The organism is Candidatus Effluviviaceae Genus I sp. (assembly GCA_016867725.1).
Taxonomy (GTDB): Bacteria; Joyebacterota; Joyebacteria; order Joyebacterales; family Joyebacteraceae; genus VGIX01.
Map to the genome: position 1 here is coordinate 1 of VGIX01000004.1, position 57671 is coordinate 57671.

Genomic DNA, 57671 nt, shown 5'->3' on the forward strand with positions numbered 1-57671 from the left:
CGGGCATGGAGCGGTGCCTGCTGGTCTCCGTGAACGAGCAGCACACGCGCCACGACATCGACTCGCTCGCGTCCGCGCTCGGCGCGCTCATCGCGTCCCGGAGGGCGCCGTGACGGCCCCCGAGCGCCGCGTGCTCGAACCGACGGTGTTCGAGCTCTCGTCCCCCGGTCTTCGGGGCTACCGGCTTCCGCCGCTCGACGTTCCCGAGGCCGACCTCGCGGCCGCGTTCGGCGCGGAGCACCTCCGGCGCGAGCCGCCGGCCCTTCCGGAGCTCACCGAGCCCGAGGTCGTGCGTCACTTCACGAGGCTCGCCGAGCTCAACCACCACGTGGACCGCGCCATCTACCCGCTCGGCTCGTGCACGATGAAGTACAACCCGAAGGTCAACGAGGACCTCGCCGGGCTCCCGGGGTTCGCCCGGCTCCATCCCGACACGGACCCGCGCTTCTGCCAGGGCGCGCTCGCGCTCATGGTGCACCTGTCGGAGCACCTCGCGCGCATCTCGGGGATGGACGAGGTGAGCCTCCAGCCGCCGGCGGGCGCGTCCGGCGAGCTGGCGGGCATGCTCGTCGTGCGCGCGCACCACACGGCCGAGGGCAATCCGCGCCGGAAGGTCGTCGTGCCCGACTCGGCCCACGGCACGAACCCGGCCAGCCTCACGCTCGCCGGATACGAAGCCGTGCAGATCCCCTCGGGCCCGGACGGCCGCATCGACCTGGACGCGCTGGCGAAGGTCACGGACGCCGACACGGCCGCGCTCATGATCACGAACCCCAACACGCTGGGCGTGTTCGAGACGAAGGTCCGGGCGGCCATCGACGTCGTGCACGCGGTCGGAGGCCTCGTGTACCTCGACGGGGCGAACCTCAACGCGACGCTCGGCGTCGTGAGGCCGGGCGACATCGGCTTCGACCTCATGCACTTCAACCTGCACAAGACCTTCTCGACGCCGCACGGCGGGGGCGGCCCGGGCTCGGGGCCTCTCGGCGTCAAGAGCCACCTCGCCCGCTACCTTCCCGTCCCGATGCCCCGCCGCGACGAGGCCAGGTCGCGGGGACTGGAGTACTACCTCGACCACGACCTTCCTCAGTCGATCGGGAAGGTCCAGAGCGCCTTCGGGAACTTCCTCGTGGCGGTGAAGGCGTACGCCTACATCCTCACGCTGGGGCCGGAGGGGCTCCGCCGCGTCGCCGAGAACGCCGTGCTGAACGCCAACTACCTGCAGGCGCGTCTTGCGCCGCACTACGAGCTCCCGTACAGTGGGCACTGCCAGCACGAGTTCGTGCTGTCCGCGTCCCGACAGAAGGAGAAGGGCGTCAGGGCCCTGGACATCGCGAAGAGGCTCCTCGACCACGGCCTCCACGCGCCGACGGTCTACTTCCCGCTCATCGTGAAGGAGGCCCTCATGATCGAGCCGACGGAGACCGAGAGCAGGGCCTCGCTCGACGCGTTCGCCGACGCGATGATCGAGATCGCCGAGGCGGCCGCCGGGGCCCCGGAGTCCGTGACCGCGGCGCCGGAGAACACGCCGGTGTCCCGTCTGGACGAGGCGCGCGCCGCGAAGGACCTCGACGTCGCGTGGAGGGAGCGGTAGCCCGTGGCCGAGCTCCGCTGGACGGCGTGGCCCGCGAGGAGGAGCCCGGTCCGCGCGGCCCTGGCGCTGGGGTTTCTCGCGCTTCTCGGTTGGTTCGTGCAGAGCGCGTTCCACGCGGGCCACTTCACCGTGCTGGCCGTGCTGCTCGTGTGGGGACAGGTCGCGAGCTTCTTCCTTCCGACGCGGTACGCGCTGAGCGACGAGAAGGTCGCCGTCACGGGCCTCGTCGCGAGGAAGGAGAAGGCCTGGTCGGAGTTCCGGAGCTTTCTCGTCGATCGGGAAGGGCTGCTCCTGTCGCCCTTCCCCGGGCGGTCGAGGCTCGAGCGGTTCAGGGGGCTTTCGCTGCAGTTCCACGGGAACCGCGAGGAGGTCGTGGCGTTCGTCGAGCGGCGGATGCCGCGGCCGGAGAACGATGGCGAGCATGTGGGCGATGAGGGGCGGGGCGGACGAGGCGACGCGGGCCGAGCGTGAGGCGCTCATGGACCGGTTCGCGGCGGCGGTCGTCGAGCGCCGCATGGCGGCGCCTGCCATCCTGTTCCTCGAGTCGGTGAAGCCGATCTCGTTCTTGGGGAACCAGGCGCTCGTGTTCTTCCAGCCGATCGTGCAGTCGGTGTTCGACTTCAAGAGCTACGACAAGGTCGTCGCGATCCTCGAGGACAGGGAGAACCTGGAGTACCTCCTCCGCAGGATCGAGGAGCTCGACGGGGCCCGGCAGGGGAAGGCCCGCGAGGAGAGGAAACGGCGCAGGGAGGCGAAGCGGGCGAGGGGCAAGTCCGAGGAAGGTCACGATGGGCACGCTTGAGAACATCCGGGCGATCGTCGCCACGGACTGCGGGAGCACCACCACCAAGGCGATCCTCATCAAGCTCGTGGACGGCGAGTATCGCCTCATCGTGCGCGGCGAGGCGCCGACCACCGTCGAGGCGCCGTTCGAGGACGTGACGAGGGGGGTCCTGAACGCGATCCGCGAGGTCGAGGAGCTGTCGGGCCACACGGTCCTCGACGGCGAGTCGATCGTCCATCCGAACGACGGCGGCGACCGCGGCGTGGACATCTACCTCTCGACGTCGAGCGCCGGCGGCGGGCTCCAGATGATGGTGGCCGGGGTGGTGAAGAGCATGACCGCCGAGAGCGCCGAGCGCGCCGCGCTGGGGGCGGGCGCGATCGTGATGGACGTCCTCGCGTCGAACGACGGCCGCCTGCCGCACCAGCAGATCGAGCGCATCCGCCACCTCCGCCCCGACATGATCCTCCTGTCCGGCGGCATCGACGGCGGGACCGTCACGCACGTCGTCGAGCTGGGGCAGATCATCTCGGCGGCCGACCCGAGGCCGAGGCTCGGTCTCGGCTTCAAGCTTCCCGTCATCTACGCCGGCAACAAAGACGCGCGGCCGGAGGTCGCGAAGCTGCTCGAGCAGAAGACGTCGCTCTTCCAGGTGGAGAACCTGCGGCCCGTCCTCGAGCGCGAGAACCTCGGCCCCGCGCGCGAGAAGATCCACGACCTCTTCATGGAGCACGTCATGGCCCAGGCGCCGGGCTACGACAGGCTCATGGAGTGGACCGACGCGCCCATCATGCCGACGCCGGGCGCGGTCGGTTCGATCATCGAGACCATCGCGAAGCGGCAGAACATCGAGGTGGTGGGCGTGGACATCGGCGGCGCCACCACGGACGTGTTCTCGGTCTTCGAGAACACGTTCAACAGGACGGTCTCGGCGAACCTCGGCATGAGCTACTCGGTCTCGAACGTGCTGGCGGAGACCGGCGTGGACAACGTGATGCGGTGGGTGCCGTTTAGGCTGCCCGAGCTCGAGGTGAGGAACCGCATCAAGAACAAGATGATCCGTCCCACGACGGTGCCGCAGACGCTCGAGGACCTCAAGGTCGAGCAGGCCATCGCGAGGGAGGCGCTCCGCCTCGCGTTCGAGCAGCACAAGTCGTTCGCCGTGAGCCTGAAGGGCGTGCAGCAGGAGCGCACGATTTCGGACGCCTTCAACCAGAGCGCCTCGGGCGGGACGCTCGTCAACATGATGGACCTGGACCTTCTCGTCGGATCGGGCGGCGTGCTCTCGCACGCGCCTCGGCGCCAGCAGGCGGCCATGATGCTGATCGACGGGTTCATGCCCGAGGGCGTCACCAGGCTGGCCGTGGACTCGATCTTCATGATGCCGCAGCTCGGTGTGCTCGCCGAGGTGCACGAGAAGGCCGCGACCGAGGTCTTCGAGAAGGACTGCCTCATTCATCTCGGCACGCTCGTGGCGCCGGTGGGCGCGACGCAGGAAGGGAAGAGCTGTCTCCGGATCGAGGGCACCCTCCCGGGCGGCCGAACGATCGCGGACGACGTGCCGTTCGGCGAGATGCGCGTGATCCCGCTGGCCGCCGGCGAGAGCGCGAGCGTGAAGCTCACGCCGTCGCGTGGGTTCGACGTGGGCGCGGGCCCGGGCCGCGTCGTCGAGGCGACGCTCACCGGCGGCGTCGTCGGGCTCATGCTGGACACGCGGGGACGGCCGTTTAAGCTCCCGTCCGACGAGCACCAGAGGGTCGAGAAGCTCGTGAAGTGGTCGAGGGCCTTCAACGCCTATCCCGAGATCTGAGGTCACGCGAGGAGATCCCGTCATGGCGCACGCATACACACCCGGACTGAGAGTCGCGGCGCTCACGGTCGTCCGCAAGGCGCGGCGCCTGCCCATCAAGGGCGAGGTGCTCGCGAAGAAGGGCGACCGCGTGACGGCGGACGCGGTCGTCGCCCGGACGCATCTGCCGGGGGCCGTGCAGCTCATCAACGTCGCGAGCAAGCTCGGGCTTCCGCCCGAGGACCTGCCGTCCGTGATGGTCAAGAAGGACGGCGACCCCGTGAAGAAGGGCGAGCCGATCGCGACGACGAAGGGGTTCTTCGGCCTGTTCAAGTCGCAGGTGCCGTCGCCGTGCGACGGGACCATGGAGAGCCTCTCGACGGTGACGGGGCAGGTCATCCTCCGCGAGCCTCCGACGCCCATCGAGGTCGACGCCTACGTCGACGGAGAGGTCGTGGACGTGCTTCCCGGTGAGGGCGCCGTCGTCGAGGCGTTCGGGACGTTCGTCCAGGGCATCTTCGGCGTGGGCGGGGAGCGGACGGGGGAGATCAAGGTCATCGTTGCGGGCCCGGGCGACGTCATCGACGAGGGGCGCATCGACGCGTCCCTCAAGGGGAAGATCGCCGTCGGCGGCTCGCACATCACGTGGGGGGCGCTGCAGAAGGCCATGCAGATCGGCGTGAGCGGCATCGTGGTCGGCGGCTTCGACGACCCGGACCTCAGGAGGCTCCTCGGGAAGGACCTCGGCGTGGCCATCACGGGTTCGGAGGACATCGCGACGACCCTCGTCCTCACGGAGGGCTTCGGCGAGATCGCGATGGCCGGATCCACCTTCGAGCTCCTCACGTCGCGGGAGGGCCGGAAGGCGTCGATCAACGGGGCCACGCAGATCCGCGCCGGCGTCATCCGCCCGGAGATCGTCATTCCCATGCCCGACGACAAGGCGTCGGCGGCCGACGCGGTCGCGGGCCACGGCGGCGGTCTCGAGCCGGGCAGTGTCATCCGCGTCATCCGCGAGCCGCACTTCGGGCGGCTCGGCTCCGTCACGGACCTTCCCAACGAACTCCAGGTGATGGAGTCCGAGTCGAAGGTCCGCGTCCTCAGGGTGCGCTTTGACGACGGCAGCGAGGCCATGCTGCCGCGCGCGAACGTGGAGATGATCGAGAGGTGAGGGCGGCCGCGCGGGGGGACATTCCGCTTGACAGCCCCCGGAGCGGCTGGTAGCCTCGCGGGCGTGTTCTGCGGGCGCGCGGTCGGCGCGCCGGGGTCGGTGCGGCGGCTCCGGAAGGAGTGCTCAATGCGCGGTGCCACAGGGTTCTCGCGGCGAACCCGACCGGTCGGAGGGCCGACGATCGTCACGGCGACGCTTGCGGCCCTCTTGTTGTTCCCGGCGGCGCTGCCAGCCCAGGAGCCGGAGGCGCCGGCGCCCGTCGCCGCGATCGCGCCTCCCGCCGGCGTTCTGGCCGTCGATTCGCCGGACGACCGCGGCGGGTCCGTGGACGTCTCGTGGGACCTCTCGCCGGACGACGCCGAAGGACGCGTCCTCTGCTACAGGATCTACCGTTCCGCCCATCCCGACACCGGGTTCGCCCCGGTGGGGCTCGTCGCGCCGGGAGTCAGCCGCTTCCGCGACAGCGCGGCCCCGGACGGGACGCCGCTCCACTACCGCGTGGCCGTCTCCGATGGCGAACGGGAGGTCTTCTCCGCCTCGTTCGGTCCCGTCGAGGCGCTCCCTCAGTGGTTCCACCGAGGCCGCATCACCGTCCTCATCGCGTCGCTCGGGTTCGTCGTCGCCATCGTGTACTTCGTGCGCGCGGCGAAGGCGGGGAAGGACCTCTTCATCAGAAGGCTGGCCGGTCTCGACCACATGGACGACGCCGTCGGCCGCGCGACCGAGATGGGCAAGCCGATCCTGTTCATCTCGGGCCTCTCGACGATCTCCGACGTGGCCACCATCGCCGCGGTGAACATCCTGGGCGAGGTCGCGAAGAAGACGGCGGAGTACAACACGCGCCTCATCGTGCCGTGCGCCGACCCGATCGTGATGGCCGTCGAGCAGGAGGTCGTGAAGGAAGCCTACGCCAAGGTCGGCCGCGTCGACGCGTACAACGAGGACGACGTCTTCTATCTCACGCGAAGCCAGTTCGCCTACGTCGCGGGGGTGAGCGGCATCATGGTGCGCCAGCGCCCGGCGACGATCCTCTACATGGGCATGTTCTACGCCGAGTCGCTCGTGCTCGCGGAGACGGGCGCGTCCGTCGGCTCGATCCAGATCGCGGGCACGGACGCCGTCACGCAGCTTCCGTTCTTCATCACGTCGTGCGACTACACGCTCATCGGGGAGGAGCTGTACGCGGCGAGCGCGTACCTCTCGCGAGAGCCCGTCCTTCTCGGGGGGCTCAAGGGCCAGGACATGACCAAAGCGGCGATCGGCCTTGCGATCGTCCTCGGGGCGATCTCCGCGACGCTGGCCGCGCTCGGGGTGATCCCGTGGGACTTCGTGGCGCGGGTGCTCGTCAACGCCTAGCGGGCGACGAGCTCGGACAGGGGGCCTGACAGCATGCGACGACACGTGCCGCTTGCGCTGTGCTTCATCGCCGGCGTCTTCATGGCCATCCAGTACTTCATCCCGCACCCCTCCGTGCAGGCGTGGTACGAGCGTCTTCTCGCGTGGCTCCAGACGCTGCTCGCGTTCGCGTTCCTCATCGGCACGGTGAGCCTCGTGAGGCTCCACGCCCACAAGATCGGTCACAAGGTGGCCGGTCGAGGCTACAGCTGGGTGCTCTTCGTGGGTCTCGGGCTCATGGTCGGGTTCGGGTTCAAGGGCAGGGCCCCCGGGTCGCCGTTCGACTTCATGTTCCAGAACGTGCAGGTGCCCATTGAGGGCACGATGTTCTCGCTCCTCGCGTTCTACATCGCGTCCGCCGCGTTCCGCGCGTTCCGCGCGAGGACGCTCGAGGCGACGCTCCTTCTCCTTGCCGCGACCATCGTGATGCTGGGCCGCGTGCCGGTCGGCGATCTCCTCCACCGCTCCATCCCCGCCGCCACCGACTGGATCCTGAACGTCCCCAATATGGCGTCGAAGCGGGGCATCATGATCGGCGTCGGGCTCGGGATGATGGCGACGGCGCTCAAGATCATGCTCGGCATCGAGCGCGCGTGGATGGGCGGCACGGACTAGGCACGGCGCGTCGCCGGCGGCACGCGCGGAGGTCTCGATGAACAGGCTCGGCAAGTTCCTCCAGATCGACAGGCGGTGGATCTTCCTCGCGATCCTCATCGCCGTGCTCGCCCCGTTCATCTGGCCGATGGGGCTTCCCATCGTCATCACGAAGCCCGTGCAGGACCTCTACAACGCCGTGGACGCCATCCCGCCGAACGGAGAGCCGCTCTTCATTTCGATCGACTACTCGCCGTCCACGGTGCCCGAGCTCGACCCGATGGCGCTCGCGATCCTCCGCCACGCGTTCTCCAAGGACATCCGCGTGGCCGTGCTGACGCTCGACCCGGCGGGCTACGGCCTCGCCGAGCGCGCTCTCGAGGCGGTCGCGGCGGAGTTCGGGAAGGAGCGGCACAAGGACTACGTCTTCCTCGGCTTCCAGCCCGGCATCTCGGCCGTCGTGCTCGGCATGGGCATCAACATCCGGAACGTCTTCCCCGAGGACGCCTACGGCACGCCGCTCTCCGAGATCCCGATGATGGAGGGGATCCGCAACTACGACCAGATCCCGCTCCTGATCACGCTCTCGGGGACCGCCGTGGTCGAGGCGTGGGTCATCTACGCGCACCAACCCTACGACGCGCAGATCGGCGCGGGCGTGACGGCGGTCATGGCGACCGACTACTATCCGTTCCTCGACACGGGGCAGCTCGTCGGCATGCTGGGCGGCATGCGCGGCGCGGCGGAGTACGAGACGCTCATTGACCGGCACGACGCGGGCGTGAGGGGCATGGACAGCCAGTCCGTCATCCACATCCTGATCATCGTGCTCATCGTGGTCGGGAACATCGCCTACTTCGGATCGAGGAAGCGCGCGCCGGAGACCGCGGGAGGCGACGCGGCAGCCTAGCCGCCGACCCGAGGACAGCGGCCCGGGTGGGGTCCCGGACCGCGGAGGCCTGACATGAACATGACGCTGATCGGCACGACGCTCGCGGCGCTGCTCACGATCGCCGTGTACAGCTTCCTCTACAAGGACAACCCCTTCTACAAGTTCGCCGAGCATCTCGTCGTCGGCGTGTCGGCCGGGTACTACCTCGTCATCTACTACTACAACTTCATTGACCCCACCGTCGTGTCGCCCGTGTTCCGCCTGCGCATCGGCGGTGACGCGATCTTGCTTGGGGGCGTGGACTGGTGGATGGCGCTGATCCCGGGTCTTCTGGGCCTCATCCTGTATGCCAGGTTCTTCCCCAAGATCGGGTGGGTGAGTCGCTGGGCCCTCGGCATCTACGTCGGCGGGTACTCGGGACTGGGGATCGCGCCGGTCATGCAGGCCCGCGTCCTCGATCAGATCCGCGGCGGGGCGCTTCCGGTCCACGCGCTGCACACGGGGCAAGGGTGGACGAATCTCCTCCTGGTCGTGGGGCTCCTCGGCACGCTCACGTACTTCTTCTTCTCCCTCAAGCACAAGGGCGTCCTGGGCGGCCTCGCGCGGATCGGCATCGTGTTCATCATGGTCGGGTTCGGCGCGTCGTTCGGCTACACCGTGATGTCGCGCGTGTCGCTCCTGATCGGCCGGATGAACTTCCTGCTGCACGACTGGCTGCGCATCGTCTGACCGGCGGCGCGGCGACCGGACCGTGAGGCGCGGGGCGGAGTCTCCCGCGAGAGCAGCCCCCCAAGAAGGAACAACGTGAGGATGCGCGCTCTCCTGCCGGCGCTCTCGCTCTCGGTCTCGGTCCTGCTCGCGCTGTTCCCGCCGGCGGGACGAGCGGCGGACGCGCCTCTCTCCGAGGTGGTCCGGGAGACGGCCGCTCCCGCGGCGGTGACGGGGCTGCAGGCCCGCGACTACCTGGACAACAACGACAGGGGCGACAAGATCGAGCTCTCGTGGTGCCTCTCGGCCGACGACGGCGCAGGCGCCCTGAGCGTGCTCGAGTATCGCGTATGGCGCTCGCAGGCGCCCGACGAGCAGGGCGAGCTCGTCGCGACGCTCGAGCCCGGGACGGCCGCGCACGTGGACACGGGCGTGACGCCGGGGGTCGCCTACTACTACCGCGTGGAGGCGTTCGACGGCGCGCTGTCGTCCCCGGCCGCCACCGCCGGTCCGGCCGTCGGGCGCATCAACCTGTTCCAGACCTCGCGTCTTCCCGTGCTCGTACTGTCGCTCGCCTTCTTCGCCATGGTCATCTGGTTCACCCGCCTTGCGGCGCGCGGCACGAACCTCTTCGTGCGGCGCATCCCTGGCTTGAACGCCGTCGAGGAGGCGGTCGGGCGCGCGACGGAGATGGGGCGGCCGGTCCTGTACGTCCCCGGCATCGGGGAGATCGACGACATCCAGACCATCGCGAGCCTGACCATCCTCTCGCACGTCGCGAAGATCGCCGCCGAGTACGAGACCCCGCTCATCGTGCCCACGGCCAGGTCGGTCGTCATGTCGGCGGCCGAAGAGGTCGTCAAGGAGGCCTACGCCGAGGCGGGGCATCCGGACAACTACAACCCCGACAACATCCGCTACCTCTCCGACGCGCAGTTCGCGTTCGCCGGGGCGGTGAGCGGCATCATGATGCGCGAGCGCCCCGCGGCGAACCTGTACCTCGGCGCGTTCTGGGCCGAGTCGCTCCTCTTCGCCGAGACGGGCTTCGAGACGAAGGCGATCCAGGTCGCCGGCACCGCAAACGTGTCGCAGCTTCCGTTCTTCGTGACGGCGTGCGACTACACGCTGCTCGGTGAGGAGCTCTACGCGGCGAGCGCGTATCTGTCCCGCGAGCCGAAGCTCCTCGGGGGGCTTAAGGGCTCCGACTGGATGAAGGTGATCACGATCTGCATCATCGTCGCAGGCGTCGTGCTCACCGCTCTCGGGGTGCCGCAGTTCGGGCGGTGGTTCTTCACGCAGTAGGCCGGGTCGCGACCCCTCCGGGTGAGCGGCCGGGCGAGGCCGACGAGGCGCGCAATGAGGCGAGAGATCCCGCTGGCGATCACCTTTCTCGCGGGCATGTTCATGCTCGTGGACTTCTTCGTCCCGCACCACCGCGTTTCCGCCGCCGGCGAGGAGCTCAAGCAGTGGGGCACGATCGTCATCGCGGCCTCGATCCTGCTCGGCATCGGGAATCTCATCAGGGTCCACTCGAAGAAGATCGCGCGGAGGCAGTCCGGCTGGGGGTTCAGCCTCGTCTGCCTTTCGGTCATGGCGGTGATGCTGTGGTTCGGCATGTGGCCGGGCGCGAAGCTGGGGCCCAACCCGCTCGTGGGGTCCATCGCCCAGGGCAGCTACTTCAACTGGATGTACCTGAACATGGACGTTCCGCTGCAGGGCACCATGTTCTCGCTCCTGGCGTTCTTCATCGCGTCGGCCGCCTACAGGGCGTTCCGCCTGCGCTCGCCCGAGGCGAGCCTCCTTCTCATCTCGGCGATCGTCGTCATGCTCGGCCGCGTGCCGCTCGGGCAGCTCCTCACGAAGGGCCTGCCTGAGAAGGCCACGCTTCCGTGGCTGACCGAGGCGATCATGACGTATCCGAACATGGCGGCGTTCCGCGGGATCCTCATGGGGGCGGCGCTTGGAGTGATGGCGATGGGCCTTCGGATCATCCTGGGCATCGAGCGGTCCTATCTCGGCGGGGAGAAGTGACGGTGGCGGGCTTCGACCTCAGGCAGATCGACAGGCGCGTGATCTTCACCCTGATCTTCGTCGTCGTGGCGTGGCCGCTCCTCCGCCCGATGCGCCTGCCGATGGACGTCACGCCGCCGGTCCAGCGGCTCTACGAGGCCGTCGAGGCCGTCCCGCCGGGCTCGATCGTGATGCTCGCCGGGGACTACAGTCCCGACACGATGCCCGAGCTGCAGCCGATGGTCATCTCCTTCGTGCGCCACGCGTTCCGCCGCGATCTCAAGATCGTGACGACCAGCCTCTGGGCCAACTCGCCTCCGCTCATCGAGGACGCGCTGGCTCCGCTGGCCGCGGAGTTCGGGAAGACCTACGGCGTGGACTTCGTCAACCTCGGGTACATGGCGGGAGGGACGGTGACGCTCCTCGGGATGGGCGCAAGCATCCCCAACACGTTCCCGCAGGACTACTACGGGACGCCGGTCGCCGGCCTTCCCCTCATGCGCGAGGTCACGAACTTCGATGACATCGCGCTCGTCATGAACGTCTCGTCCGGGACGCCGGGCACCCGGGAGTGGGTCCAGCAGGTGCAGGGGAGGTACCGCGTCCGTCTGGCGTCGGGGACGACGGCCGTGGCGGCCCCTCCGTTCTACCCGTACGTGCAAAGCGGTCAGCTCGTCGGGCTTCTGGGCGGGCTCAAGGGCGCCGCCGAGTACGAGATGCTCGTCGACGCGCCCGGCGACGCCGTGCGCGGCATGGACGCGCAGTCCATCGTCCACGCGCTCATCGTGTTCTTCATTCTGCTCGGCAACGTGGCCTACTTCGCGGAGCGGCGCGCCCAGCGGGCGCGGGGCGGCGCGGCACAGCGCGAGGTGACAGCGTGAACTGGCTTCAAGAGCTCTTCACGGGCGCTCCGGGGACGCCGCCGTCGGCCGTGTGGGGGACGTGGGTCGCGGGGCTGCTCACGCTCGCCATCTACAGCTTCTTGTACAAGGACAACCCCGTGTACCGGTTCGCGGAGAGCCTGTTCGTGGGCGTCGGGGCCGCCTACTGGCTCGCGATCCTCTACCACAACACGCTCGTGCCGAAGCTCTTCGTGCCTCTCTTCTTCCCTCCCGAGGGGCAGCCGGTGCTCTGGTACCGCGTGTTCCCTGGCGTGCTGGCGGCGTTCATGCTGCTTCGCTTCTTCCCGAAGCTCTCGTGGCTCTCGCGGTGGTCGCTGGGATTCGTCGTGGGGATGTACGCCGCCGTCAACACGACCGGCTTCGCGCAGGGCGACCTCGTGGCGCAGATCCACGCGACGGTGACGACCCCGCTCACGAGCGGCGGGGGGCTCGTCATCGCGCTCAACGCGGCGGCCATCGTCGGCGTGATCGCGACGCTCATCTACTTCTTCTTCTCGAAGGAGCACCGCGGCCCCGTCGGCGCGGCGGCGCGGTTGGGCATCTGGTTCCTCATGGTCGCGTTCGGTGCTTCGTTCGGCTACACCGTGATGGGACGCGTGTCGCTTCTCATCGGGCGCATGACGTTCCTTCTGCGGGACTGGCTCCACCTGATGCAGTAGCGGTCCCGCGCCCTGTGACCCGGCGACCGGCCCCCCCGGCCGCGAACGGCGGCGAGCGATCCCGAAGGTCATGCCCGTCTGGCGCTTCCTCAACACGGGACTGCGCGACGGCGCCACGAACATGGCGCTGGACGAAGCGCTTCTCATCGGCGCGGGCCGCGGAGCGTCGCCCCCGACCGTGCGCGTGTTCGGCTGGTCGCCGCCGACCGTCTCGCTCGGGCACTCGCAGGATCCTGCGGCGGAGCTCGACCTCGCGGCGTGCGACCGGGCGGGCGTCGGCGTCGTGAGACGACCGACCGGCGGGCGCGCGGTGTTCCACGCCGGCGAGCTCACCTACTCGGTGGTGGGTCCGTCGGGGACGCCCCCGCTCGGGCGCTCCATCAGGGAGACCTACCGGGTCATCGGCGAGGCCATCGTGGCCGGCCTGTCGCTCCTCGGCGTAAGGGCGTCCCTGGAGGAGACCGGGACCGACCCGGGCCTGCGGCGCGGCGGCGCAAGCCCGCCCTGTTTCGTGAGTTCGGGGCGCTACGAAGTGGTGCTGGGGCGCCGCAAGCTCGTGGGGAGCGCGCAGCGCCGCGCGGGACGGGCGGTTCTGCAGCACGGCTCCGTGCTCATGGACATGCGGCACGCCGACCTGGCCGAGCTCCTTGCGTCGCTCACGGGGGAGGAGCGGGCCGCGGTGAGGCGCTCGCTCGTCGAGAGGACGACGACGCTCGAGAGCGCGGTCGGCCGTCCCGTCGGCTTCGACGCGGTGGCCGACGCGATGCGCCGCGGGTTCGAGGCGGCGTGGGGCGTGAAGCTGGCTGAGGGGTCCCTCACGAGTGCCGAGCAGTCGCTCGCGTCGGAGCTCGCAAGACGATACGCGATACGGCGTTAGACTGGGAAAAAGGCAGTTGACAGGGGCAACAACGGGATGTACGATGCGGAGGTGGAGGGAAGAGCGACCGACCCCTCGCCCCGCCGGGGCGACGCGGCGGCCATTTTCTTGTCATACAGCCGCGGGGAGATTGGGGAAACCATGAAGGCGGCAAGCTTGACATCGTTGTCTCATGCGCGCGGCGTGGGCATGGTGGCGGTGTTGCTCGTGATCGCAATGCTCGCGGTGACCGCCACGGCTCAGGGGCCGACCGGCAAGATCGCGGGCCGCGTCACGGACGCGGACACCGGCAAACCCCTGGCCTTCGCCAACGTCTCAGTCCTGGGGACGCCCTACGGGAACATCACGAACCAGAACGGCGAGTACGTCATCGACTTCGTGCCGGCGGGGAGCTACGTGGTCCAGGCGTCCTACATGGGCTACGCGACCAAGCGCTCCGACTCCGTGACCGTGACGGCGAACAGAACCGAGCAGGTGAACTTCAGCCTCAAGTCCGACGTGCTCCAGGCCGACGAGGTGCTCGTCGAGGCCGAGCGGCCCATGATCGAGACGGAGAAGACCTCGACGGCGCGGCGGATGGGGCAGGAAGAGGTGAAGATCCGCTCGATCAGCACGGTCGAGGAGGCGATCGCGACGCAGCCGGGCGTCGTGCTTCACGGGGGGCAGATCCACGTCAGGGGCGGACGGGCGAGCGAAGTGAAGATGTACGTTGACGGCATCGCGATCACGGATGCCGCGAGCGGCACAGGCAACCTCGAGGTGAGCCTTTCGTCGCTGTCCGAGTTCGAGCTCCTGTCGGGCGGGTTCGACGCCGAGTACGGAAACGTGCAGTCCGGCGTCATCAACCTGCAGACGCGAGAGGGCGGCAGGGACTTCTCCGGCGAGATCACCTACACGACCGACGACTACGGGGCGCCCGAGAAGACGTACAACAACTACGACAACCTGCAGTTCGGACTCGGCGGGCCGCTGTTCTCGGAGAACCTGCGCTACTACGTCTCCGGGGAGGGGCGCTTCACCGACACGTACCTCCCGTCGTCGAGGACCCGCGAGACGCGCGATATCTACGGGAAGCTCTTCGGGCTCAGGGTGCGCGACCGTCAGAACATGATGGGGTCGGGCCAGGCGAAGATCTCGTACATCGCGTCGCCGACGCGCAAGCTGACCGGGGAGTTCCTCTACTCCAGCTCCATGAACGACTTCTACTTCCACAGCTACTCGAGAACCGGCTACTGGTCGCAGGAGCGCGTGGACTGGTCGCACGCGCGGCTCGACTCCACCTACCGGTACTACAATGCGGCGGATCACACGCCCACGCAGCGCACGGCGTTCTCCACGCAGAAGCTCGTCTGGCGCGACAACGTGAGCGCGACGACGTTCTACACGGTCAAGCTCGCACGCTTCGACTCGGACGAGCGGTACTGGAGGTACGAGGACCCGAACGACTACTGGTGGCAGGCCTACGTCGGAGGCAAGCGGACCCTGGACAGGGACTCCGACAACGACCTCAACCTCGAGCCAGGCTACTACAGAACGTGGGGCGACAACCTCGCTTGGCAGCGCGAGCAGACGAGCACGACCACGTTCAAGACGGACATCACGAACCAGCGCAGCGACACGCACCAGGCGAAGGCGGGGCTCGAGTTCGTCTATCACGAGCTCGACGTGAAGCAGCTCTCGCTGGGAAGCCTGATCCCGTCCGCGGGCGACACGCTGCGGGAGGGCTTCAGGTTCTTCGACTGGGACCGCGCACTGGACACGAACGAGCGCAACCAGCACAACATCTACACGGGCTTCCCGGCGCACGGTGCCCTCTACCTGCAGGACAGGATGCGCTACGAGGGCATGATCGTCAGGGGCGGGCTCAGGCTCGACTGGGCTGATCCGGGCCCCGCGGCGGGGATCGGCGAGAGCGGGATCTGGCGCGAGAGGATCAAGGCGGTCGTGAGCCCGCGCGTCGGCATCGCGCACCCCATCTCGGAGCGACAGGCCCTTCACTTCCATTACGGGCGGTTCTACCAGATGCCGCACCTGACCGCCTACTACGCGGCGGGCGAGGATCTTGAGAAGGCCTCCGCGGGAAGGGTGGTCGGGTACTCGGGTCTCGAGCCGGAGGTGACGACGTCCTACCAGTTCGGCGCCGAGCACCAGTTCACGCAGAACGTGGCGATGGACATCACGGGCTTCTACAAGGACATCTTCGGTCTGCTGGCGACCGAGAAGTACGAGCGCGACCCGACGGTGGGCGACGTCTACACGTACGTGAACAAGGACTACGCCTCGGTGAAGGGCATCGAGTTCAAGCTGAACAAGCGGTTCTCGAACTTCTTCTCGGGCAACGTCACCTACACGTGGCTGAGGGCGACGGGCGTGAGCTCGGACGAGAACCAGGGGGCGCGGTCGGAGGCGCTCGGGCTCCCGCGGCAGCCGCTCAAGGAGATCCCTCTCAACTGGGACGAGCGCAACACGATCACGGGGTTCCTGTTCGTGAGCGACCCGGGCAACTGGGAGGTCACGTTCGACTACAACTACGGAAGCGGGACGCCCTACACGCCCGTGGTGCTCGGTCAGAAGGAGATCGACCCGGAGAGCGTGAACTCAGGCAGGCTCCCGTCGCACCAGATGCTCAACATCAAGGGCACCAAGAAGTACAGGCTCTACGGGGAGGAGTTCAGGCTGTTCTTCCAGGCGCTGAACGTCTTCGACAAGAAGAACGTCCTCGGGCTCGGGACCTACGGCGCCGAGTACTACACGATGACGGGCAATCTGGGCGGCGCGTACGTCGAGACCGACGCCTCAGGTCGCGAGACGCTTGAGCCTCTCAACGATCCGTCCGTGTTCGCCGAGGGCCGCTGCATCCGCGTCGGCGTGGCGGTCGACTGGTAGAGGTCTTCTGGGACGGCCGCGCGCCCGGCGCCCAGCGCCGGGGCGTGGGGGGATTCCCGCACGGAGGTTCTTGATGGTTCTCCGCTGGAGGGGAAGGCTTGACGGAGGCGCTCCCGGTCGGGTGGGGCGCCTTCTGGCAGGAACGCTCCTGCTCATCTGTCTGACCTCGCTCCTGCTCGGCATGCCGGGCCGCGTCGGCGCCAGGATGGACGACTCCGACCAGGAGCGCTACGAGGCCACGCTCAACACGCTGCAGTCCAGGGTGTACACGCTCTATGGGTGGTACCACAGCGTCGGGCAGGTCCTGCTTCACGTCAGCAACCTCAGCTTCTTCGGGCGGTTCGGCGTGGACCTCAACAACCCCTCGTGCGAGTGGCCCGCCGGGAGCAACCACGAGTACATCTATGCCGCCGGCCTGTGGGTGGGCGGCATCGTGAACGACCACGAAACGGGGCTCCGTGACACGCTCGTCTCGGCGGCGGTGTACCAGGTCGAGTTCCGTCCGAACCGCCAGGACCTCCTCGAGACCATCTACGAATCCTGGGAGGGTGCCGCGAACAGCACCCGCCTCTACGACGACGACGGCGACTGCAACGACCATATCTTCAACGCCCAGCGGCCCTTCGAGTGGTTCGACGAGGACCCATACGACGCCCGAGACAACGACGGCGACGGGCTCATCGACGAGGACTACGCCGCGATCTCGCAGCAGATGTTCCGGTGCCTGTACGAGGATACCTACGAGGACGACGTCAACGACAACGCATCCCCGGGCGACCAGCACAAGAGCCTGGGGCTCAGGGTCATCCAGGAGAGCTACCAGTGGACCAGCCCGACGACGGATGACTTCGCGGGCATCGACTTCAAGGTCATCAACATCGGGCGGGACACCATCCGGATGGCCTACGTTGGCTTCATGGTCGACGCCGACGCCGGGCCTGACAACAACGACCTCCTCTACTGGCAGGACGACCGGGGCGGCTTCCTCGATACCCTCTTCGTCTCGCCGAATCCGAACAACCCGGCGCTGAACGACACGCTCGCCATCACGCTGGGCTATCTGTACGACGATCCCTACGGCACGGACGGCAACGAAGCCAAGGGCTACATCGGGTGCATGTTCCTCGGGCACCCGACGGTGGACCCGCGCAGCGTGCCGCCCGGCACCCTGCCGCCGGCGCCGACGGAGGTCCGCGTGCACGCCTTCAAGATCTGGTCGAGCGGCGCCGAGGACCCGGACAACGACGTCGAGCGTTACCGGATGCTCCGCGGCCGGGTGGACTTCCCGCAGCACGACGGCATCGACAACGACTTCGACGGAGACACCGACGACCCGGACGAGTGGCTCGTCAACATCGACCGAAGGGCGACGCCCCCGGCCGACTGGCGTTTCATGCTGTCCGCCGGGCCGTTCATGGAGATCCTGCCGGGGGACACCCTGTCCTTCCAGTACGCCTTCGTGCTCGGGCTGGGCCTTCAGGGCATGCTCGAGAACGCCGCCACGGCGCAGCAGGTGTACAACGGGATCACGCAGACCTTCCCGCGCTGCGACGGGCAGCCGGAGAGCCTCTCGATCCACTGGGTGGCCGACACGCCGCCGCCGCCGCCGTACCAGGAGATCACGGCGGGCGACCGGTTCGTCCGCATCGAGTGGGACGACTACCCCGAGGAGATCCCGGATCCCCTCACGCGCGTGAAGGACTTCTACGGGTACCAGATCTGGAAAGCGGTCGGCTGGACGCGGGAGTCGCAGGAGCCCCGCGACAGGGACTGGCAGCTGGTCCTGGACATCGACAAGAGCCACGGCGGGGAGGAGCTTCTGCAGTGGGACACCGGGCTCGAGGGGATCGGCAAGTACTGCTTCGTGGACTCGCTCGTCAAGAACGGGTTCTCCTACTGGTACTCGGTGACGGCCTACGACAGCACGGCCGAGGGATACCACTTCGGCAAGTATACGCAGAACAAGACGCTCATCGTGCCTCACTCGGCGACGAGCGCCAGTCTGGACGGGGTGATCGTCGTTCCTAACCCGTACGTGCGCCACAGGTACATCTCGAGGTGGAACCTCGACCCGGACGAGACCGATCCGACGGGCGAGAGGATCTGCTTCCAGAACCTCCCGCGCGGGGCCATTGTCCGCATCTACACGCTGGGAGGAGAGCTGGTCACGACCTCGGGAGCGAACAACGTCCACTTCCGCTACGATCCTGAGCTGACGGGCGGTGACGCGTGCTGGGACCTCGTGTCCAGGAACGACCAGATCATCGTGAGCGGCGTGTACCTGTACCAGGTTGACTCGCCGGCCGGGCAGAAGACCGGGAAGTTCGTGATCATCAAGTGACGCCGGGCCGCTGTTCCCCCACGGCACACGCCACTGGATGGAAGGAGGACCGTCGTTGATCAGGAGAGCGCTTCTCGTGCTGCTGGCCTTGATCACCGCAGCCGCGCCGGCATGGGCGACCGAGATGTTCGAGAAGGTCGGCACCGTCGGATTCCAGTTCCTCGAGATCGGCGCCGGCCCCAGGGGGGTGGCGATGGGGGAGGCGGTGGTGGCGGCGACCGAGGGTGTCGAGTCGATCTTCTGGAACCCTGCCGGGCTTCGGAGCGTGACGCGCCCGACGGTCCTCTTCAGCTACGGGACGTGGCCGGCGGACATCACCCACCAGTTCGTTGCGTATGCCATGAAGCCGACGTTCCTCCCGGGCGTCATCGGGGTCAGCGTGACGACGCTCTCGATGGACCCGATGGCGGTGAGAACGGCGGACGTTCCCGAGGGCGTGGGAGCGCAGTTCGACTGCGGCGACATGGCGGTCGGGCTGACGTACACCCGCGTCTTCACGGACAGGTTCTCGGCCGGCGGGACGCTGAAGTGGATCCACTCGAGTCTCGGCGACCTCTCGGTGCTGGGCGTGGAGGGCCTCAGTGACTACACGGTCGACAGCGTCGTCGCGGACTTCGGGACGCTGTACGACACCGGCTTCCAGTCCCTCAAGATCGGTCTTCTCATCCAGAACATGGGTCCCGAGGTCACCTTCATCGACGAGCCCGTGCCGGTGCCGACAAGCTTCAAGTTCGGTGTCTCCATGCTGGCCCTGGACTCGCCCGGGCAACAGGTCCTTGTGGCCGCCGAGTTCAGGCACCCCTCGGACACCTCGGAGAAGATCAACCTGGGCGCCGAGTACTCCTTGAACAGGACCTACTTCCTGCGCGCAGGCTACCGGATCGACTACGACGCAGAGAGCTTCACCGCCGGTGGCGGCGCGAAGGTGACCCTGGGCGCTCTCGGGCGGGCGTCGTTCGACTACAGCTTCTCGGACATGGGCAACCTCGGTGGCGTTCACCGGGCCGGCGTGACGTTCGAGTTCTAGTCGCCCTCGCGGAGGGCGGCGCGGGCAGCGCGCACTCCGTGCCCGCGCGCGGAGCGCCGAAAGGAGAGGGGACTTGCTGAGATCGGTCGTGATCGGAGCCGCGATCTTCCTCCTGCTGTGCGCTGCCCCGACGGCGTGGGCCGGCGGGGCGGGCACGCATCTCGCGGCGTTCCTTGAGGTCGAGGGCGGGGCCAGACAGATGGGCATGGGTGGCGCCTTCACCGGGCTCGCTGACGACGCCATGACGGTCTTCTACAACCCGGCCGGGCTCGCGAGGCTCGAGGGAAGCGAGATCCACATCCACAACTCGACATGGGCCGCGGGCGTGTCGTACCAGCACCTGGCCTACGGGTTCCGGCACAGCACGCTCCCCGGCACGATGGCATTCAGCTGGGCGGTCATGCAGATCAGTCCCTATCGTGAGCTCAGCGAGTACTACGACCCGCAGAGTCCCTTCGGCATCGGCGCCCTGGACCCCGTGGACGCCGGCGACATGTCGCTCGGAGGCTCCTACTGCTGGGACTTCGGCGGCGGGATCTCGGCCGGCGCGACCCTGCACTGGTATCACCTCCACCTGGCCGAGGCGTTCTGCGAGGGTGTGTACGCCGACGCGGGCCTTCTGTACGACACGCCGTTTCGCAACCTGAGGCTCGGCGCAGCGGCGCTCAACCTCGGTCCCAAGGACCGCTGGGCCGGGACGGGGTCCGAGACCGGCTTCGGCGAGGAGTTCCCTCTCCCGGCGACGTACCGCGTCGGTGCGTCGATCCGGCTCTACGACGTCGTGCGCCATCGGCTCGTCGTGGCCGCGGACTACAAGTTGCCGGCAGACGGCGAGGGCAAGGTGAACGCGGGCGCCGAGTACACGTTCAACAAGGGCCCGATCTTCGTCTACGGCAGAGCAGGCTACCGCGTCGGCTACGATGAGGAAGGCGCGACGTTCGGGGCGGGCGTGCGGTTCCCGAGCAGCAAGGAGGCGGAGGTTCGTGTCGACTACGCCTTCGTTGACATGGGGAACCTCGAGCCGTCGCAGAAGGTCGGGGTGTCGTTCCACTTCTAGCAGGCCGGCGGCCCGACCGCTCGGTTCGTCTCCGCGGCGGTCGCCACTCGCACCAGACCACACCACGTGAACGTGAGAGGAAGAAGCGACGCCCGGGACCGACTGGTTCCCGGGCGCCGTCGTCGCTGCAGTGGGACTGTCCGCGTCTGCTGCAGCCTGCCGCGTCGCTGCGCGTCGCGCTGCGCAGGTCCTTCCTGTCCCGCTAGTGCCCCGGCAGCTTCTCCTCGCCGAACAGCAGGAGCAACTTGTCGATGGCCGGCTTCACCTGCGCGGTCTTCATGTAGTAGAAGGGGAAGCTGAAGTAGGCCACGTTGCCGCGGTTGTCACCGGAGAGGTACAGCACGCCGCACGGCTGCCCTTCGAAGTTCATGTTGAGGAAGGAGTCGATGTTGAAGGGCACGATGCCCATGCCGAGGTTCACCTCGAGCTTCTCCGTGTACGCCAGCCCGCACCGGCGGTAGGGATGGGGCCTTCCGTACATGACCCAGTACTTGCCAAGGCTGTCGATGTACATCGGGGTGAACGTCCCGGGGTCGGTCGGCACGGCGCCGTAGAAGCAGAACCCGTACGCCGACGGATAGCCCGGGTTCGATCCGGCCTGGCTGCTCGTCGCGGAGCGGATGCGAAGCGTATTCTTGACGAACATCCCCGCCACCGTCGTGTCGCGGTCCGCCACGTAGACCGTCGGGTAGGTCCTGTTCATGATCGCGCCGATGTTCTGACGCCCCTCGAGTATCAGGTTGCCTCCCACGCGAACGTAGCCGGCCAGCGCGTTGTACTTCGACGATGCGAAGGCCTTCTGCAACGCACACTGCGAGGGCGGCATGGACCCGTCGGAGTACCACAGGCATGTCGACGCTCCGCGCAAGGCATCCACGTCGGGAGGCTGGTTGGGCGAACCCTCTACGAAGTGACGCCACGGATCCCACTCGACGCGGTCCCTCGCGTAGCCCGCGAGGATCGTGTCGTAGAACGCCGACCTCATCGCGTCGGTGCCCCAGGCCGGCGACCCCTCGCTTGCGTCCCAGTCGTCCACGACGAGGATGTACTCGTTCAGAGTGGCTTCGACGACCTCGAAGTACACGCGGGCCCTCGTCATCACGTTGGCGTTGTCGAGGACGCTGACGTACAGCGAGTGCCTTCCGAGCGTGGGCGCTACCTGGAATCGCGTGTTGAACATGGACCACGCGGGCCAGGCTGAGGTGTCGTCGTACGCGTGTCGATAGCCTCGAATCCTGCCGCCGTAGTCGCCCGCGTTCCCGCTCCAGATGAACGCGAGCCGCTCGCCCGCGAAGATCGGTGTGGGACGGTTGTACTGCTCGCGCCACACGGGACCGCGGAACGTCATCGTCCCGAACGCGCTCGACTGGATGGTCAGGACCGCGCCGGCCAGCTCGTCGATGCAGTTGAAGATGCGCTCCGCCGGTGTCTGGTCCGCGACCCCGGCGTCGTCGATGGCCCACACGATGAACCTGTGCTTGCCCGACAGCGGCCCGAAGTCCGCGGTCACGACGTCGGCGGACAGCGGGCCGCTGTTCCCGACCAGAGTCCACGCGTTGTTCACCCACTTGAACAGCCGCCACTCGTAGCCGACGATGATGCCGTCACGGTCCCTGCCGGTCCACGTGAATGACACCATGGGACCGGTCTGCGCGGCCGGCCCGATCGTGATCTCCGTCTCGGGGATCGCTGTGAACGCCGTGAACGACACGACCTCGGGCGTCGGATCTTCAGCGCCCACATTGTCAACAGCCTTGACCGAGAACGTGTGGTATTCGTAGCCGAACTGGGCGTCCACGTCGGCGTTGGCAGAGAGGTAGAAGATGCTGTCGGTCCTCACCACCCTCACCCAGTCGAGCGTGTCCCACTTTGTCCAGTAATAGGCCACCTCGCCGTCCGGGTCCCAGCCGAACCAGTTCATCCTGACCCGGTAGCTGGCGCTGCCGCCCTGGTCCGGCGCGAAGGACAGCGTGGTCTCCGGCGGGATGTTCGGTCTCGGCGTGCCCGGTTCGAACTTGCTGCACCCGGCGAGCATCGCCGCGGCGAGAACGCCGGCAAGCAGGGTCATCGCGACTGCTCTCTTGGCCCACATCATGATCGGCCGCTCCTCCTGATCCCGATTGGCCAGCGCACGCGGCCCCGGCTACCTCACGTAGAAGGTGACTTCCTGATATCCGAGCTCCCAGCAGTCCGAGTTGTCGCGCGCCTTCACCCGGAACAGATGCTCACCGGGCGGCACGTCCGTGTAGGTCCGGCTGGTGCTCTGGTTCCAGGACCACGCGTTGATGCGCGGGTCCAGCACGTACTGGTAGCTCTCCACCGTGCCGTCCACGTCGTTCCCGATCCACGATATCGTGAAGCTCGAGTCCAGCGTGTCGCCGTCCGCCGGATGGAGGATCGTCGTGGTGGGCGGGTAGTTGTAGGAGAACCTGTAGACCTCGCGGTCGAACTCCAGCGTGCTCGTGGTCTCCACGCGGTCCTCGACGTCCTTCGCGTAGATCCGGAACTCGTGCGGACGGTTGCCGCCGGCCGGAGGATTGATGTTGTAGCTCGCGATGTAGTGGGGGTCCGTTGTGGGCGCACGCGACGTGAAGTACCACTCGCCCGTATAGGGAGGCCCCGTGTACACGAACTTCCTCAGGAATGCGGCACCGTCGAGCTCGATCCAGACCTCCTTGACGCCGCCGTGGAGACCGAGGTCCTCCTCCTTGTCGCGCGCCGTCCACCTGAACCAGATCGTGTCCTTGTCGGGGATCGTCAGCGTTCCCGACGGCTCGATCGGCCAGACGATGTCGCTGTCCGGGGCGAAGTTCATCTCGAACCTGTAGCTTGACGGGAAGCACTCCGCGCCCGTCTCGTCCTTCGCCTTCACGTACATGGTGTGCGTGCCGCTCGCCATGCCGCCGACCGTGGTCGCGGTGCCGAGGTCCCAGGGGGTGTGCTCGTTGGAGTCGAGCCGCCAGCTGAACAGCACCGGGGAGCCGACGTCGCCGTCGGGGTCAAAGCCGCTCCACACGAACGCGCAATCGCTTCCCATGAGAACGGTGTCCCTGCGCGTCGGATCGTAGCCCGGGTCGTTCGGGTCCTTGGGACCGCCGACGCGGTAGAGCGAGGTGATCCTCGGCAGGGCCGTCCATGCGTCGAACCTGATCCTGGCGGGGGTCGGGTCGAGCTTCCCCTCGTTGTCGACGGCCCTCACGTAGAACGTGTGACGACGGGTCTCGCCCGCCGTGTCGATGAGGGCCTTGAAGAGGCTGTCGTTCCTCGACGTGTAGATCCAGCTGGAGGGGGTCGTGTCGTCCCACGCGAAGTAGAAGCCGACCACGTAGCCGTCGGGGTCGGTCCCGATCCAGCGCATGTGCACCCGGTAGTTCTGCTGCGAGTAGGGCGCAGGGGCGCTCGTGAGCCGTGTGTCGGGCGCCAGGTTGCGGTCCACGAACACGTTGTCCTGCTTGCGGCAGCCGGTGGCCGAGAACACGGTGGCGAGCAGAAGTCCCGTCAGGACCACCGCGAACGCTCGCCCTGCCGCCTGCTTCAAGAACCTCATGGCTGTCCTCCAAGACACCTGGGAAGCCGAGCCCTCGAGTCGGCCCGATCCAACGCCGCGCAGACCGACAGCACCGACACCGGATGCTCAATGCCCCCACGAGGAGTCCTCGGTGGGGGGGGGCACTTCTCATTATACAGGCGGCCTATGGTCTGTCAACACGAAAACCGGCTCGGTCGCGGCCCCGCCTGCGTGCGCGGAGCCTCACGGATCGCGCGGACAAAACCGTTGACAGGTCGACACGCCGAATGTAGAATCCGGAACCGAGGCGCCGGAGACCGCTGTCTCCGGCGCCGGCGGGCATGACAATCAGCGCGGCTCGATGCGTCGCGTTCCGAGATGCGCGCCGCTTCGGGCGCATCAGGAGGTGGAGAGAAGACGAATCCTGAGGCGATCTTTCGTCGTTCGGTCATCGCACCATGGTCGTGGTCTCCGCGCCCGGCGCCAAGGCGAGTCCGGTCGCGGTCACGGGAGGAGTGAAGAGAGTGATGAGAAGAGCCGTGTTCGTCATCCCGGCAGCGCTTCTCGCGCTGGCAGTGGCCGGTTCGCTGACCCCGCTTTCCGCTCAGACGCCCGGCGTTCCGCCGAGTCCCACCACGCCAGGCCAGACGGCTGCCCCGGCGCCGACGTCTGCAGACACGTCCGCGGCGCCCACGGACACCGTGGCGCCCCAGGCGGCCCCGGAGGTTCCCGCGGAGCCGGAACCTGCTCCGGCGGAGAAGACGTTCGGGCAGAGGTTCATGAGCAGCGGCTTCGTTGACTGGTTCGTGAAGGGCGGCAGGTTCATGTGGTGGCTGCTGGTCCTGTCCGTCATCGGCGTGACCCTGATCGTCGAGCGCGCCATCACGCTTCACAAGGCGCGGGCCAACGTCGGCGGCCTCATGGAGAAGGTCGTCGCAGCGCTCAAGCAGGGCAAGCGCGACCAGGCGCTGGAGATCTGCGCGAAGACGCGCGGCCCCATTCCTCAGATCCTGCACGCCGGGCTTCTGCAGTCGAAGAAGGGCCCTGCGGCAGTCGAGAAGGCCATCGAGAGCGCCGGCGTCATCGAGATGGCGTTCCTCGAGCGAGGGCTCGTGATCATCGCGACCGTCGCCAACCTCGCGCCGATGGTCGGGTTCCTCGGCACGGTGTCGGGCATGATCGCGGCGTTCGAAGCGATCGCCCAGGCGGAGCAGGTGAGCGCGAAGCTCGTCGCGGCCGGCATCTCGGAAGCTCTGATCACCACGATGGCCGGTCTCGTGATCGCCATCCCGGTGCAGCTCGCGCACAACCTGTTCGTGCAGCAGATCGACAGGTTCGTCGTGGAGATGGAAGACAGCGCGGCCGAGCTCGTGGACTCCATCGCGGCCAACGAATAGCAGCCCCGTCGGGCTGTCCGGCCCGGGGGCGAGGCCTCCGGTCGGAGGGAAGGCACAACGATGCGGAAACGAAAGCGCCGCAGGTCCGAACTTGCCGATATCCCGGAGGCCTCGACGGGCGACATCGCCTTCCTCCTGCTCATCTTCTTCATCGTGAGCACGAGCTTCCCCGACATCGGGCTCCCGCTCATTCTCCCGTCGAGCGCGGGCGTGGTCAAGGAAGTGGCGCGGTCGAACGTCCTGGAGATCGTGACGGCGAAGACGGGGGAGTACTACGTCGGCAAGGCGACGACGCCGACGCCGCTGGCGGACGTGGCGAGACAGGCCAAACAGGATCTGATCGCGAACGACAAGCTGATCCTCCTGCTGGCGTCGCACCCGGACGCTCCGTACGGCAAGATGATCGACCTGCTCGACGAGATGATGCTCGTGTACGACCAGCTCGACAACGAGGGCGTCTCTCGCGAGCGGCGAATATCGATCAAGATGATCGAGTACCAGTAGGCGGCAGGGAGGACGCTCAGTGGACTTCCAGCGGAAAGCCAGGCTCGGAGCGAAGATCCCGACGGCCTCGACCGCGGACATCGCGTTCCTGCTCAACATGTTCTTCATGGTGACGACGATCTTCAAGCTCGAGGAGGGTCTGGCGATCACCATGCCGAGGTCGCGGGCCGGCGAGAAGGTCCCCAAGGAGAAGGTCGTGCACATCTGGATCGACCAGGCGGGCACGATCTCCATTGACGACCTGATCGTCACCATGGGCGACATCGAGCCCATCCTGATCAGAAAGATGGACGAGAACCCGATGCTCATCATCGCCTTCAACGCGGACGAGAAGACGCCGTACAAGATCATGAACGACGCCATGGAGAGGCTGAAGCTCGCCCAGGCCCTGAGGGTGTCGTTCACGACCATCCCCGAAGAGAGCTAGGGCGCGCGGCGGCGTGCCGCCGCGCTGGGAATCAGAGGCGCACGAGATGAGTCCTTACCTGTCGGCGAACATGACGGCGGAGCAGGCGTTCAAGAACGACTATCCCAGGGCGCTGAGGACGGCGCTCGGGATCACCCTGGCGGTCCATGTGCTCGTCTTCGTGTTCGGTCCCGAGTTCCGGCCGGCGCCGTACCAGCTCCGCGAGAAGGCGCAGTTCGAGGCGATCTCGGTCCCGGACAACTTCGAGGTCCCGCCGCCGCCGGCCGAGGAACAGAAGCCGGAGGTGCCGACGGAGATCGCACCGAGCGACGACGCGAGTGCCGACGAGACCATCGCATCCACGGAGCTCGACGTGGAGGCCCCGCCGGAGCTGCCGCCGGCGCCTCGACGTGCGGACTTCTTCACCGCATACGACGAGCCCCCGCAGGTCGTCAAGCAGGTGAAGCCCGTCTATCCGGACATGGCCAGGCAGGCGGAGCTCGAGGGCGTCGTCGTGCTCTTGGTCGGCGTGGACGAGTTCGGGAACGTCATCGAGGCCACGGTGCTCCAGTCGGTCCCGGGCCTTGACCAGGCGGCCGTGGAGGCCGTCTACAAGTGGAAGTTCAGGCCGGCGAAGCAGCGCGACATCCCCGTGCCGGTGAGAATCAGCATACCGATCAGATTCTCGCTGCGCGGATGATGCCGCGTCCGCCGCGCCGTGAGCGGCGCGGCGCCGCGGTCGTTCCTGGGGAAACGCATCGCTGGGTTGGGAAGTCTCAAGGGGCAGCGCGGGCCCTCGCGTTGCCCCTTTGTCTTGCGGGGACGGCGCGGGTCCGCGCGCGGAAAGGAAGGTCGCACAGTGGCCAACGCTGAGGCAGGGCAGGGAGCGCCCGAGGCAGGGGCGAGGGGCGTGTGGAGCTCGATCGCGGGGGTGTTCACGGACCCGGGGGCCACGTTCGCTGCCGTGTCGGCGGCCGCGTCCGTCCCCGACCCGGCGGACGCCACGAAGACGAAGGACGGATCGCGCTGGTGGGTCCCCGTTCTCATCGTGATCGTCGCGAGCGTGATCGTCACGGCCTACACGGTCCCGAACATCGTGATGCCGGAACAGGCGAGGCACATCCGCGAGGCGGTCATGGAACGCGGAGGCACGGCCGAACAGGCGGAGCAGGCGATCCGCATGGGGACCGCCGTCGGTCTGCCGATGGGCATGGTCTCGGCGGCGGTCGGGACGCTCATCTTCGTGTTGGTGGGCGCCGGGCTGCTGCACCTGCTCATGGGTCTCGTGGGGGGCAAGGGCACGTTCAGGCGGTCGCGCGCCGTGTTCTCGTACGCGATCGTCATCTCCGCCCTCGCGAGCATCGTCAAGCTCCCGCTCATGGCGGCGAGGAAGACGCTCTTCGTTGAGACGGGCCCCACGCTCTTCTTCCGGAACCTGGAGCCCTCCGACAGGCTGTACCGCTTCCTGTCCGGGTTCGACATCTTCACGCTGTGGCTTGTCGCGGTTCTCGTCATCGGCTACGCGGCGGCCTACCGGCTGCCGCCTCGGAAGGCGGCGATCATCGTGGTGGGGCTGTGGCTCCTGCTCACGTGCCTCGCGCCCTTCCTTCCGGGGGGAGGGATGTTCCGTGCGTCGTGACAGGGTGCCCAATCTGACCCGGATCGCGGTCGCTGTCGTCGCGGTGGTCCTCGTCTCGGGATCCGCCCGGGCGACGGTGCACACCCTCGACGAGTGCGTCGGGATCGCGCTTGCGAACAACACGACCCTCGCGCGATCCGAGGCAAGCCTGGCCGGAGCGAAGGCCGACGCGATGTCGAGCTGGTCGGGCGTGCTGCCGCGGGCGTCCGCGGGGCTCTCGCACTCCGATCGCACGACCGTGGCGGGAGGCGGTGAGACGACGACCTCGGGAATCTCGGGCAGCGTCTCGGTCTCGCAGACGCTGTTCGACGGTTCGGCCTTCGCGTCGATCTCCCGCGCCGGCCACAGCCGCGCCTCGGCCGAGGCGTCCCTCGACGCGACCCGGCGCGAGGTCGTCCTCGGCGTACGGCGGGCCTACTACGGTCTCCTGAAGTCGGTGCAGCTCAGGGACGTGCAGCTCGAGGCGCTCGAGCTCGCGAAGGAGCAGCTGAGGAAGACGGAGAGCCTGTTCGACCTCGGGTCGGCGTCGAGGTCGGACCTGCTCAAGGCCCAGGTACAGGTCGCTCAGGAGGAGCTGTCGCTCATCAGCGCCGAGAAGACGGCGGCGACGGCGCGGGCGGCGCTGTGCTACGCCATCGGCATCGATGTGACGACGGAGATCGAGGCCGTTGACCCGTCGGTCGCGGAGTCGCCTCCGCCGTCCGAGTTCGACCTCGACGAGGCCGTCTCCAGGCGACCCGACGTCCGCGCCCAGGAGGAGGCGGTCACCGCGGCGCATCGCTCGCTTCTCGCGGCGAAGGCCGGCAGGTGGCCCGACCTCTCGCTGTCGCTGCAGTACGCCCGGAGCGAGGACTCCTTCGACGCGTTCTTCGACGGGCTGTCGGACGACTACTCGAGGACCGTTTCGCTGAGTCTGTCGCTTCCGATCTTCGACGGGCTCGCGACCACGGCAGGCATCGCGCGGGCGACGGCGTCGCTCAGGAGTTCCGAGCTGGCCCTCCAGGACACGAGGCAGTCCGCCGCGTACGAGATCGAGACGGCGCGCCTTTCGCTGGCAGAGCAGCTGAGCCGCGTGGCGGCCGCGGAGACGGCGCTCGCACGGGCCGAGGAGGACCTCAGGATCTCCGAGGAGAGGTTCAGGCTGCGGTCCGCGAGCATGCTCGAGCTCATCGACGCCAGGGTCGCCTACTCCAGGGCGCGCGCGAACGTGGTGCAGGCGCGGTACGATCACGAGACGGCCGCTGCGGAGCTCGTGACGGCTCTCGGTCTCTAGCGCCCCAGAGGGCGCGGAGGGTGTCATGCAGAAGAGGAAGAGGAACACGCTCATTCTGGTCGGAGGCGTCGTCGTCGTCGCCGCCGCGCTCCTGGCCAACATGGGCGTGAACCGAAAGGACCGGACACAGGTCACCGTAGACGAGGTCGAGCGCGGCACGCTCACGGCCAAGGTGTCGGGGCCCGGACGCGTGCGCGCCGTGACGACCGTGCAGGTAAGTTCGAGCGTGATGGGGCGCATCGAGGAGCTGGGCGTGCGCGAGGGCGACGAGGTGAGGAAGGGCCAGTTCCTCATGCGGCTGGACGACGTCTACTACCGCTCGGCGGTCGAGCAGGCCCGCGCCAGGGTCGCGCGGGCGCGCGCGGAACTGGCGAGGACCGAGCGCGAGGCGTCCGACGCGGAGGAGCAGTACGCCAAAGGGCTCATCTCCGAAAAGACGAGGACCGACGCGTCGGCTGCGGCCGCGATGCTCAGGCAGGCGGTGGAGGAGGCGTCCGCTGCCCTCAAGGCTGCGGAGGACCAGCTCGGCAAGACCGTGTTCCACGCGCCGATCGCGGGCGTCATCACGCAGCTCAACGTCGAGGCGGGCGAGAACGTCGTGACGGGCACGATGAACGCGCCCGGCACGGTCATCATGACGATCTCAGACCTCGCCGACATGGAGGTCGGCGTGGAGATCGACGAGACGGACATCGTGGACGTCCGGCTGGGGCAGACGGCCGAGATCGAGGCTGACGCGCTGACGGGCACGAAGCTCATCGGCCACGTGACCGAGGTGGGGAACTCGGGCATCACGAAGATGGGCGGCACGCAGGAGGAGGCGACGAGCTTCCTCGTCAAGGTGCGCGTGGGCGAGGCGCACGCGGCCCTCAAGCCCGGGATGACCGCGACGGTGGAGATCGTCACCGCCGTTCGCGACAGCGTCCTCAACGTTCCCATCCAGTCCGTGGCATCGAGGACCCCCTCAAGCCTCAGGCGCGAGCCGGCGAAAGAAGGCGAGACCGCGCAGCGACGCAGTGAGCGCCAGGAGGAGAAGGAGATCGAAGGCGTCTTCGCGGTTGTGGGGGACACCGTGAGCTTCGTCCCCGTCACCACGGGCGTCGCCGACGATCTCAGCATCGAGGTGACCGCCGAGCTCGAGCCGGGATGGAAGGTGGTCTCGGGGCCGTACAAGGTCCTGCGCACCCTGAAGAGCGGAGACGCCGTCAAGGTGGAGGAGCCGAAGAAGACGTCGAAGGGCGCCGAGGAGGCGTCCGAGGAGAGGAAGTAGCCGTGCTCATCGAGCTCCGCGATGTCTCCAAGGTCTACGACGTCGGCGCCGAGGGCGTGAACGCGCTCCGCGCCGTGTCGCTCGACGTGCGTGAGAACGAGTATCTGGCCGTCATGGGGCCGTCGGGATCCGGGAAGTCCACGCTCATGAACATCATCGGGTGCCTCGATGTCCCGTCGTCGGGCTCCTACCTGCTGAAGGGCCGAGAGGTCGCGCAGCTCGACGACGATGAGCTCGCGTCGATCCGGAGCGCGGAGATCGGGTTCGTCTTCCAGACGTTCAACCTCCTGCCGCGGATGACGGCGTTCCAGAACGTCGAGCTGCCGCTCGTCTACAGCCGGTCGGACCGCCGGAGCCGCGAGGCGATGGTCTGGCAGGCCGTTGACGCCGTCGGCCTCCGGGACCGGGCGCACCATCGGCCCAACGAGCTGTCGGGCGGCCAGCGCCAGCGCGTGGCGATCGCGAGGGCGCTCATCAACAGGCCGTCGATCCTCCTGGCGGACGAGCCCACGGGCAATCTCGATTCGGCGACCGGCGAGGAGATCATGCAGCTCTTCCGCGCGCTGCACGGCGCCGGCAACACGGTCATCCTCGTGACCCACGAGCAGTACATCGCGGAACACGCGCGGAGGATCGTGAAGCTCCGCGACGGCATGGTCGAGAGCGACTCGACCGTCTGACCCGCGCGCCCCGGAGCCCCCATGGAACTGCGCGAGACGATGGCGACGGCGATCTGGACGCTCCGGACGCACAGGATGCGCTCGGGGCTCACGATGCTCGGCATCGTGATCGGCGCCGGGGCGCTCGTCGCCGTCATGTCGCTCATCTCGGGCCTCAACCGCAGCATCGCCGCGCAGTTTCAGTCGATCGGCACCGACATCATCTCCGTGAGCATCTACCCCTGGGTCCAGATGGGCGACAACGAGGACTTCAGGAGCCGCAAGCCCATCACGATGGCCGACGCCAGGGCCGTGGGCGAGCTTCCCTCGATCGGGCTCATGGCGCCGAACGTCCACACCCGCCGTGCCGTGTCGCGTGAGGGACGCGACATGCGCTCAATTCTCGTGAGCGGCACCACGCCGGAGTACGAGACGATCGACAACTTCACGGTCGAGGCCGGCAGGTTCGTCACCGACCCGGACGTGGCCCGGCGCCGCCCGGTCGCCGTCATCGGCGCCGACGTCGCCGACGAGCTCTTCGCCTCGGTCGATCCCATCGGGCGGCAGATCCGCGTCGGGGGCAAGCGCTTCAGCGTCATCGGCGTGCTTGAGCGGAAGGGCAAGATCCTCGGCGAGAGCCTGGACGGGCTCGTCATCATCCCGATCACGACGCTCGAGAAGACCTTCGGGCGCCGCCGCTCGGTGGTCATCGACTGCTCTCCGGCGGAGGGCGTCCCGATCGAAAGGGCGGTCGAGGACATCCGGCAGCTCCTGCGCGCGAGGCGGCACGTGCCGCGGGACAAACCGGACGACTTCGCCGTCAACACGCAGCGCGACCTCATGCGGTCCTACCAGCAGATCACCGGCGTGCTCTTCCTCGCGATGGTGGGCATCGTCTCGCTCGCCCTGCTCGTGGGCGGCATCGGCATCATGAACGTCATGCTCGTCTCGGTGGCCGAGCGCACGCGCGAGATCGGCGTCCGCATGGCCATCGGCGCGCGGCGGCGTGACATCGCGTTCCAGTTCCTCATCGAGTCGATCATCCTGACGGTGCTCGGCGGGCTCGTCGGCATCGCGGGCGGCGCCGCGATCGCGCTGCTCGTGAAGGCCGTGACGCCCCTTCCGGCCGCCGTCACCGGCGGCTGCGTCGCCATCGCCGTCGCGTTCTCGGTCGTCACGGGAATCCTGTTCGGCCTCACGCCCGCGCGCCGGGCGGGGCGGCTGAACCCCATCGAGGCGCTGAGGTACGAATGACGGGTTCCTCCGGAATCGCCCCGGCCGGCGGAGCGGGACAGGGAACGCCTCACGTCCGCGGGATCCCCTCGAGCCGCGGGTGGGAGTCGGTCCTCATGGCGCTCGGGACGATCCGCGCGAACAGGATGCGGTCGCTCCTCACGTCGCTCGGCATCCTCATCGGCGTCATGAACGTCGTGACGATGGTCGCCCTCATCTCCGGCGTCAACGAGAGCGTGATGCGCGTCTTCAAGACGCTCGGGACCAACTCGTTCGTCGTGAGCAAGTTCCCCGCGAGCAACGTGACCTACGAGCAGTACCTCGAGTACATCCGCCGCAAGGACTTCACGAGCGCCGACGCCGACGCGGTCGAGGCGGCCTGCGCCTCGGTCGAGGCGGTCTCCCCGCAGACGGCGGTCGCCCGCAAGGTGCGGCGCGGCTCGACCTCGACGAAGGAGATCATGATCCTCGGCGTGACGCCGGAGTACCAGTACATCTCGGACAGCCGGGTGGCGGACGGCCGGTTCTTCGCCTGGCCCGAGTCGGACCGGCGGCGCCAGGTGGCCGTCCTCGGTAGCACGGTGCGCGACCACGTCTTCGGGAGCACGGACGCCGTCGGGAAGACCGTCTTCGTCGGGGAGCACCGGTTCCTGGTCGTCGGCGTCATGGAGCGCATGGGCGAGATGTTCGGTCAGAGCATGGACGACTACGTGATCATCCCGTTCGCGACCGCGGGCAAGCTGTACGGCGAGCGCCTCATGACGCGGCTCTCGGTGAAGGTGAAGAGCGCGGAGCTTCTGGATCGGGCGATCGTCGAGACCGAGCAGGTGCTCAGGAAGCGGCGCGGGCTCCGCGCGGGCGATAGGAACGACTTCGACGTGATCACGCAGACCCAGCTCGTCGAGATGTACCAGAACTTGACGCGCGTGACGTGGATCGTCATGATCGGGATATCGGCCATCGCGCTCGCCGTGGGCGGCGTCGGGATCATGAACATCATGCTCGTCTCCGTGACGGAGCGGACCAGGGAGATCGGCATCAGGAAGGCCGTCGGCGCGAGGGCGCGGGACGTGGCCGCCCAGTTCCTCGTGGAGGCGGCCGTGCTGTCGGCGCTCGGCGGGCTCGTCGGCCTGGGCATCGCGGCGGGGCTCGCGAAGCTCATCGCGACGGCGACGCCGATCCCGGCCGTCGTGCAGCCGTGGTCCATCGCAGTCGCGCTGGGCGTCTCCGTCGGCGTCGGGGTGTTCTTCGGGCTCTACCCGGCTTCGAAGGCGGCGCGGCTCGACCCGATCGTGGCGCTGAGGCACGAGTAGATGAGAAGACCCGTGTGGATCGGCGTTGTGTTCCTTCTGGCATGGGGCGTCGGCGCGTGCAGCGCCGCGCAGCCGGACATGGGGACGCCTCGGAGCCTCGGGGACATCCGGTTCGCCGCGGACGTCGCGATCATGCCCGCCGTCGGTGGGCAGGGACAGGTGGCGGTCACCTGGTCGGTGAGCCACGCCGACCTCATCTTCCTGCGGACCGACGACGGCTACTCGGCGCGGTACGAGGTGACAGTCATCCTGTACGGCCGGGACGGGCGGCAGGTTGCGGGTGACTCGTGGCTTCGGCGCGCGGACGTTGCGACCTACGCGGAGACGCGCGCGCGCGCCTCGATCATCTCCGAGACGCAGACGCTCGAGGTCGGTCAGGGGAACTACCGGCTGAAGGTCGGGATCAGGAGCGTCGAAACGGGCGCCGCCGGGCTCATCGAGCGCGAGGTCGCGGTCCCAGAGCACACGCCCGGACGCGTCACCGTCGGCACGCTCGTCTTCCAGCGCGCGGTCTCGGAGTCGGCCGAGCTCGAACCGAACCCGTCGAGGGACTACGGTGAGGAGTGGCCGATCCTCGGCGTGCGCGTGCCCGTGTACGGCGACTCCGGCAGCGTCTACAGGATGGACCTCTCCGTCGAGAACGAGCGAGGGGCCGTCGCGGCCTCCTTCACGGACACGATGCAGCAGACCGGGCGGAGGACCGAGCGCGAGGCCCGCATGTCCGTGCTGTCTCTGGACGTCGGGGTGTACTTCCTCAGGGTGCGCGTCCGGCCGGTCGCGGGGGGGCGCGAGGCCTCCGTCAGGTCGCGCTTCCGCGTCCTCACGTCCCCGAAGAACTGGGGCGAGGACTTCGAGAAGATGGTGTCGCAGGTGGGCTACGTGGCGTCCCGCGAAGAGGTCCAGCGGCTCAGGAACGCCCCGGCCGACCAGCGGGACGCGGCGTGGGCCGAGTTCTGGCGGCGGCGCGATCCGGACCCGTCCACCGAGGTCAACGAGTTCAAGGTGGAGTTCCTCCGGAGGCTCGCGTACGCGAACATGCGCTTCAAGTCGGTGATCGAGGGATGGCAGACCGACATGGGGCGCGTGTACATCCAGTACGGCGAGCCGGACGACACCGAGACGCAGGCGGTCGACAGGCTCCTTCACTCGTGGGAGGTCTGGTACTACTACCGCGAGCACCTCAAGTTCACCTTCGTGGACAGGGAGGGCTTCGGCGAGTACTCGCTCGTCGAGACCTCGAGGATCTAGGGGGTCGCGTGCAGCCCCGACGCACGCTCGTTCTCTCCCGCATCCGCACGATGGACGGTTCCCTCGCTCTCGCCGACTGGATGCTCTGCGAACGCGGCCTCATCGCGTCCGTCGGCGCGGGGCCGCCGCCCGAAGACACCCGCGGCGGCGCCGAGCTCCTCGACCTGCGCGGACGGACCGTGCTCCCCGCGCTGCACGACACCCACGTGCACTTTCTCAGCACCGGGCAGATGGACCTCGATCTCGATCTCGGGCGAGCGCGGTCGTTCGCCGAGGTCATGGACGCGATCGCGGATGCCGCGCGCGGCTTCCGTGGGGCCATGCTCAGGGCACACTCCTTCGACCCCGACCTCATCGAGGACGGACGCTATCCCACGCGCACCGAGCTCGACGCCGTGTCGTCGAGCCTCCCGATCCACGCGCGGCGGCGGGACGGCCACTCCTCGGTCGCCAACAGCGCGGCGTTCTCCCTCCTCGGCATCGCCCCGGGACAGCCGGGCGTCGACGCGGACGGCGACGGACAGCCGACCGGCGTTCTCCGGGGACGCGCTCACTCGGCCGCGGCGGAGAGGGCCGCCGAGCTTCTGTCCCGCGAGGAGCGGCTCGAGTGCTACCGCCGGGCCGCGGCGGCAGCGGCGTCGCACGGCGCGGGCGTGGTGCACGCGCTCGTGGGGCGCGACGACCCGGCGTGCCGGGACGTCGAGCTTCTCCTCGAGGTCCAGCCGGAGCTGCCCGTGGACGTCGTGGTGTTCCCGCAGACGAAGGACGTGGACCGCGTGGTGTCGCTGGGGCTTCCGAGGATCGGAGGGTGCATCCTGCTCGACGGGTCCCTCGGGTCGAGAACGGCGGCGCTCGAGGAGCCGTACGCCGACGGGGAAGGGCGAGGCGAGCTCTACCACTCGGACGACGAGCTCATCGGCTTCATGCGCGCGGCGGCCGGCCGGGGGCTTCAGATCGCGGTGCACGCGATCGGGGACAGGGCGATCGGCCAGGCGGTCGCGTGCTACGGGGCGGCGTGCGGGGGCGACGCGCGCGGCGCCCGGCACAGGATCGAGCACTGCGAGCTCGCGTCGCCGGCGCACATCGCGGCCATGTCCGCGCTGGGTCTCGCCGCGGGCGTGCAGCCGGCGTTCGAGCTCTTCTGGGGCTGTCCGGGGGGCATGTACGAGGCTCGGCTCGGCAGACGGCGCGCCTCGCGCACCAATCCGTTCCGGACCATGCTGCGCTCGGGCGTCCCGCTCGCCGGCGGCTCGGACTCCTACGTGACCCCGCTCGATCCGCTCCTCGGCGTTCACGCGGCCGTGAACCGGGCCGACCGGGAGGAGGCTCTGGGGGTCGAGGACGCGCTCGCGCTCTTCACGTCGCGCGCTGCGTGGCTCGCGTTCGACGAGCACCGGCGCGGGACGCTCGCGCCCGGCAAGGAAGCGAGCTTCACCGTGCTCGGGAGCGACCCGCTCACCGCCGCCCCCTCGACCATCAGGGACATCAGCGTGGAGAGCCTCTACGTGCGGGGGAGGGAGGTCTTCGCGCGCGGCAGGTCACGAGGCGCCGCCGGAGCCGATGAGCGCATCGTGCAGCGCGCGGAGTGACGCCTCCGCCGTGTCCGGCTCGACGGCGAGCACGGTCGAGCGTCCCGAAGACGACGCCGCGAGCGCGCGCCCGCCGGCGGCCTCGACGACGCGCCACGCCTCCGCCGCCGTCCGCGGCGACCCGGCGGCCGGGCCGGCCGCGCAGACGAGCGCCGCGGGGACGACCTCGGCGCCGGCCGCGGTCCCGCGCTCGTCCTCGAGGGGGCCGGATGGAACGACGGCGGCCAGCGTCGCCTCGGGCGTCGACACGAGGAACTTGGCGTCGCCGGCTCCCGCGTCGGCGAGCCGCCGCGCGGCCTCGGCCGGGCCGACGCCCCGCCACGTGAGAAGCGAGGCCGTCTTCAGGAGCGAGAGTCCGACCACGGGCGGCTCCGCGTGGCGCGGGCGCTCGAGGACGATCGTGCCGGGGACGGGCGCCTCGCTGGAACCGACCTCGAGGGCGATGCCGCAGCGCTCGGCGAAGCGGACGCACTCCTCCTTGAGCACGACGGCCCCGCACCGCGCGAGCTCGGCCATGTCATCGAAGCCGATCTCCGCGATCCTACGGGCCGCGGGAACGGCGCGCGGGTCGGCCGTGTACACCGCGTCCACGTCGGTGAGGATCTCGCACCGGTCGGCGCCGAGCGCGGCGGCGAGCGCGACGGCCGTCGTGTCGGACCCTCCGCGCCCGAGCGTCGTGACCTCCTTCGCCGTGCTCACGCCCTGGAACCCGCCGACCACGACCACGTTGCCCCTGGCGAGTTCCTCGAGCACGCGGCGGGGCCGCACCTCGAGGATCCTCGCGTCGGTGTGGCGCGTGTCGGTGATGATCCCGACCTGCGATCCGGTGAAGGAGACGGCGCGGCAGCCGAGGGCGTTGAGCGCGATCGCGAGGAGAGCCATCGAGATGCGCTCGCCGGCCGTCATGAGCATGTCGAGCTCGCGCTGCGCGGGCGATGGGGAGAGCCGCCTTGCCTCGAGGAGGAGCTCGTCGGTCGTCCCGCCCTGCGCGGAGACGACGACCACGACGTCGCTGCCGGACGCCCTGAGGGCCGCCACGCGGCGCGCCACGCCCAGGATCCTGTCGTGGTCCTGGACGGACGTGCCGCCGTACTTCTGCACGACGATGGACACGGTGCCTCCTCGAGGGCCCCTTTCTAGCACATGACACGGTCACCGTCAACCGACGCGGCCGGCGTGAAGGTCCGCGGCGGCGCGCGGAGACGACTCCCCGCGGTGTTGACACCGGGCGAGCGGGGCCGCTAGTCTGGGCGGGGGCGAGGGAACGCGAGGCGCGACAGCGGAGGGGGCGACGCATGGCGGAGCGGTACGATCTCGCGGTCATCGGGGGAGGGCCGGGCGGGTACGTGGCGGCCATCCGGGGCGCGCAGCTCGGCCTCAGGGTGGCGCTCGTCGAGAGGGACCGGCTCGGCGGCGTGTGCCTCAACTGGGGCTGCATCCCGACGAAGTCGCTGCTGGCGAGCGCCGCGGCCGCTGCCGTCGTGAGCAGGGCAGGCGAGTTCGGGATCAAGGCCGGGCCCGCCGCGGTCAGCGCGGACGACATGTTCCGGAGGAAGGACGAGATCGTCGCGAAGCTGAGGTCGGGCGTCGAGACGCTGCTCAGAAAGAGGCGGGTGACCGTGTTCCGCGGCGCGGGCGCGCTCGCCGGCGCCGGCGTGGTCGAGATCGCCGGCGAGGGAGGCGCGGAGCGCGTCGAGGCAGGCAGCGTGATCCTCGCCACCGGGTCCGAGGCCGTCGTGCCGCCGGCGTTCCCGTACGACGGTCGCGTCGTCGTGACGAGCAGGGAGGCGCTCTCCCGCGCGGACGTTCCCGAGACCGTCATGGTGGTCGGGGCCGGCGCGGTCGGCTGCGAGTTCGCCGGGCTCTACGCGGCCATGGGACGGCGCGTCGTGCTCGTTGAGATGCTCCCGGAGATCCTGCCGGGCGAGGACGCGGCGGCGGCCCGTGTCCTTCGAGCCGCGTTCCGCCGCGCTGGCGTGGACGCGCGAACGGGGACGCGCGTCGAGTCCGTCGCGGTCCGCGGCGACGCGGCCGAGGCTGCGCTGTCCGACGGATCGACCGTGGCGGCGGGCATGGTGCTGCTCGCGATGGGCAGGCGGCCCTTGTCGGACGGTCTGCGGCTTTCGGAGCACGGCGTGGCGACGGAGCGGGGGGCCGTGAAGGTCAACGAGAGGATGGAGACGACGGCGACCGGCGTGTACGCCATCGGCGATCTCGTCGGCGGTCTCATGCTCGCCCACGTCGCGTCGCACGAGGGCGTCGTGGCGGCGTCGCGCGCGGCGGGCAGGGACGCCGCCATGGACTACCGAGCCGTGCCTCGCTGCACGTTCACGCATCCGGAGGTGGCGGGCGTCGGGCTCACCGAGGACGAGGCGGCCGCCCGCGGCCTCGACGTGCGAACGGGCCGATTCCCGTTCTCCGCGCTCGGGAAGGCCGCGGCCGTCGGAGAGACGCAGGGCTTCGTCAAGATCGTCTGCGAGCGGGACAGCGGCGTTGTCGTCGGCGGGACGATCGTCGGCGCGGGCGCGAGCGACCTGATCCATGAGATCGCGCTCGCCGTGCGGGTGCGGCTCACAGCGGACGACCTCGCCTCAGCGGTTCACGCGCATCCTACGCTGGCCGAGGCGGTCGGGGAGGCCGCCGACGCCGTGGACGGGATGTCGATCCACTCGCTGTGACGCGCGACCGCGCAGCCTAGCCCGCGCACCCGGCGCGCTGGATCTGCGCGGCCCTCGTCTGTCCGTCGACGATCTTCACGATCATGTCGGTGATGGGATCGAGGCGGACGCGCTTCGTGCACTTGCTGTAGAGCGAGTGGGCGATCGCCGCCGAGCTCTCCTTCAGGATGACGTTCTCCATCAAAAGGCCGGCCTGCGGCGGCACGAACCAGAGGTCGATCGTCACGTCCCGGCCGTAGTCGATGAGCTCGACGATCTCGAACGACCCGTCCAGCGACGTCTTGAACTCGCTCGCCAGAAGCCCCCCGATGTACAGCTTGACCGCCACGTCCTTCATCGGAGCGCCGCTGGCGTCGGTGACCATCCCGCTGATCGTCGTCTCGCTCTTCGCCGAGAGTCCGGTGGGGGACGTCAGGCGCGTCGCCGGCGGCGTCGTGACGGGAGGCCGCACGGCCTCGTCGGCCGCCGTTGCGGGCAGGCATGCGGCGAGGACCAGCACGCCGCACAGGACGATGAGAGCGCTTCTCATGACACTCGCCCCCTCTCTGATCGGTGTCTCGGATGCCATCTCGGTGCGGCTCCGATGCTACGGGGGGAGCGCGCCGTTGTCAACGGCCAATGAGCGCGCTTGGAGGAGAGCGGCGCCGGGTGATATACTGCGCTCGTGACCCGCTTCTCGCTCAGCGCCAGCATCGCCGCGACGGCCGGCGCGGTCGTCCTCTTCGTTGCCGCCTCGTGTCCACCAGCGGCGCGCGCCGCCGGCACCGTCAGCACCGTCTCCCCTCGGGCGATGGGCATGGGGGGGGCGTTCCTTGCGGTCGAGGACGGCCTCGCCGCCGTGTCCTGGAATCCCGCCGGTCTCGCGGTCCCTCTGTGTCGTGGCGGCGCGCGCATCCGCGTGCACGCGAACGCGCTCGGGGCCGTTCCGATCCTGCACGAGACGGGGATCCTGACGGGCACCGAGACCGAACGGTTCGGGGGCCTGGCGGCGGCGGAGCGCGCGATGATCCTCGTGGGGAGCATCGCGAAGGGCACGGTGCTGCGCCGAGGCTCTGTCTGCGTCGGCGTGCTTCTCCTTGAGGAGAGCCTCGATCCCGAGACCCTCGACCGGTCGCGCGTGCTCGCCGACGCCGGGGATCTGCTCGACGGCTACTACAGCACGGCGGCCGTCTCCTTCGCGCTCGCCCCGAGCGTCTCGATCGGCGCCGCCCACACCGTGTTCGCCGGCCTCGAGCTCGACGGCGAGCGGGTCTTCGGTACCGGCCGCGCGTACGGGGCGCTGCTCCGACCGAACGAGCGCGTCGCCGTCGGGTTCGTGTACTTCGACGCAGCGCCCGGCTTCGAGGGCGTCAGGGCAGGCCTCGAGGGCTTCGGGCCGCGCACGATGAACGCCGGCATCGCCTACCGCTTGTCCCCGCGGGCCCTCGTCACGGTCGACGTGAGGGACCTCTCCGAGAAGGGGGCGGACACCGCGCTCGAGCCGCGGGCCGGCGCGGAGTGGCGAGTCCGTCGCAGCGCCGCGCTCCGCGGAGGGCTGTTCCGCGAGCGCGAGGGCGGGCCCGCCGTCCTGACGCTGGGCGTCGGGGCGCTCCCGATGACCGGCTGCCGGGGCGCAGAACGGGCGGCGGGTGACGCCTGCGCCGTGGACTACGCCGTGCTGCTGTCGTCCGGTCGCGCTCCGGCGCATCTGCTCTCGGTCTTCCTCCGCTTCTGACGCGCCGCGTCCGCGATTCGTCCTTGACAGGAGGCGCGTCGAGCGATGTATCCTCTTGCAAAATCAGAAGGTTATGGACACCGGGAGACGTGGAACACGGAGGGCGCATGAGGCGGGGCAGCGGGACGGGGCTTGCGCCCCTGGTCCTGGTCGGCATCGCCGCGCTCGTCGCGAGCGCGGAGGGCGGCGTCCTGACGGGCATCGGGGCCATCCCGGACCCGTTCTCTCCGAACGTGGACGGCGTCTACGACTCGACCGCCGTGCACTACACGCTGTCGGAGACCGCGGCGGTCATCGTGTCCGTGGCCGATTCGTCTCTCGTCGAACTGGCGACCCTCTGGGCAGGATGGGAGGGAGCCGGCGACCGCAGGCACTGGTGGAACGGTCGCGTGGGCGGCGCCGTGGCGGGCGACGGGCGGTATGCGTTCGTCGTGACCGCGGTGCCCCAGGGGGGCGGCCTCGAACAGGCCGTCGCCCCGCTCCGCCTGGACACGGACCCTCCCGTCGTTCTGCAGCTTGAGGCCCTCCCTGCCCGCTTCTCGCCCGACGCGGACGGTGTGGCCGACACGCTGACGGTGTCGGGTTCGGCCGCGTTCGCGCACGCGAGCGACCGCGTCCGGGTGCGGGCGCTCACGCCCTCCGGCTCCGTCGTCCGCAGCATTCTGCCGCCGTCGGGCTCAGGCTCGTTCAGGGCGCGCTGGGACGGCCGGTCCGACTCGGGAGTGGTCTCACCGGATGGGCTCTACGTCATCGAAGCGGAGGCGTGGGACCTCGCGGGAAACTCCTCCGAGGCGACCGTGCTCATCGACCTGGACATCGCGCCCCCGCGCCTCGGGGCGCGCTTTCCTCAGCCCGGGGCGGCGGAGTTCCGCGTGGCGGACACGCTGGCCGTCGTCACCGGGTGGGCCTACGACCGCGCCGGCGTGCGGGCCGTCCAGGTCTCGCTTGACGGCGTGGCGTGGACCGGCGTCGGGGCGAGCGGGGCCGACACGGTTGACTGGAGCCACGCGCTCGTCTGCGGAGCCTGCGTGCCCGGTGTGGCCGACGAGAGCGTCTCCCTCCGCGTGCGGGCGTACGACGGCGCGGCGACCGCCGACGGGCTGGGGCACGTCAACACGACGACGAGCGCGAACCCCATTCTGTCAGTTCCTGTCGTCTTCGACGTCGCCGGCCCGATCCACACGTCGAGCACGGTGCAGGCGCCGGGTCCCCGCTTCACGCCGGGGCAGATGATCACGATCTCCACGAGGTGGGACAGCCGGGGATACACGATTGCCGCCGACTTCAGCCGCGTGGACAGCGAGTTCCTCCCCGGCCTCGTGCAGGTCATCGACTCGGGCGGGGGCACGTACCTCGTGAAGTACGTGACGTCGGACGCGAACGCGCTCCTGCCCGTGACGAACGCGCGGGTCATCATCACGGCGACGGACGCCTTCCAGCGCTCCGTGCCGGATTCGTCGGTGACCGTTTCGGTCGCGACGGGGTCGAGCGAGGTCGAGGCATTCGAGCTGGACCGGAACGCGTTCGATCCGTCGGCCGGCGAGTCGGTGACCATCGGCCTCGGAGGCGGATCGGGGATCTCTCGGGTCGCGGTCTACAACGCCGCGGGCGCGCTCGTGCGCTCGATCGAGGCGAGCGGGGCGTCGTCCATCGCGTGGGACGGCCGCGGCGACGACGGCGAGGCGCTTTCCAGCGGCGTCTACTTCGTGCGGATCCGGTCGGGCGGAAACGAGGCGGTGCGCAAGGTGGCCGTCGTCAAGCGATAGACGAGCCGGGAGGAACGAGCATGAGGTCGACTCTGGGCGCGGCGGTTCTCTCTCTTCTCGCGGCGGCCGCCACGGCCGGTGCGGCGACGGGGACGTCCGGGGCGCAGTGGCTTTCCATCGGCGCGGGCGCGAGGGCCGCGGCGCTCGGGGGCGCCTACGTGTCGCTCGCGGACGACGCGGCGGCCCTGAGCTGGAACCCGGCCGGTCTGGCCCACGGCGATGGACACAGGCTCACGCTGTCGCACGTCTCGTGGCTGTCGGGCGCGACCTACCAGCACGGCGCGTACGCAGGTCGCCTGGGATCGAGCGGAGGGTTCGGGCTCTCGCTCGAGCAGGGCGGGCTGCGCTGGGACAACACAGGCGACGGCGACTTCGAGGCCGGCGACTTCTGCGGCGCGCTCGGATACGCAAGGCAGCTTCGCGAGGCGATCGCCGTAGGAGCCGCGCTCAAGCTCGTCTCCAGCAGGCTCGGCGACGACGACGCGTCGTCGTACGCGCTCGACGCCGGCGTGCTGTACGAGCCGTTCGAGAACGTCTCGGTCGGCGCGGCCGTGCGGAACCTCGGCCCCGGGATGGACTTCGGAGGAGGGGCCGACCCGCTTCCGGCCACCGTCGCCGCCGGAGCGTCGTGCGCGTGGCGCGACGTCGTCGTGGCGCTCGACGTGGAGAAGCAGAACGACCTCGGGCCTGCCGCGCGGGCCGGCGTCGAGTACCGGCCGCTGCGCGGCGTCGCGCTTCGGGGAGGCGCCGTGCTCGGGCCCGAGAGCGCTCTGTCGGCGCTCTCCGCCGGCGTGGGGCTGTCGTGGAACGAGCGGTGGGCGCTCGACTACGCGTTCCGCCCGTCCGAGCTCACCGACACGCACCACTTCTCGTTGTCGGCGGCGCTCGGAGGCGCCGCCGGCGCCGCGCCGGTCCCGGCGTCGGGAGCAGCGGCCGTCCCGGCGGCCTCCGCGCCCCAGACGCACATCGTCGTCGTGAGCGCCCTCGCGCGGGAGGCGATCGCCGAGGCGATCGATCGGATGACGCTCCCGCCGCGCTCGGACGTCTACGTGGCGCTCGTCGACAAGCACGACGCGAGCTGGCTCGTGCAGTCGCTCATCAACGAGAAGCTCACGTCCATGGGACACGTGGTGAAGTCCGGCGCGATCAGCGGCGACGAGACCGGGGGCGCCTACCAGGTGTCGTTCCGCGTCGTCTCCTGCCAGGTCTCGCTGCCGAGGACGTGGCGTGAGTGGATGGTGGGGCCGAAGCGCGCCGAGCGGCGGACGGACGTGGACATCTACTTTCAGCTGTCGGACGCGTCGGGCAACGTCATGTGGGCCGGCAACGCGCGGCGCGAGCGCCGCGAGGTCGTTCCCGGCGCGCTCGTGGGCCAGCTCGCGACGCCCGGGCAGGCGTTCGCTTCCCCGGAGCTCAAGGAGGGCGGGTGGGACAAGGTCCTCGAGCCGGTCATCGTGGCGGGGATCGTGGGCGGGCTCATCTATCTCTTCTACACGAGCAAGGCGTCGAGCTGAGCCTGTCTCGCTCGAAGGAGGACCGAACGTGATCACGTCCCGGCGCACGGCTCCGGTCTTGGCAGCGCTGCTCGCGGTCGTCGCGATCGCGCTCTTCGGCTGCTCCTCGATGCCCGAGATCGGCAGCGACGTCACGACCGAGGACGCGTACGCTCTCGGCGTGGCCGCGGCCGAGAAGGGAGACCACCTCTACGCCATCGAGGCGATGAACCGCGTGCTCGCGCGGTCGCCCCTCCACGAGCTGGCCGACGACGCGCTCCTGGCGCTTGCGAAGTCGCGCCAGGCGATGGGCGACTACCCCGCGGCCGAGCAGGAGTACCACCGTGTCCCCGCGGAATACCCGCGCTCGCCGCTCGTCGCGGAGGCCGCCTACAGGCTCGGGCTCACCTACTACGACCAGTCGCGCCCCGCGGCCCTGGACCAGACGATGACCGAGCGGGCGATCGCGCAGCTGTCGCGCTTCCTGACCGAGCACCCGGACAGCCCGTTCACGGAGCCGGCCCGGGAGAGGGTCGCGGAGCTGCGCTCGAGGCTGGCCGAGAAGACCTACGAGAGCGGCCGCCTCTACGTGCTGCTCAAGAGCGGGCGGGCCGCGCGCGTGTACTTCGAGGCCGTGGCGCGCGACTACGCCGACACGCCGTGGGCGCCCAGGGCGCTCCTCGCGCTGGCGCGGAGCGCGGCGACCGACGGCGCGCACGACGAGGCGCGCGCGGCCTACGAGCGGCTGGTCCTCCTCTATCCGCAGAGCGACGAGGCCGCGGCGGCCGCGCTCGAGATGGCCGCGCCGTAGCCTCCCGCCGCCCCGGAGGGGGTGTTCCCGTTGGCGACAGGTCTCATGGGGGGGACGTTCGACCCCATTCACATCGCGCACCTCGTCATGGCCGATCAGGCCGTGGCTCAGTTCGGCCTCGTCCGGCTGATCTTCGTGCCGGCGCCCCGTCCGCCGCACAAGGGGGACGGAGCGGAGGCGTCGTTCGAGGACAGGCTCGAGATGGTCAGGCGGGCGATCGCCGGGAACCCGCGCCTCGCGGTGTCGGACATCGAGTCCCGGCGCTCCGGGCCGTCGTACACGATCGACACGGTCCGCGCCGTGGCCGCGGAGCTTCCCGGCGAGGAGCTCACGTTCGTCGCGGGATCGGACAGCCTGACGCAGCTTGCGGCATGGAAGCTGCCCGAGGAGCTCCTCGCCGCGTGTCGGTTCGTCGTCGCGCCGCGGCCGGGCTTCGCCATCGAGCGGACGGAGCCCAGGTTCGCCGACCGCATCGCGGTTCTGGACATGCCCGCGCTCGACGTGTCCTCGCGGGACATCCGCCGGAGGCTCCGCCGGGGGGCGAGCATCCGCTACCTCGTTCCTCCCGAGGTCGAGGCCTTCATCAGAGAGAAGAACCTCTACACATGAAGCCCGCGACGGACCGGCTCACGGCGGCGCCCGCGGGTCCGTCGGGCTCGCCGGACCTCTGCCTGGTCGACGGCAGTGCCCTGGCCTACCGTTCGCACTTCGCGTTCATCAGGAACCCGCTTCTGAACTCGAAGGGCGCGAACGTGAGCGCGGTCTACGGGTTCGTGTCGTCTCTGCTGCCCATCCTCGAGCGCGTGGCGCCTCGGCTCGCCGCGGTCGTGTTCGACACGCCGGAGCCGACGTTCCGCCACCGCGAGTTCGCGGCGTACAAGGCGACGCGGCCGCCGATGCCCGACGACCTCGTGCAGCAGCTCGACGGCATCAGGGACGTCGTCGAGGCGCTCGGGATCCCCGTGCTGGCGGTCCCCGGCTACGAGGCCGACGACGTCATCGGCACGCTCGCGGTCGCGGCCGCGGCGAAGGACCTGCGGTCCCTCATCGTGTCGGGCGACAAGGACCTCCTGCAGCTCGTCGGCCCGCTCGTCACGGTGTACGACCCCGGCAAGGACATCGAATTCTCGCCGGCCGAGGTCGCCTCGCGGTTCGGCGTTCCGCCGGAGCGCGTCGTCGACGTGCTGGGGCTCATGGGGGACTCGTCCGACAACATCCCGGGAGTGCCCGGCGTGGGGAAGAAGACGGCCGTTGAGCTCGTCGCACGGTTCGGCGCGATCGAGGACGTGGTGGCGCACGCCGACGAGATCTCGGGCCCGGCGCGAAGGAGGAACGTCGTCGAGCACGCCGCGCAGGCGCTCGCGAGCCGCGCGCTCGCGACGATCCGCACCGACGCGCCGGTCGGCGCCGCCCTCGACGACCTCGCGCGGCGCCAACCCGACCGGGAGAGGCTCGTGGCGCTCTTTCGCGAGCTCGAGTTCCCGTCCTTCCTCAGACGCCTCGTGCCGGAGGAGACGCCCGAGGAGCGGGAGCGCGGGCGGGCCTACGAGGTCGTGGGCGACGAACGGGCGCTCGAGGCGCTGGTCGGCGAGCTCAGGACGTCCGAGGGCTTCGCCGTGGACCTCGAGACGACCTCGCTCGACCCGACCGCGGCGGAGATCGTCGGGATCTCGTTCTCGCGCGCGGCGTGGCGCGCCTGGTACGTGCCCGTCGGGCACGGCGGAGCGGGCCTCGGCCGGGAGGCCGCGCTCGCCGCGCTTCGACCGCTTCTCGAGGACGCCTCCGTGCCGAAGGCGGGGCAGAACCTCAAGTTCGACTACGCCGTGCTGCGCTGTCACGGCATCGAGCTTGGCCCGGTCGCGTTCGACACGATGCTCGCCTCGTACCTTCTGGACCCGGAGAAGCGGTCGCACGGGCTCGCCGCGCTCGCCCTCGAGCGGCTCGGCAGGACGATGACGCCCATCGAGGACCTCATCGGGAGGGGCAGGGAGCAGCTCACGCTCGCGGAGGTCCCGCTCGACGACGTCCGCGACCACGCCTGTGCCGACGCCGAGGTCGCGTGGAGCCTTGCGGAGGTTCTCAGGCGCGAACTGGACGCGGCGGGCCTCTCGCCGCTTCTGCGCCAGGTCGAGCTTCCTCTCGTTCCCGTCCTCGCGAGGATGGAACTCGCGGGTGTGGCCGTGGACACCGAGCTCCTCGGGAAGCTCGCGGAGAACTACGGGCGCGAGGCCGAGGCGCTTCGGCGCAGCGTCTGGACGGCGGCGGGAGTCGAGTTCAACCTGGACTCGCCGAAGCAGGTGGGCGAGGTGCTCTTCAACGCGCTCGGCCTGAGGAAGGGACGGCGCACGAAGACCGGCTACTCGACCGATGAGAGAACGCTCCTCGCGCTCGCGGCGAAGCACGAGATCGCCGGGCTTCTCCTTTCGTACCGGCAGCTCACGAAGCTCAAGGCCGGCTATCTCGATGCTCTCCCGAAACTCGTGAGTCCGCGGACCGGGCGTGTCCACACCACGTACAACCAGGCGGTGGCGGCCACCGGGCGGCTGTCGAGCAGCAACCCGAACCTCCAGAACATCCCGACGCGGACGGACCTCGGCCGCGAGGTCCGCAGGGCGTTCGTCGCCGGCCCGGGCCGCGTGCTCGTGTCGGCGGACTACTCGCAGATCGAGCTTCGGATCATGGCGCACCTGTCGGGCGACGAGGGGCTTGCGGACGCCTTCCGCGCGGGCAAGGACCTCCACAGGGCGACCGCGGCGCTCATCTTCGCGACCCCCGAGGAGTCCGTGACGAAGGCGCAGCGCGACTGGGCGAAGACGGTGAACTTCGGCATCATGTACGGCATGACGGCGTACGGCCTGGCGCGCGAGCTCGGCATCGAGCCCGCCGAGGCGCAGGCGTTCATCGACCGGTACTTCGCGACGTACCCGCGGGTGAAGGAGTATACTGAGCGGGCGGTCCGGGACGCCGAGCGCACCGGGTGGTCGTCCACGCTGCTGGGCCGCCGCCGCCCCATCAGGGGGCTCTCGGCTGGTAACCAGGCGGCCAGGGCGCTCGCCGAGCGCACGGCCGTGAACACGCCCATCCAGGGGAGCGCGGCTGACATGATCAAGCTCGCGATGATCGAGGCCGACCGCGCGATCGCCGAGGGCGGGCTTCCGGCGCGGATGGTCCTGCAGGTCCACGACGAGCTCGTGTTCGAGGCGGACGAGGGCGCGGCGGGTGACGTCGTCGCGCTGGCGCGGCGGTGCATGGAGCGCCCGCCGGGCGTCGAGCTCGACGTGCCCGTGGCGGTCAACGTCGCCGTCGGGGCGAGCTGGTACGAGGCGCACTAGGAGGCGGGGTGTTCCGCGTCGGCCTGGTCGGCGGCATCGGCACGGGGAAGAGCGAGGTCGCGAGGCTCCTCGAGGCCCGCGGCGCCGCCGTGATCCGCGCCGACGATCTGGCCCGCGAACTGGTCGAGCCGGGCACGCCGACGTTCCGCGCGCTCGTCGAGTCGTTCGGGGAGACGATCGTCGCGCCGGACGGGCGGCTCGACCGACGCGGGCTCGGGAGCATCGCGTTCGCGTCCGAGGAGGCCCTGGCGAAGCTCAACGCGATCACGCACCCGCCGCTCGTCGAGGCCATCGCGCTCCGCCTCGAGGCCGTGGAGCGCGAGCGCGGCCGCGGCGTCGTGGTCGTCGAGGCGGCGCTCCTCGCGCAGTGGGACGTGCTGGACCTCTTCGACCTCGTGGTCGCCGTCCGCGCGCCGCTCGAGACCCGGATCGAGCGGCTGGCGCGCGACGGGCTCTCGCGGGAGGACGCGCTCGCGCGGATGCGGGCGCAGCGTGACGAGGAGGCGCTCGTCGGGTCGGCGGGCGCGGTCATCGACAACGACGGCACGCTCGCGCGGCTCGAGTCGCGGGTGAACGACCTCTGGGAGTCGGTGCCGCCCGAGGAGAGGAACGCCGCATGAGCAACGGTCTGGACAAGGAGCTCCGCGGGATCAGCGCCCGCATCGGGGAGCTCAGGAGCTACCTTTGACACGCCCGCGAAGGAGAAACGGCGGGGCGAGCTCGAGGCGCTGACGGCCGCGGCCGGCTTCTGGCAGGACGGCGCGCGCGCCAAGGGGATCATCGACGAGCTCAACGCGCTCAAGGCGTGGCTCGAGCCGATCGCGGCGCTCGAGCGGCGCGTCGAGGACGCGCGCGCGCTCGTCGAGATGGCCGACGAGGAGGGCGGCGAGGCGGAGGAGGAAGCGCGGAAGGAGGTCGCGTCGCTCGCGGAAGAGCTCGGCGCGCTCGAGTTCCGCAAGATGCTCTCGGGCACGGACGACGAGCGCGGGGCGATCCTCGCGATCCACCCCGGGGCCGGCGGCACCGACTCGCAGGACTGGGCGCAGATGCTCCTTCGCATGTACCTCGCGTGGGCGGCCCGGAAGGGCTACGACGTGCAGCTCATGGACGTTCAGCCGGGGGACGGGGCGGGCATCAAGAGCGCGACCGCCCTCGTGAAGGGCCAGTACGCCTACGGCTACCTCAGGGCGGAGGCCGGCGTCCACCGGCTCGTGAGGTTGTCGCCGTTCGACGCGGCGCACCGGCGGCACACGTCGTTCGCGTCCGTCGCGGCGTACCCGGACGTCGAGGAGGAGAACGACGTCGAGATCAGGGACGCCGACGTCCGCGTGGACTTCTTCCGCGCGAGCGGCCCCGGCGGTCAGCACGTCAACAAGAGCTCGACGGCCGTCCGCGTCACGCACATTCCGACGGGGATCGTGGTCTCGTGCCAGAACGACCGCTCGCAGTTCCGGAACCGCGAGAACGCGATGAAGGTGCTGCGCGCGCGGCTCTACGCGATGCGCGAGGAGGAGCGCCGGAAGGAGCAGGAGGCGGCGGCGCCGGAGAAGAAGGACATCGCGTGGGGAAGCCAGATCCGGTCGTACGTCCTGCACCCCTATCAGATGGTGAAGGACGTGCGGACGGGCCTTGAGACGTCGAACGTGGGCGGCGTGCTCGACGGCGCGCTCGACGAGTTCATCGAGGCCTATCTCAAGGCGAGCTGAGGCGACGAAGAGAGCGCGGCAAGGAGGGTCACGTGGAGAGGCCGGAGAGCGGCGTCGTCGCGGGCATGCGCGAGAACCTCGCGAGGCTGCGGGAGAAGGGCGTGGACCCGTACCCGCGGCGCGCGGCGCGGTCGCACCGGGCCGGCGACGTCGCGCGCGACTTCGCGTCGCTCGAGGGGCGCGAGGTCGCCGTGGCGGGACGGCTCACGGCCATCCGCGGGCACGGGAGGGCGGTCTTCGCCGACCTCGAGGACGGGAGCGGGAGCATCCAGCTCTTCGTGAGGGCCGACGCCGTGGGCTCGGAGGCGTTCGCGCTCTGGAAGCACTTCGACCTCGGTGACATCGTCGGCGCGCGCGGCGCGGTCATGAAGACGAGGGCGGGGGAGGTGAGCGTCGGCGTCTCTTCGTTCGAACTCCTCGCGAAGGCGCTCCGACCGCTGCCCGAGAAGTGGCACGGGCTCCGCGACAAGGAGCTCCGCTTCCGCCACCGCTACCTCGATCTCATCGCGAACGCGGAGTCGAGGCAGGTCTTCGCGCGGCGCAGCGCGATCCTCGCGGCCGTCCGGCGCTTCATGGACGGGCGCGGATACCTCGAGGTGGAGACGCCCATTCTGCAGCCCACGTACGGCGGCGCGTTCGCCCGCCCGTTCACCACGCACCACCACGCGCTCGACATGCCGCTCTTCCTCAGGATCGCCGACGAGCTGTACCTCAAGCGCCTCATCGTCGGCGGGCTCGAGCGCGTGTACGAGATCGGGAAGGACTTCCGGAACGAGGGGATGGACCGCACGCACAGCCCCGAGTTCACGCAGCTCGAGCTGTACGAGGCGTACAGCGACTACGAAGGCATGATGGAGCTCTGCGAGTCGCTCGTCGCGCGCCTGGCCGACGAGGTGCTGGGCACGCGGCAGGTGCCGTGGCAGGGCGGCGCCATCGACGTGACGCCGCCGTGGCGGCGGCTCCGCGTGACGGACGCGGTGCGGGACGCCCTCGGTCTGTCCGGGCCGCTCACCCGCGAGACCGTCGCGACCGGCGCGAAGGAGGCAGGGCTCGAGCTCGCCGGGAGCGAGAGCTTCGGCGCGCTCGTCGAGACGGTCCTGGCGCAGCTCGTCGAGCCGAAGCTCGTGGAGCCGACGTTCCTCGTGGACTACCCGCGCGAGATCTCGCCGCTGGCGAAGCAGACGGCGGCGGACCCCGATCTCGTCGAGCGCTTCGAGGTGTTCATCGCGGGGCTCGAGCTCGGCAACTCGTTCACCGAGCTCAACGACCCCGACGAGCAGCGGAGGCGCTTCGAGACGCAGCAGACGCTGCGCGAGGGCGGCGACCTCGAGGCGCAGGGCATGGACGAGGACTTCCTCCAGGCGCTCGAGCAGGGCATGCCGCCGACCGGCGGGCTGGGCATCGGGATCGACCGTCTCGTGATGTTCCTCACCGACTCGCGGAGCATCCGGGACGTCCTGCTCTTCCCGCCCATGCGTCCGGGCGACTAGCCCGGGAAGGAGCCGTCGTTGGCTTTCGAGTGGTTCATCGCGTGGCGGTACCTCCGCGCGAAGAGGAAGTCGCGGTTCGTCTCGATCATCAGCGCCATCTCGATCGGGGGCGTCGCCGTCGGCGTCATGGCGCTCGTCGTCGTGCTCGCGGTCATGAACGGCTTCGAGCAGGAGGTGCACAGGAGGATCATCGGCATCAACGCGCACGTCATCGTGCTCACGTTCGGGAACGAGCCGATCCGCGACTACGACGCTCTCACGGCCCGGATCAACGCGATGCCGCACGTCGTGGCCGCCGCCCCGTTCACCTACTCCAAGGGCGTTCTCAAGGGCCGCGGAGGGTCGGACGGCATCGTGGTCCGCGGGATCGACCTGGCGGCGGAGGCCCGGGTGTCCGACATCCTCACCAACGTCGATCCCCAGGTGACCGAGTTCGTCGCGCGCCCCGGCGGGCTGCCACCGGCCATCCTCGGCGACGAGCTCGCCGGGAGGCTGCGCGCCGACGTCGGGGACACGGTCGCGATGACGTCGCCGTTCGACTACGTGCTCACTCCGATGGGCCTCATGCCGGCGGTCCGGCGGTTCGAGGTCGTGAGCCTCATGAGCTCGGGGATGTTTGAGTACGACCAGTCGCTCGTCTACATTGACCTTCCGAGCGCGCAGTCGCTGTTCGGCTACAAGGACTCGGTGATCGGGATCTCCGTGAAGACGGACGATCCCTACCGCGCCCCGGAGATCGGCGCGAACATCGTGGACCGCCTGGGAGGGTTCCCGTACCGCGCCAACAACTGGATCGAGCTCAACCGCAACCTGTTCACCTGGATGCGGACCGAGAAGAAGGTCATGTTCTGGATCCTGTCGCTCATCGTCCTCGTGGCGGCGTTCAACATCGCGAGCACCCTGATCATGGTCGTGATGGAGAAGACCAAGGACATCGGCATCCTGAAGTCCATGGGCGCGACGCCGCGGTCGGTCAGGCGCATCTTCGAGCTCGAGGGACTGGTCATCGGGGGCGTCGGGACGGTCCTCGGGGCCATCGGCGGGTTCGTCCTCGCGAGCCTGCTGGACAGGTACCAGTTCGTCTCCCTGCCAGGCGACGTCTACCCCATCGAGACGCTTCCGGTGCAGATGCAGGTCCTGGACTTCGTCGTCGTGTCGGCGGCCGCCATGCTCATCAGCTTCGCGGCCGCGCTCTACCCAGCATGGCAGGCCTCGCGGCTCGCGCCCGTCGAGGCGATCCGGAGGAAGTAGCGTGGCGGCGATCCTTGCGGCGCGGGGCGTGACGAAGAGCTTCGTCACGGGCGAGAAGCGGCTCGACGTGCTCACGGGCGTGGACCTCGAGGTGGAGCGCGGCGAGATCATCTCCATCGTCGGCCCGTCGGGCGTCGGGAAGAGCACGCTCCTTCACATCATGGGAACGCTCGACGCGCCGACCGCCGGGACCGTGTTCATCGACTCGACCGACGCGTTCGCGCTCTCGGAGACCGAGCGCGCCGCGTTCAGGAACCGGACCGTGGGCTTCGTGTTCCAGTTCCACCACCTGCTCAAGGAGCTCACCGCGCTCGAGAACGTCATGATGCCCTGCCTCATCGCAGGGATGACGCGCGCGGATGCTGCGGCGCGGGCGTCCGCGCTCCTCGCCCGCGTTCGCCTCTCCGAGCGGGTGGACCACAGGCCGGGCGAGCTGTCGGGAGGCGAGGAGCAGCGCGTGGCCGTGGCCAGGGCGCTCGCGACGGGCCCGCACGTCGTCCTCGCGGACGAGCCGTCCGGGAACCTGGACCGGGCGTCCGGCACGGAACTCCACGATCTTCTGTGGGAGCTCCGGGACTCCACCGGACAGACGTTCGCCATCGTGACCCACAACGAGGAGCTGTTCCACCGCGCGGACCGCGTCATCACGCTGCGCGGCGGGCGGGCGGTGGAGCTCCCGAGGGGCGGCGCGTGATCTGCACGGACTGCGGGAACAGGCAGGCGGTGGTCACCTACACCGAGTTCGCCGACGGCAAGGCGACCGCGTGGAACCTGTGCGAGGAGTGCGCCGCCAGGCGCGGCGTGAGCGCGTCGCTCTCGTCGCTGTCGGGGCCGCTCGTCAACATCCTCATGGGCCTTCTCGAGGAGGCGGGCCGCGAGGGCGCGGCGGAGCCGGGGCCGACATGCGACGGGTGCGGGCTCTCCCTCGCGGAGTTCCGGAAGCGGGGGAGGCTCGGATGCCCGGCGTGCTACGCCGCGTTCCACGACGAGCTTGCGTCCCTCGTGCGGAGGATCCACGGCAGCACGGAGCACGCGGGCCGCGTCCCGGGATCGCTCGAGTCGCTCGAGGGGCCGAGGCGGGAGGTCCTGAGGCTGCGCGCCGAGCTCGAGCGCGCCGTGAAGCGCGAGGAGTACGAGCGCGCGGCGTCGCTCCGGGACCTCATCAGGCAGAAGGAGGAGAGCCTGCGCGCCGGGAGGGAACGGTCGTGACGTGGTCGTTCGACGCGATGATGCGTGAGCCGGCGGCCTGGCTGGACGGCTCCGGGGCGCGCTCGGACGTGATCCTCTCCACGCGCGTGCGGCTCGCCCGGAACATCGAGGGCGAGCGGTTCCCTGGTCGCGCGGGGCGCGCGGACCTCGAGCGCGTCCGCGACCGCGCGCTCGAGGCGGCGCTCAGGAGCAACTACCTCCGCAACGCCCTCGTCGTCCGCGTGGAAGACGCCGACGAGCCCCAGCGGCAGATCCTCGTGGAGCGCCACCTCGCGAGCCCCGAGCTCGCGTGCGGCGGCCCGGGCGGCGCCGTCGTCGTCGGCGAGCGCGAGATCGTGAGCGTCATGGTGAACGAGGAGGACCACATCCGGCTCCAGTGCATCCGCTCGGGTCTCCAGCCCCTCGACGCCTGGCGCCTGGCCGGCAAGATCGAGTCCGAACTGGACCGGAACTTGCATTACGCTTTCTTGAGCGACTGGGGGTATCTCACAGCATGCCCGACGAACGTGGGCACAGGGATGCGCGTCTCCGTGCTCGCGCACTTCATCGCGCTCGTGCGGAGCGGCCGGGTGTCGCAGGTTCTGGGCAGCGTGAGCAAGCTCGGCCTGTCGGTGCGCGGGTTCTACGGGGAGGGCAGCGCCGCGCAGGGGGCGTTCTTCCAGATCTCGAACCGGACGACGCTCGGGCAGACCGAGGACGACATCGCCTACACGGTGGAGCGCGTCGCCGGGCAGCTGTCGAACCTCGAGTCGGAGGCGCGCGCGCAGCTCGCCGCGAGCGACCGGCGCCTCGCCGATGAGGCATGGCGCGCGTACGGCGTGCTCCGGAGCGCGCGGCTGCTGACGGCGGGCGAGGTCATGGAGCTGGCGTCGTCGCTCCGCCTCGGGGTCGCCGAGGGACTGATCGACACCGTGCCCCTGTCCACCGTGAACCGACTCCTCGTGGTCACGCAGCCGGGGCATCTGAGATACGTGAGGGGGGACGCGTCGGCCGAGGAGCGGAACGCCCTTCGGGCCGACATCGTGAGGCGGGAGCTTTCGTCGGCGCACTAGCGCGCGCGAGCGCGCTCCCGCCGCGTCCATGGAGGCCAGCGATGCAGAGACAGAGGGACTTCACGCCGCGCGTGCGACGCGTCCTCTACTTTGCACGGGAAGAGGCCGCGAGGCTCCACCACGACTACCTCGGCACGGAGCACCTGCTCCTGGGGATCGTCCGCGAGGGCGAGGGCGTGGCGGCGACCGTGCTCAGGGAGCTCGCCATCGACCTCGACACCGTCCGGGAGATGGTCGAGTCGTACGTCGCCCGCGGGACCTACGGCGCCTCCATGAAGGAGACGCAGTGGACGCCGCGCGCGAAGACCGTGCTCGAGCTGGCCCGGGAGGAGGCGCGGATCCTCCATCACCAGTACATCGGAACGGAACACCTCCTCCTCGCGCTCGTCCGCGAGGGCGAGGGCGTGGCGGCGAAGGTCCTTCGCGACCTCGATGTGGACCTCCGCACGGCGCGCGACCAGGTGATGAAGGTCCTGGGCGGCGCCGCGGCGGCCGAGGACGGCGAGCACGAGAAGGAGCGGTCCGCCGAGACCCCGACGCTCGACCAGTTCGGTCGCGACCTCACCGAGCTCGCCAGGAAGGGCGAGCTGGACCCGGTCATCGGTCGGCAGCGCGAGATCGAGCGCGTGCTCCAGGTGCTCTCGCGTCGGAAGAAGAACAACCCCGTGCTCATCGGCGAGCCCGGCGTCGGCAAGACCGCCATCGTCGAGGGGCTCGCGCAGAAGATCGTGGGCAACGAGGTTCCCGTCACGCTCAAGGACCGCCGGCTCGTCATGCTCGACCTGTCCTCCACGGTGGCCGGCACGAAGTACCGCGGCCAGTTCGAGGAGCGGCTGAAGACGCTCATGAACGAGATCCGCGAGTGCGAGAACGTCGTCATCTTCATCGACGAGCTGCACACGATCGTCGGCGCGGGCGGCGCCGAGGGCGCCATCGACGCCGCGAACATGCTGAAGCCGGCGCTCGCGCGCGGCGAGCTCCAGTGCATCGGGGCGACGACGCTCGACGAGTACCGCAAGCACATCGAGAAGGACGGCGCCCTCGAGCGGCGCTTCCAGCCCATCATCGTGGACCCGCCGACCGTGGATCAGACGGTCGAGATCCTCAAGGGTCTCCGGTGCCGCTACGAGGAGCACCACTCCGTCGAGATCACGGACGAGGCGCTCGCCACCGCGGCGAAGCTCGCCGACCGGTACATCTCCGACCGCTTCCTGCCGGACAAGGCGATCGACGTCATCGACGAGGCCGGCGCGAGGGCACGGCTCGAGGTGAGCGCGATCCCCTTCGAGATCAAGGAGCTCGAGCGCGAGCTCGACCAGGTCTCCTGCGAGAAGCGGGCCGCGAGCGAGCGGCAGGAGTTCGAGCGCGCGGCCGAGCTCCGGGACAAGGAGCGGGAGTACCAGTCGCGGCTCGAGTCGGCGCGGCGGGAGCTGGTCCAGACGAAGCACAACCACCGCGCGAAGGTGGACGTGGACGACGTGGCCGAGGTCGTCGCGAGCATGACCGGCATCCCCGTGAAGAAGCTGGCGCAGGAGGAGGGCGAGAAGCTCCTCCACATGGAGGACGATCTGCGCGGGCGCGTCGTCGGGCAGGAGGAGGCGCTCACCACCGTCGCGAAGGCGGTGCGCCGCAACCGGGCGGGCCTCCGCGATCCGAAGCGCCCCATCGGCTCCTTCATCTTCCTCGGGCCCACCGGCGTCGGGAAGACCGAGCTCGCCCGGACGCTCGCGCGGTTCCTCTTCGAGGACGAGAACGCCCTCGTGCGCCTCGACATGTCCGAGTACATGGAGCGCTTCGCGGTGTCGAGGCTCGTCGGCGCGCCGCCCGGGTACGTCGGGTACGAGGAGGGCGGGCAGCTGACCGAGAAGGTGCGCCGCCGCCCGTACTGCGTCGTGCTCTTCGACGAGATCGAGAAGGCGCATCCCGACGTGTTCAACATCCTGCTGCAGGTGCTCGAGGACGGCCAGCTCACCGACAGCTTCGGGCGCACCGTGGATTTCCGGAACACGGTGATCATCATGACGTCGAACGTCGGCGCGCGCGACATCGCCCAGGGCCGCGGCATCGGGTTCCAGAAGGAAGACAGCACGCAGGACGTCTACACGCAGATGAAGGGCAAGGTCACCGAGGCCCTCAAGAACGTGTTCAACCCGGAGTTTCTGAACCGCGTGGACGGAACGGTCGTGTTCCGGGCCCTCGGCGCCGGCGAGATGAAGGCCATCGTGGACATCCTCGTCCGCGAGGTGCAGACGAGGCTCTCGGACGCCAAGGTGTCGATCAACGTCTCGGAGGAGGCCAAGGACCTGCTCATCGAGAAGGGCTTCGACCCTGCCTTCGGCGCGCGGCCGCTGCGTCGCGCCATCCAGCGGTATCTCGAGGACCCGCTGTCCGACGAGATCCTCAAGGGGAATCTCGGCGAAGGCGGCGAGATCCTCATCGAACGC

At 69.5% G+C, this 57671-nt stretch carries 47 protein-coding genes and 1 pseudogene (1 of these 48 running past the window's edge); 44 read left to right on the forward strand and 4 right to left on the reverse strand.

Annotation, left to right across the window (positions count from 1 at the left end; all coding sequences use genetic code 11):
- Positions 1 to 130: 130 nt before the first annotated feature.
- The 18 genes from gcvPB (at position 131) to FJY74_02225 (ending at position 20686) form a co-directional block, all read left to right on the forward strand.
- Positions 131 to 1594, forward strand: coding sequence for an aminomethyl-transferring glycine dehydrogenase subunit GcvPB (gene gcvPB / locus FJY74_02140; GenBank protein MBM3307107.1), 1464 nt, complete (start codon positions 131 to 133; stop codon positions 1592 to 1594).
- A gap of 3 nt (positions 1595 to 1597) precedes the next feature.
- Complete coding sequence (locus FJY74_02145) at positions 1598 to 2065, forward strand: hypothetical protein (protein MBM3307108.1); 468 nt, start codon at positions 1598 to 1600, stop codon at positions 2063 to 2065.
- The gene (locus tag FJY74_02150; GenBank protein ID MBM3307109.1) at positions 2016 to 2396 is read left to right on the forward strand and encodes a hypothetical protein; all 381 of its coding nucleotides are present in this window, start codon (positions 2016 to 2018) and stop codon (positions 2394 to 2396) included. Before FJY74_02145 ends, FJY74_02150 begins: the two co-directional genes overlap by 50 nt.
- Positions 2383 to 4188: a glutamate mutase L gene (locus FJY74_02155; protein MBM3307110.1), complete on the forward strand. Its 1806-nt coding sequence runs from the start codon at positions 2383 to 2385 to the stop codon at positions 4186 to 4188. Before FJY74_02150 ends, FJY74_02155 begins: the two co-directional genes overlap by 14 nt.
- Before the next feature lie 22 nt (positions 4189 to 4210).
- Positions 4211 to 5338 (forward strand): hypothetical protein, encoded by a 1128-nt coding sequence (locus tag FJY74_02160; protein ID MBM3307111.1) that lies wholly within the window; start codon positions 4211 to 4213, stop codon positions 5336 to 5338.
- Positions 5339 to 5464: 126 nt separating this feature from the next.
- Positions 5465 to 6694 (forward strand): hypothetical protein, encoded by a 1230-nt coding sequence (locus FJY74_02165; protein ID MBM3307112.1) that lies wholly within the window; start codon positions 5465 to 5467, stop codon positions 6692 to 6694.
- Positions 6695 to 6727: 33 nt separating this feature from the next.
- Positions 6728 to 7348, forward strand: a complete 621-nt coding sequence (locus FJY74_02170; protein ID MBM3307113.1) for a hypothetical protein — start codon at positions 6728 to 6730, stop codon at positions 7346 to 7348.
- A 37-nt stretch (positions 7349 to 7385) separates the two neighbouring features.
- Positions 7386 to 8237 (forward strand): hypothetical protein, encoded by an 852-nt coding sequence (locus tag FJY74_02175; protein ID MBM3307114.1) that lies wholly within the window; start codon positions 7386 to 7388, stop codon positions 8235 to 8237.
- A gap of 54 nt (positions 8238 to 8291) precedes the next feature.
- Entirely contained in the window at positions 8292 to 8948 is a 657-nt protein-coding gene (locus FJY74_02180; protein ID MBM3307115.1) for a hypothetical protein, read from the forward strand.
- Positions 8949 to 9023: 75 nt separating this feature from the next.
- A complete protein-coding gene (locus FJY74_02185; protein ID MBM3307116.1) occupies positions 9024 to 10229 on the forward strand; it encodes a fibronectin type III domain-containing protein in 1206 nt (401 codons plus the stop codon).
- Between the two features lie 54 nt (positions 10230 to 10283).
- A complete protein-coding gene (locus FJY74_02190) occupies positions 10284 to 10958 on the forward strand; it encodes a hypothetical protein (protein ID MBM3307117.1) in 675 nt (224 codons plus the stop codon).
- Positions 10959 to 10960: 2 nt separating this feature from the next.
- Positions 10961 to 11818, forward strand: coding sequence for a hypothetical protein (locus FJY74_02195; protein MBM3307118.1), 858 nt, complete (start codon positions 10961 to 10963; stop codon positions 11816 to 11818).
- Positions 11815 to 12498 (forward strand): hypothetical protein, encoded by a 684-nt coding sequence (locus FJY74_02200; GenBank protein ID MBM3307119.1) that lies wholly within the window; start codon positions 11815 to 11817, stop codon positions 12496 to 12498. The genes FJY74_02195 and FJY74_02200 overlap by 4 nt, the downstream gene beginning before the upstream one ends.
- Before the next feature lie 70 nt (positions 12499 to 12568).
- Positions 12569 to 13375: a lipoate--protein ligase family protein gene (locus FJY74_02205; protein MBM3307120.1), complete on the forward strand. Its 807-nt coding sequence runs from the start codon at positions 12569 to 12571 to the stop codon at positions 13373 to 13375.
- A gap of 156 nt (positions 13376 to 13531) precedes the next feature.
- The gene (locus FJY74_02210; GenBank protein MBM3307121.1) at positions 13532 to 16261 is read left to right on the forward strand and encodes a TonB-dependent receptor; all 2730 of its coding nucleotides are present in this window, start codon (positions 13532 to 13534) and stop codon (positions 16259 to 16261) included.
- Positions 16262 to 16334: 73 nt separating this feature from the next.
- A complete protein-coding gene (locus tag FJY74_02215) occupies positions 16335 to 18602 on the forward strand; it encodes a hypothetical protein (GenBank protein ID MBM3307122.1) in 2268 nt (755 codons plus the stop codon).
- Positions 18603 to 18657: 55 nt separating this feature from the next.
- Positions 18658 to 19629, forward strand: coding sequence for a PorV/PorQ family protein (locus FJY74_02220; GenBank protein MBM3307123.1), 972 nt, complete (start codon positions 18658 to 18660; stop codon positions 19627 to 19629).
- A 73-nt stretch (positions 19630 to 19702) separates the two neighbouring features.
- Positions 19703 to 20686, forward strand: coding sequence for a PorV/PorQ family protein (locus tag FJY74_02225; GenBank protein MBM3307124.1), 984 nt, complete (start codon positions 19703 to 19705; stop codon positions 20684 to 20686).
- 202 nt (positions 20687 to 20888) lie between these two features.
- Here FJY74_02225 and FJY74_02230 read toward each other — a convergent pair whose 3' ends face one another.
- Both FJY74_02230 and FJY74_02235 read right to left on the reverse strand, forming a co-directional pair.
- Positions 20889 to 22781, reverse strand: a complete 1893-nt coding sequence (locus FJY74_02230; protein ID MBM3307125.1) for a hypothetical protein — start codon at positions 22779 to 22781, stop codon at positions 20889 to 20891.
- 48 nt (positions 22782 to 22829) lie between these two features.
- The gene (locus FJY74_02235) at positions 22830 to 24233 is read right to left on the reverse strand and encodes a hypothetical protein (GenBank protein MBM3307126.1); all 1404 of its coding nucleotides are present in this window, start codon (positions 24231 to 24233) and stop codon (positions 22830 to 22832) included.
- 740 nt (positions 24234 to 24973) lie between these two features.
- On the opposite strand from FJY74_02235, the gene FJY74_02240 reads away from it, so the two are divergent.
- The 11 genes from FJY74_02240 to FJY74_02290 all read left to right on the forward strand — a co-directional run bounded on the left by FJY74_02240 (position 24974) and on the right by FJY74_02290 (position 36725).
- The gene (locus FJY74_02240) at positions 24974 to 25591 is read left to right on the forward strand and encodes a MotA/TolQ/ExbB proton channel family protein (protein ID MBM3307127.1); all 618 of its coding nucleotides are present in this window, start codon (positions 24974 to 24976) and stop codon (positions 25589 to 25591) included.
- 60 nt (positions 25592 to 25651) lie between these two features.
- Entirely contained in the window at positions 25652 to 26095 is a 444-nt protein-coding gene (locus FJY74_02245; protein ID MBM3307128.1) for a biopolymer transporter ExbD, read from the forward strand.
- Positions 26096 to 26114: 19 nt separating this feature from the next.
- Positions 26115 to 26522, forward strand: coding sequence for a biopolymer transporter ExbD (locus FJY74_02250; protein ID MBM3307129.1), 408 nt, complete (start codon positions 26115 to 26117; stop codon positions 26520 to 26522).
- 46 nt (positions 26523 to 26568) lie between these two features.
- Entirely contained in the window at positions 26569 to 27201 is a 633-nt protein-coding gene (locus FJY74_02255) for an energy transducer TonB (GenBank protein MBM3307130.1), read from the forward strand.
- Between the two features lie 159 nt (positions 27202 to 27360).
- Complete coding sequence (locus tag FJY74_02260; GenBank protein MBM3307131.1) at positions 27361 to 28140, forward strand: YIP1 family protein; 780 nt, start codon at positions 27361 to 27363, stop codon at positions 28138 to 28140.
- Complete coding sequence (locus FJY74_02265; GenBank protein ID MBM3307132.1) at positions 28130 to 29413, forward strand: TolC family protein; 1284 nt, start codon at positions 28130 to 28132, stop codon at positions 29411 to 29413. Before FJY74_02260 ends, FJY74_02265 begins: the two co-directional genes overlap by 11 nt.
- Positions 29414 to 30559: 1146 nt before the next feature.
- On the forward strand, positions 30560 to 31363 hold the full coding sequence (locus tag FJY74_02270) for an ABC transporter ATP-binding protein (protein MBM3307133.1): 804 nt from the start codon (positions 30560 to 30562) through the stop codon (positions 31361 to 31363).
- Positions 31364 to 31384: 21 nt separating this feature from the next.
- Positions 31385 to 32596, forward strand: a complete 1212-nt coding sequence (locus tag FJY74_02275) for an ABC transporter permease (GenBank protein ID MBM3307134.1) — start codon at positions 31385 to 31387, stop codon at positions 32594 to 32596.
- Between the two features lie 95 nt (positions 32597 to 32691).
- Positions 32692 to 33888, forward strand: coding sequence for an ABC transporter permease (locus FJY74_02280; protein MBM3307135.1), 1197 nt, complete (start codon positions 32692 to 32694; stop codon positions 33886 to 33888).
- A gap of 858 nt (positions 33889 to 34746) precedes the next feature.
- Complete coding sequence (locus FJY74_02285; protein ID MBM3307136.1) at positions 34747 to 35136, forward strand: GWxTD domain-containing protein; 390 nt, start codon at positions 34747 to 34749, stop codon at positions 35134 to 35136.
- A gap of 8 nt (positions 35137 to 35144) precedes the next feature.
- Positions 35145 to 36725 carry an amidohydrolase gene (locus FJY74_02290; GenBank protein ID MBM3307137.1) on the forward strand — a complete coding sequence of 527 codons (1581 nt, stop codon included), beginning with the start codon at positions 35145 to 35147 and terminating at the stop codon, positions 36723 to 36725.
- A gap of 435 nt (positions 36726 to 37160) precedes the next feature.
- Here the strand turns inward: FJY74_02290 and FJY74_02295 are convergent.
- Positions 37161 to 37838: pseudogene (locus FJY74_02295) on the reverse strand (aspartate kinase).
- Positions 37839 to 38020: 182 nt separating this feature from the next.
- On the opposite strand from FJY74_02295, the gene lpdA reads away from it, so the two are divergent.
- Positions 38021 to 39403: a dihydrolipoyl dehydrogenase gene (lpdA, locus tag FJY74_02300; GenBank protein ID MBM3307138.1), complete on the forward strand. Its 1383-nt coding sequence runs from the start codon at positions 38021 to 38023 to the stop codon at positions 39401 to 39403.
- A 16-nt stretch (positions 39404 to 39419) separates the two neighbouring features.
- Here the strand turns inward: lpdA and FJY74_02305 are convergent, their stop codons facing one another.
- Positions 39420 to 39932: a hypothetical protein gene (locus FJY74_02305; protein ID MBM3307139.1), complete on the reverse strand. Its 513-nt coding sequence runs from the start codon at positions 39930 to 39932 to the stop codon at positions 39420 to 39422.
- 135 nt (positions 39933 to 40067) lie between these two features.
- On the opposite strand from FJY74_02305, the gene FJY74_02310 reads away from it, so the two are divergent.
- The 14 genes from FJY74_02310 to FJY74_02375 form a co-directional block, all read left to right on the forward strand.
- Positions 40068 to 41117 (forward strand): hypothetical protein, encoded by a 1050-nt coding sequence (locus FJY74_02310; GenBank protein MBM3307140.1) that lies wholly within the window; start codon positions 40068 to 40070, stop codon positions 41115 to 41117.
- Positions 41118 to 41224: 107 nt separating this feature from the next.
- Positions 41225 to 42883 (forward strand): T9SS type A sorting domain-containing protein, encoded by a 1659-nt coding sequence (locus tag FJY74_02315; protein MBM3307141.1) that lies wholly within the window; start codon positions 41225 to 41227, stop codon positions 42881 to 42883.
- A 20-nt stretch (positions 42884 to 42903) separates the two neighbouring features.
- The gene (locus FJY74_02320) at positions 42904 to 44397 is read left to right on the forward strand and encodes a PorV/PorQ family protein (protein ID MBM3307142.1); all 1494 of its coding nucleotides are present in this window, start codon (positions 42904 to 42906) and stop codon (positions 44395 to 44397) included.
- Positions 44398 to 44425: 28 nt separating this feature from the next.
- Complete coding sequence (bamD, locus tag FJY74_02325; GenBank protein MBM3307143.1) at positions 44426 to 45187, forward strand: outer membrane protein assembly factor BamD; 762 nt, start codon at positions 44426 to 44428, stop codon at positions 45185 to 45187.
- Between the two features lie 30 nt (positions 45188 to 45217).
- Complete coding sequence (locus tag FJY74_02330) at positions 45218 to 45796, forward strand: nicotinate-nucleotide adenylyltransferase (protein ID MBM3307144.1); 579 nt, start codon at positions 45218 to 45220, stop codon at positions 45794 to 45796.
- Positions 45793 to 48519 carry a DNA polymerase I gene (gene polA / locus FJY74_02335; protein MBM3307145.1) on the forward strand — a complete coding sequence of 909 codons (2727 nt, stop codon included), beginning with the start codon at positions 45793 to 45795 and terminating at the stop codon, positions 48517 to 48519. The genes FJY74_02330 and polA overlap by 4 nt, the downstream gene beginning before the upstream one ends.
- 8 nt (positions 48520 to 48527) lie before the next feature.
- Positions 48528 to 49139 carry a dephospho-CoA kinase gene (locus FJY74_02340; protein ID MBM3307146.1) on the forward strand — a complete coding sequence of 204 codons (612 nt, stop codon included), beginning with the start codon at positions 48528 to 48530 and terminating at the stop codon, positions 49137 to 49139.
- Positions 49136 to 50225 (forward strand): peptide chain release factor 2 gene (gene prfB / locus FJY74_02345; protein ID MBM3307147.1). Its coding sequence is split into 2 segments (ribosomal slippage): positions 49136 to 49195 and positions 49197 to 50225, totalling 1089 coding nucleotides; the frame shifts between segments, so codons are not numbered across the junction. The genes FJY74_02340 and prfB overlap by 4 nt, the downstream gene beginning before the upstream one ends.
- Positions 50226 to 50290: 65 nt before the next feature.
- On the forward strand, positions 50291 to 51715 hold the full coding sequence (gene lysS / locus FJY74_02350; GenBank protein ID MBM3307148.1) for a lysine--tRNA ligase: 1425 nt from the start codon (positions 50291 to 50293) through the stop codon (positions 51713 to 51715).
- 18 nt (positions 51716 to 51733) lie between these two features.
- The gene (locus FJY74_02355; protein ID MBM3307149.1) at positions 51734 to 52966 is read left to right on the forward strand and encodes a lipoprotein-releasing ABC transporter permease subunit; all 1233 of its coding nucleotides are present in this window, start codon (positions 51734 to 51736) and stop codon (positions 52964 to 52966) included.
- A gap of 1 nt (position 52967) precedes the next feature.
- Positions 52968 to 53660 carry an ABC transporter ATP-binding protein gene (locus FJY74_02360; protein MBM3307150.1) on the forward strand — a complete coding sequence of 231 codons (693 nt, stop codon included), beginning with the start codon at positions 52968 to 52970 and terminating at the stop codon, positions 53658 to 53660.
- Positions 53657 to 54175 (forward strand): UvrB/UvrC motif-containing protein, encoded by a 519-nt coding sequence (locus FJY74_02365; protein ID MBM3307151.1) that lies wholly within the window; start codon positions 53657 to 53659, stop codon positions 54173 to 54175. The genes FJY74_02360 and FJY74_02365 overlap by 4 nt, the downstream gene beginning before the upstream one ends.
- Complete coding sequence (locus FJY74_02370) at positions 54172 to 55227, forward strand: ATP--guanido phosphotransferase (GenBank protein ID MBM3307152.1); 1056 nt, start codon at positions 54172 to 54174, stop codon at positions 55225 to 55227. The genes FJY74_02365 and FJY74_02370 overlap by 4 nt, the downstream gene beginning before the upstream one ends.
- Before the next feature lie 41 nt (positions 55228 to 55268).
- Positions 55269 to 57671 carry the 5' portion of an ATP-dependent Clp protease ATP-binding subunit gene (locus tag FJY74_02375; protein ID MBM3307153.1) on the forward strand. Its footprint extends 57 nt past the window's final position, so the window shows 2403 of its 2460 coding nt (coding positions 1-2403); it begins with the start codon at positions 55269 to 55271; its stop codon lies off the right edge, out of view.

Excerpts from the sequence above, each read along its gene's own strand:
- FJY74_02305 (MBM3307139.1), bottom strand. The coding sequence starts at position 39,932 with ATGAGAAGCGCTCTCATCGTCCTGTGCGGCGTGCTGGTCCTCGCCGCA.
- lysS (MBM3307148.1), top strand. The coding sequence starts at position 50,291 with ATGCGCGAGAACCTCGCGAGGCTGCGGGAGAAGGGCGTGGACCCGTAC.
- FJY74_02170 (MBM3307113.1), top strand. The coding sequence starts at position 6,728 with ATGCGACGACACGTGCCGCTTGCGCTGTGCTTCATCGCCGGCGTCTTC.
- FJY74_02175 (MBM3307114.1), top strand. The coding sequence starts at position 7,386 with ATGAACAGGCTCGGCAAGTTCCTCCAGATCGACAGGCGGTGGATCTTC.
- FJY74_02320 (MBM3307142.1), top strand. The coding sequence starts at position 42,904 with ATGAGGTCGACTCTGGGCGCGGCGGTTCTCTCTCTTCTCGCGGCGGCC.
- FJY74_02275 (MBM3307134.1), top strand. The coding sequence starts at position 31,385 with ATGGAACTGCGCGAGACGATGGCGACGGCGATCTGGACGCTCCGGACG.
- FJY74_02245 (MBM3307128.1), top strand. The coding sequence starts at position 25,652 with ATGCGGAAACGAAAGCGCCGCAGGTCCGAACTTGCCGATATCCCGGAG.
- FJY74_02165 (MBM3307112.1), top strand. The coding sequence starts at position 5,465 with ATGCGCGGTGCCACAGGGTTCTCGCGGCGAACCCGACCGGTCGGAGGG.
- FJY74_02285 (MBM3307136.1), top strand. The coding sequence starts at position 34,747 with ATGGTGTCGCAGGTGGGCTACGTGGCGTCCCGCGAAGAGGTCCAGCGG.
- FJY74_02255 (MBM3307130.1), top strand. The coding sequence starts at position 26,569 with ATGAGTCCTTACCTGTCGGCGAACATGACGGCGGAGCAGGCGTTCAAG.
- FJY74_02215 (MBM3307122.1), top strand. The coding sequence starts at position 16,335 with ATGGTTCTCCGCTGGAGGGGAAGGCTTGACGGAGGCGCTCCCGGTCGG.
- FJY74_02205 (MBM3307120.1), top strand. The coding sequence starts at position 12,569 with ATGCCCGTCTGGCGCTTCCTCAACACGGGACTGCGCGACGGCGCCACG.
- FJY74_02155 (MBM3307110.1), top strand. The coding sequence starts at position 2,383 with ATGGGCACGCTTGAGAACATCCGGGCGATCGTCGCCACGGACTGCGGG.
- FJY74_02280 (MBM3307135.1), top strand. The coding sequence starts at position 32,692 with ATGGCGCTCGGGACGATCCGCGCGAACAGGATGCGGTCGCTCCTCACG.
- FJY74_02180 (MBM3307115.1), top strand. The coding sequence starts at position 8,292 with ATGAACATGACGCTGATCGGCACGACGCTCGCGGCGCTGCTCACGATC.
- FJY74_02240 (MBM3307127.1), top strand. The coding sequence starts at position 24,974 with ATGAGCAGCGGCTTCGTTGACTGGTTCGTGAAGGGCGGCAGGTTCATG.
- polA (MBM3307145.1), top strand. The coding sequence starts at position 45,793 with ATGAAGCCCGCGACGGACCGGCTCACGGCGGCGCCCGCGGGTCCGTCG.
- FJY74_02235 (MBM3307126.1), bottom strand. The coding sequence starts at position 24,233 with ATGAGGTTCTTGAAGCAGGCGGCAGGGCGAGCGTTCGCGGTGGTCCTG.
- lpdA (MBM3307138.1), top strand. The coding sequence starts at position 38,021 with ATGGCGGAGCGGTACGATCTCGCGGTCATCGGGGGAGGGCCGGGCGGG.
- FJY74_02150 (MBM3307109.1), top strand. The coding sequence starts at position 2,016 with ATGTGGGCGATGAGGGGCGGGGCGGACGAGGCGACGCGGGCCGAGCGT.
- FJY74_02315 (MBM3307141.1), top strand. The coding sequence starts at position 41,225 with ATGAGGCGGGGCAGCGGGACGGGGCTTGCGCCCCTGGTCCTGGTCGGC.
- FJY74_02160 (MBM3307111.1), top strand. The coding sequence starts at position 4,211 with ATGGCGCACGCATACACACCCGGACTGAGAGTCGCGGCGCTCACGGTC.
- FJY74_02270 (MBM3307133.1), top strand. The coding sequence starts at position 30,560 with ATGGAAGGTGGTCTCGGGGCCGTACAAGGTCCTGCGCACCCTGAAGAG.
- FJY74_02230 (MBM3307125.1), bottom strand. The coding sequence starts at position 22,781 with ATGATGTGGGCCAAGAGAGCAGTCGCGATGACCCTGCTTGCCGGCGTT.
- FJY74_02190 (MBM3307117.1), top strand. The coding sequence starts at position 10,284 with ATGAGGCGAGAGATCCCGCTGGCGATCACCTTTCTCGCGGGCATGTTC.